The 56,495-nt window shown below is 59.0% G+C and carries 54 protein-coding genes (2 of these 54 cut by a window edge); 19 read left to right on the top strand and 35 right to left on the bottom strand.

Going from position 1 to position 56,495, the window contains the following annotated elements:
• A protein-coding gene (locus tag EI293_RS06090) for a J domain-containing protein (RefSeq protein ID WP_125436213.1) crosses the window boundary here: on the bottom strand, positions 1-723 show its 5' portion. The gene continues 420 nt to the left of window position 1, outside the view; the window shows 723 of its 1,143 coding nt (coding positions 1-723); the start codon lies at positions 721-723; its stop codon lies off the left edge, out of view.
• Positions 724-867: 144 nt separating this feature from the next.
• Here EI293_RS06090 and EI293_RS06085 point away from each other — a divergent pair, with 144 nt between their 5' ends.
• From EI293_RS06085 to EI293_RS06075, 3 genes are read left to right on the top strand one after another with little or no spacing between them, the layout of a single operon-like run.
• The gene (locus tag EI293_RS06085; protein ID WP_125436212.1) at positions 868-1,254 is read left to right on the top strand and encodes a phage holin family protein; all 387 of its coding nucleotides are present in this window, start codon (positions 868-870) and stop codon (positions 1,252-1,254) included.
• A 7-nt stretch (positions 1,255-1,261) separates the two neighbouring features.
• Positions 1,262-2,020: a hypothetical protein gene (locus EI293_RS06080; RefSeq protein ID WP_125436211.1), complete on the top strand. Its 759-nt coding sequence runs from the start codon at positions 1,262-1,264 to the stop codon at positions 2,018-2,020.
• The gene (locus tag EI293_RS06075; protein ID WP_125436210.1) at positions 1,998-2,792 is read left to right on the top strand and encodes a geranylgeranylglyceryl/heptaprenylglyceryl phosphate synthase; all 795 of its coding nucleotides are present in this window, start codon (positions 1,998-2,000) and stop codon (positions 2,790-2,792) included. The genes EI293_RS06080 and EI293_RS06075 overlap by 23 nt, the downstream gene beginning before the upstream one ends.
• Positions 2,793-2,952: 160 nt before the next feature.
• Here EI293_RS06075 and EI293_RS06070 read toward each other — a convergent pair whose 3' ends face one another.
• The 7 genes from EI293_RS06070 to panC all read right to left on the bottom strand — a co-directional run bounded on the left by EI293_RS06070 (position 2,953) and on the right by panC (position 9,281).
• Positions 2,953-3,876 (bottom strand): helix-turn-helix domain-containing protein, encoded by a 924-nt coding sequence (locus EI293_RS06070; protein WP_125436209.1) that lies wholly within the window; start codon positions 3,874-3,876, stop codon positions 2,953-2,955.
• Positions 3,877-4,034: 158 nt separating this feature from the next.
• Positions 4,035-5,174 (bottom strand): acyl-CoA dehydrogenase, encoded by a 1,140-nt coding sequence (locus EI293_RS06065; RefSeq protein WP_125436208.1) that lies wholly within the window; start codon positions 5,172-5,174, stop codon positions 4,035-4,037.
• A gap of 320 nt (positions 5,175-5,494) precedes the next feature.
• Positions 5,495-6,184: a zinc metallopeptidase gene (locus tag EI293_RS06060; RefSeq protein ID WP_125436282.1), complete on the bottom strand. Its 690-nt coding sequence runs from the start codon at positions 6,182-6,184 to the stop codon at positions 5,495-5,497.
• Positions 6,185-6,268: 84 nt separating this feature from the next.
• Positions 6,269-6,763 (bottom strand): D-glycero-beta-D-manno-heptose 1-phosphate adenylyltransferase, encoded by a 495-nt coding sequence (gene rfaE2 / locus EI293_RS06055; RefSeq protein ID WP_170170259.1) that lies wholly within the window; start codon positions 6,761-6,763, stop codon positions 6,269-6,271.
• Between the two features lie 69 nt (positions 6,764-6,832).
• Positions 6,833-7,858, bottom strand: a complete 1,026-nt coding sequence (locus EI293_RS06050; RefSeq protein WP_125436207.1) for a lysylphosphatidylglycerol synthase transmembrane domain-containing protein — start codon at positions 7,856-7,858, stop codon at positions 6,833-6,835.
• 100 nt (positions 7,859-7,958) lie between these two features.
• Positions 7,959-8,306, bottom strand: coding sequence for an aspartate 1-decarboxylase (panD, locus tag EI293_RS06045; protein ID WP_019948715.1), 348 nt, complete (start codon positions 8,304-8,306; stop codon positions 7,959-7,961).
• 123 nt (positions 8,307-8,429) lie between these two features.
• Positions 8,430-9,281: a pantoate--beta-alanine ligase gene (panC, locus tag EI293_RS06040; RefSeq protein WP_125436206.1), complete on the bottom strand. Its 852-nt coding sequence runs from the start codon at positions 9,279-9,281 to the stop codon at positions 8,430-8,432.
• Positions 9,282-9,401: 120 nt separating this feature from the next.
• On the opposite strand from panC, the gene EI293_RS06035 reads away from it, so the two are divergent.
• The 9 genes from EI293_RS06035 (at position 9,402) to EI293_RS05995 (ending at position 18,266) form a co-directional block, all read left to right on the top strand.
• Positions 9,402-10,214, top strand: a complete 813-nt coding sequence (locus tag EI293_RS06035) for a glycogen/starch synthase (RefSeq protein ID WP_044003930.1) — start codon at positions 9,402-9,404, stop codon at positions 10,212-10,214.
• Positions 10,198-11,676, top strand: a complete 1,479-nt coding sequence (locus tag EI293_RS06030; RefSeq protein ID WP_125436205.1) for a DUF4270 family protein — start codon at positions 10,198-10,200, stop codon at positions 11,674-11,676. The genes EI293_RS06035 and EI293_RS06030 overlap by 17 nt, the downstream gene beginning before the upstream one ends.
• Positions 11,677-11,790: 114 nt before the next feature.
• On the top strand, positions 11,791-13,626 hold the full coding sequence (gene glmS / locus EI293_RS06025; protein ID WP_125436204.1) for a glutamine--fructose-6-phosphate transaminase (isomerizing): 1,836 nt from the start codon (positions 11,791-11,793) through the stop codon (positions 13,624-13,626).
• A gap of 132 nt (positions 13,627-13,758) precedes the next feature.
• Complete coding sequence (locus EI293_RS06020) at positions 13,759-14,142, top strand: RidA family protein (protein WP_125436203.1); 384 nt, start codon at positions 13,759-13,761, stop codon at positions 14,140-14,142.
• 135 nt (positions 14,143-14,277) lie between these two features.
• Positions 14,278-14,532, top strand: a complete 255-nt coding sequence (locus tag EI293_RS06015) for a hypothetical protein (protein ID WP_170170258.1) — start codon at positions 14,278-14,280, stop codon at positions 14,530-14,532.
• Positions 14,533-15,144, top strand: coding sequence for a pentapeptide repeat-containing protein (locus tag EI293_RS06010; RefSeq protein WP_125436201.1), 612 nt, complete (start codon positions 14,533-14,535; stop codon positions 15,142-15,144).
• 162 nt (positions 15,145-15,306) lie between these two features.
• Positions 15,307-16,848, top strand: a complete 1,542-nt coding sequence (gltX, locus tag EI293_RS06005) for a glutamate--tRNA ligase (RefSeq protein WP_125436200.1) — start codon at positions 15,307-15,309, stop codon at positions 16,846-16,848.
• Between the two features lie 178 nt (positions 16,849-17,026).
• Positions 17,027-17,389 carry a hypothetical protein gene (locus EI293_RS22240; RefSeq protein ID WP_211339479.1) on the top strand — a complete coding sequence of 121 codons (363 nt, stop codon included), beginning with the start codon at positions 17,027-17,029 and terminating at the stop codon, positions 17,387-17,389.
• 94 nt (positions 17,390-17,483) lie between these two features.
• Positions 17,484-18,266, top strand: a complete 783-nt coding sequence (locus EI293_RS05995) for a TIGR00266 family protein (RefSeq protein WP_125436280.1) — start codon at positions 17,484-17,486, stop codon at positions 18,264-18,266.
• Between the two features lie 492 nt (positions 18,267-18,758).
• Here the strand turns inward: EI293_RS05995 and EI293_RS05990 are convergent, their stop codons facing one another.
• The 4 genes from EI293_RS05990 to EI293_RS05975 form a co-directional block, all read right to left on the bottom strand.
• The gene (locus EI293_RS05990; RefSeq protein ID WP_125436199.1) at positions 18,759-19,265 is read right to left on the bottom strand and encodes a toxin-antitoxin system YwqK family antitoxin; all 507 of its coding nucleotides are present in this window, start codon (positions 19,263-19,265) and stop codon (positions 18,759-18,761) included.
• Between the two features lie 36 nt (positions 19,266-19,301).
• Entirely contained in the window at positions 19,302-20,828 is a 1,527-nt protein-coding gene (locus tag EI293_RS05985) for a GH3 auxin-responsive promoter family protein (protein ID WP_125436198.1), read from the bottom strand.
• Positions 20,829-21,023: 195 nt separating this feature from the next.
• A complete protein-coding gene (gene lptB / locus EI293_RS05980) occupies positions 21,024-21,797 on the bottom strand; it encodes an LPS export ABC transporter ATP-binding protein (RefSeq protein ID WP_125436197.1) in 774 nt (257 codons plus the stop codon).
• Between the two features lie 69 nt (positions 21,798-21,866).
• Complete coding sequence (locus EI293_RS05975) at positions 21,867-23,702, bottom strand: M61 family metallopeptidase (protein WP_125436196.1); 1,836 nt, start codon at positions 23,700-23,702, stop codon at positions 21,867-21,869.
• 247 nt (positions 23,703-23,949) lie between these two features.
• On the opposite strand from EI293_RS05975, the gene EI293_RS05970 reads away from it, so the two are divergent.
• Entirely contained in the window at positions 23,950-24,351 is a 402-nt protein-coding gene (locus tag EI293_RS05970) for a DoxX family protein (protein WP_246010544.1), read from the top strand.
• An 84-nt stretch (positions 24,352-24,435) separates the two neighbouring features.
• Positions 24,436-24,942 (top strand): hypothetical protein, encoded by a 507-nt coding sequence (locus tag EI293_RS05965; protein ID WP_125436194.1) that lies wholly within the window; start codon positions 24,436-24,438, stop codon positions 24,940-24,942.
• 89 nt (positions 24,943-25,031) lie between these two features.
• Here EI293_RS05965 and recJ read toward each other — a convergent pair whose 3' ends face one another.
• The 12 genes from recJ to pdhA all read right to left on the bottom strand — a co-directional run bounded on the left by recJ (position 25,032) and on the right by pdhA (position 40,172).
• Positions 25,032-26,753: a single-stranded-DNA-specific exonuclease RecJ gene (gene recJ, locus EI293_RS05960; protein ID WP_125436193.1), complete on the bottom strand. Its 1,722-nt coding sequence runs from the start codon at positions 26,751-26,753 to the stop codon at positions 25,032-25,034.
• A 236-nt stretch (positions 26,754-26,989) separates the two neighbouring features.
• Positions 26,990-28,822, bottom strand: coding sequence for a tetratricopeptide repeat protein (locus tag EI293_RS05955; protein ID WP_246010543.1), 1,833 nt, complete (start codon positions 28,820-28,822; stop codon positions 26,990-26,992).
• Between the two features lie 339 nt (positions 28,823-29,161).
• Positions 29,162-31,294 (bottom strand): SurA N-terminal domain-containing protein, encoded by a 2,133-nt coding sequence (locus tag EI293_RS05950; RefSeq protein WP_125436192.1) that lies wholly within the window; start codon positions 31,292-31,294, stop codon positions 29,162-29,164.
• A 276-nt stretch (positions 31,295-31,570) separates the two neighbouring features.
• Positions 31,571-31,834, bottom strand: coding sequence for a hypothetical protein (locus EI293_RS05945; RefSeq protein WP_125436191.1), 264 nt, complete (start codon positions 31,832-31,834; stop codon positions 31,571-31,573).
• Between the two features lie 9 nt (positions 31,835-31,843).
• The gene (gene lptC / locus EI293_RS05940; protein ID WP_125436190.1) at positions 31,844-32,431 is read right to left on the bottom strand and encodes an LPS export ABC transporter periplasmic protein LptC; all 588 of its coding nucleotides are present in this window, start codon (positions 32,429-32,431) and stop codon (positions 31,844-31,846) included.
• Between the two features lie 10 nt (positions 32,432-32,441).
• Positions 32,442-33,794: a porin family protein gene (locus EI293_RS05935; RefSeq protein ID WP_125436189.1), complete on the bottom strand. Its 1,353-nt coding sequence runs from the start codon at positions 33,792-33,794 to the stop codon at positions 32,442-32,444.
• Entirely contained in the window at positions 33,781-34,584 is an 804-nt protein-coding gene (locus EI293_RS05930; protein WP_125436188.1) for a type III pantothenate kinase, read from the bottom strand. The genes EI293_RS05935 and EI293_RS05930 overlap by 14 nt, the downstream gene beginning before the upstream one ends.
• Positions 34,585-34,746: 162 nt before the next feature.
• Positions 34,747-36,693, bottom strand: coding sequence for a pseudouridine synthase (locus tag EI293_RS05925; protein ID WP_246010542.1), 1,947 nt, complete (start codon positions 36,691-36,693; stop codon positions 34,747-34,749).
• Between the two features lie 172 nt (positions 36,694-36,865).
• Entirely contained in the window at positions 36,866-37,249 is a 384-nt protein-coding gene (locus EI293_RS05920) for a TraR/DksA family transcriptional regulator (protein ID WP_125436187.1), read from the bottom strand.
• Between the two features lie 278 nt (positions 37,250-37,527).
• Positions 37,528-38,004, bottom strand: a complete 477-nt coding sequence (gene ribH, locus EI293_RS05915; protein WP_125436186.1) for a 6,7-dimethyl-8-ribityllumazine synthase — start codon at positions 38,002-38,004, stop codon at positions 37,528-37,530.
• A 158-nt stretch (positions 38,005-38,162) separates the two neighbouring features.
• Positions 38,163-38,939, bottom strand: coding sequence for a tetratricopeptide repeat protein (locus tag EI293_RS05910; RefSeq protein ID WP_125436185.1), 777 nt, complete (start codon positions 38,937-38,939; stop codon positions 38,163-38,165).
• A gap of 54 nt (positions 38,940-38,993) precedes the next feature.
• Positions 38,994-40,172: a pyruvate dehydrogenase (acetyl-transferring) E1 component subunit alpha gene (gene pdhA, locus EI293_RS05905; protein WP_211339477.1), complete on the bottom strand. Its 1,179-nt coding sequence runs from the start codon at positions 40,170-40,172 to the stop codon at positions 38,994-38,996.
• Between the two features lie 68 nt (positions 40,173-40,240).
• On the opposite strand from pdhA, the gene recF reads away from it, so the two are divergent.
• Positions 40,241-41,353 (top strand): DNA replication/repair protein RecF, encoded by a 1,113-nt coding sequence (recF, locus tag EI293_RS05900; protein ID WP_125436184.1) that lies wholly within the window; start codon positions 40,241-40,243, stop codon positions 41,351-41,353.
• A 63-nt stretch (positions 41,354-41,416) separates the two neighbouring features.
• Entirely contained in the window at positions 41,417-41,740 is a 324-nt protein-coding gene (locus EI293_RS05895; RefSeq protein ID WP_125436183.1) for a DUF721 domain-containing protein, read from the top strand.
• Positions 41,741-42,048: 308 nt separating this feature from the next.
• On the opposite strand, the gene EI293_RS05890 is transcribed toward EI293_RS05895, so the two are convergent.
• From EI293_RS05890 to EI293_RS05880, 3 genes are all read right to left on the bottom strand, one after another.
• Positions 42,049-42,612, bottom strand: a complete 564-nt coding sequence (locus EI293_RS05890) for an acyl-CoA thioesterase (RefSeq protein ID WP_246010541.1) — start codon at positions 42,610-42,612, stop codon at positions 42,049-42,051.
• A gap of 367 nt (positions 42,613-42,979) precedes the next feature.
• Positions 42,980-43,378, bottom strand: a complete 399-nt coding sequence (locus EI293_RS05885; protein ID WP_125436182.1) for a helix-turn-helix domain-containing protein — start codon at positions 43,376-43,378, stop codon at positions 42,980-42,982.
• 287 nt (positions 43,379-43,665) lie between these two features.
• Positions 43,666-44,511: a glycerophosphodiester phosphodiesterase family protein gene (locus EI293_RS05880; protein WP_125436181.1), complete on the bottom strand. Its 846-nt coding sequence runs from the start codon at positions 44,509-44,511 to the stop codon at positions 43,666-43,668.
• Between the two features lie 134 nt (positions 44,512-44,645).
• Between EI293_RS05880 and EI293_RS05875 the strand changes: the two genes are divergently transcribed.
• Complete coding sequence (locus tag EI293_RS05875; protein ID WP_125436180.1) at positions 44,646-45,266, top strand: DUF2939 domain-containing protein; 621 nt, start codon at positions 44,646-44,648, stop codon at positions 45,264-45,266.
• Positions 45,267-45,345: 79 nt separating this feature from the next.
• On the opposite strand, the gene EI293_RS05870 is transcribed toward EI293_RS05875, so the two are convergent.
• The 3 genes from EI293_RS05870 to EI293_RS05860 all read right to left on the bottom strand — a co-directional run bounded on the left by EI293_RS05870 (position 45,346) and on the right by EI293_RS05860 (position 47,435).
• On the bottom strand, positions 45,346-45,630 hold the full coding sequence (locus EI293_RS05870) for a PLDc N-terminal domain-containing protein (RefSeq protein ID WP_125436179.1): 285 nt from the start codon (positions 45,628-45,630) through the stop codon (positions 45,346-45,348).
• Between the two features lie 102 nt (positions 45,631-45,732).
• Positions 45,733-46,371 carry a rhomboid family intramembrane serine protease gene (locus EI293_RS05865; RefSeq protein ID WP_125436178.1) on the bottom strand — a complete coding sequence of 213 codons (639 nt, stop codon included), beginning with the start codon at positions 46,369-46,371 and terminating at the stop codon, positions 45,733-45,735.
• Positions 46,372-46,463: 92 nt separating this feature from the next.
• The gene (locus EI293_RS05860) at positions 46,464-47,435 is read right to left on the bottom strand and encodes a polyprenyl synthetase family protein (RefSeq protein ID WP_125436177.1); all 972 of its coding nucleotides are present in this window, start codon (positions 47,433-47,435) and stop codon (positions 46,464-46,466) included.
• A 137-nt stretch (positions 47,436-47,572) separates the two neighbouring features.
• On the opposite strand from EI293_RS05860, the gene EI293_RS05855 reads away from it, so the two are divergent.
• Positions 47,573-48,079, top strand: coding sequence for a TonB family protein (locus EI293_RS05855; RefSeq protein WP_170170257.1), 507 nt, complete (start codon positions 47,573-47,575; stop codon positions 48,077-48,079).
• A 120-nt stretch (positions 48,080-48,199) separates the two neighbouring features.
• Here the strand turns inward: EI293_RS05855 and rnr are convergent, their stop codons facing one another.
• The 3 genes from rnr to EI293_RS05840 form a co-directional block, all read right to left on the bottom strand.
• Complete coding sequence (rnr, locus tag EI293_RS05850) at positions 48,200-50,749, bottom strand: ribonuclease R (RefSeq protein WP_125436175.1); 2,550 nt, start codon at positions 50,747-50,749, stop codon at positions 48,200-48,202.
• A gap of 174 nt (positions 50,750-50,923) precedes the next feature.
• The gene (locus tag EI293_RS05845; RefSeq protein WP_125436174.1) at positions 50,924-51,667 is read right to left on the bottom strand and encodes an ATP-grasp domain-containing protein; all 744 of its coding nucleotides are present in this window, start codon (positions 51,665-51,667) and stop codon (positions 50,924-50,926) included.
• Positions 51,668-51,700: 33 nt separating this feature from the next.
• Positions 51,701-53,746, bottom strand: coding sequence for an ABC transporter ATP-binding protein (locus EI293_RS05840; protein WP_125436173.1), 2,046 nt, complete (start codon positions 53,744-53,746; stop codon positions 51,701-51,703).
• Between the two features lie 229 nt (positions 53,747-53,975).
• On the opposite strand from EI293_RS05840, the gene EI293_RS05835 reads away from it, so the two are divergent.
• Positions 53,976-54,962, top strand: coding sequence for an aldo/keto reductase (locus EI293_RS05835; protein WP_125436172.1), 987 nt, complete (start codon positions 53,976-53,978; stop codon positions 54,960-54,962).
• Between the two features lie 190 nt (positions 54,963-55,152).
• Here the strand turns inward: EI293_RS05835 and EI293_RS05830 are convergent, their stop codons facing one another.
• Positions 55,153-55,809 carry a lipoprotein signal peptidase gene (locus EI293_RS05830; RefSeq protein ID WP_125436171.1) on the bottom strand — a complete coding sequence of 219 codons (657 nt, stop codon included), beginning with the start codon at positions 55,807-55,809 and terminating at the stop codon, positions 55,153-55,155.
• A 265-nt stretch (positions 55,810-56,074) separates the two neighbouring features.
• Positions 56,075-56,495: the final stretch of an isoleucine--tRNA ligase gene (gene ileS / locus EI293_RS05825; protein ID WP_125436170.1), read on the bottom strand. 3,068 nt of this gene lie beyond the right edge of the window; the window shows 421 of its 3,489 coding nt (coding positions 3,069-3,489); its start codon lies beyond the right edge, outside the window; its stop codon occupies positions 56,075-56,077.

Below are 56,495 nucleotides of genomic sequence, written 5' to 3'. Positions count from 1 at the left end.
CAACCCGGCCTGGCACTGCCCAATTCGTAGCCATAGCCGGCCCTGCTGATGAGTGGAAACAGCGGGCAGTGCAGCCCGGAAATCCTGTTCGGCGGCGGCGTAATTCTTGTGCACGAGCTGCTCAATCTGGCCGCGGCGCTGTAAGGCCGGCGCGTAACCGGGCTTGAAGTGCAGAGCATCGGTAAAGTAGCTGTGAGCCCCTTCCCAGTTCTGCTCCACATACGCCTTCAGCCCCCGCTCGTAGTTACGCACGCCCGAGACGTGGTCCATTGTCACCTTTACCGAAAGGATGAAAAGCAGAAACCCTGCAATCAGCAAAGCTGCCATCCAATAGTCGCGGCGGGTGAAAACGGTTTTCTGGCGCGGAATGGGCCGGTAGTGCCGCTCGTGGGCCCCGGCGGGCCGGCGCGTACGCAGAGGCGCAGGCGGCGGCATCGGCACCCCGTATACCCGCTGGCCTTGGTTGCGGAACTCCTGCTGCCGCCGGGCTTCCTCGGCCCGGCGGGCCGCCACCTGCAATTGGTAATCATATTGCAGCCGCCGGTCGGGGTGACCCAGCACGTGGTAGGCAGTAGCTACGGCCTTGAACAGTTCCTCGTATAAAGTACTGCCGCCGTGCTTGTCGGGGTGGTACTGCACCGCCAGCCGCTTGTAGGCCACCTTGATGTCGTGGGCCGAAGCAGCGGCGGAAACGCCCAGTACCTGATAATGATTCTGACTCAACGCAAAGACCGTGTATAGTAAAAGTAACGCAATTTTCAGACACGCAGCTGCCTTTTCCGTATGAGGGGGCTACCGTGAAACCAGCTGCCCGCTCGGATTCCGCGCCGCCATCCTGTAACATTGTTCCCCGCAAATATTCTCCCCATGGGTCTGTTCTCCACCGAAGAAGACGCTTCCAAAACGCCCCGCACCGATAACCTGATGGGAAACCTGATGGGCTACCTCGATACGCGCATTGACTTAGTGCGGCTGGAAGCCCAGGAAAAAGTCAAATCGGCCTTCGTGGGCACCGTGCACGGCGTTACGCTGGCCCTGATCGGGCTGCTGTTCTTCGTGTTTCTGAACCTGTTCGTGGCTCTGTTGCTCAACGACGTGCTGGACAGCCCGTATTGGGGTTTCGGTATTGTAGCAGCGTTTTACCTGCTGCTGCTGGTTATTTTCTTGGTTGGGGTAGATAAAAAACTCTTCCAGGGCCTGGCCGACAAAATGCTGAACAATACCATCTACAAATCCGACAAACGTCAAGCCTAATCCACCGATGGCCGATCTGCACAATCCCTTGTTCGAAGACGAAAAAGAGTTTCTGGAACGCCAGAAGCAGGAATATGAGCGCGCCCTTATCGGCGACGTGGAAGAAATCAAAGCCAAAACCCAGGAGGTGAGCAAGTACGTGGCCATTGGGGCTGGCGTGCTGGGCGGCATCTGGCTGCTGAGTAAGGCGTTTGGGGGCAAAAGCAAGAAACAGCTGGCTCACGCCGACGAGTACGACCGGCATCGGCTGAAAGCCCCGCGTCCACGTCGGCCGCTGGCTGCTACGACACTGGCTGCTACGGCTGTGGATACGGCCGTGGCCGATGACCTGGGCTTCGGCTCGGGCCACCATCAGTTTGACCGAGGCCGCACCCACACCGCGCCAGCTTCGGAGCGTGCCGATATTGCCCCCGACGTGTACCACACCGACGCCGACCCGTTTCAGCCAACTTCGGCCGTAACTGGCTCCTCGGCCCTCGCGGCTACGGCCTACCGCGCCGAGCCGCAACCACCTACTTCGGAGGCATCGTCTATTCTGGCGTCGGCCGTAAAGTCGTTTCTGCAATCAGACACTGGCAAGGTGTTGGTAGCACAAGCTTCGGCTGTGCTGATGGCCTACGTGGCAAAGAAGGCTGGCGAATATTTGCCAATGCTTAAAAATACCGACCTTGCATCTTCTGGTGCCGCCCACGCGGAGCCCGAAACCAAGGATATCGAGTTTACTTATCACCACGACGACGCGGATGCGCCTCACCAGCCTGCATGATACGCTAAGCAACCGCCGCGCCCGCGGCCAGAAGTCTCTGGCTGTACTGCTCGACCCCGATAATCTGGACGAAGATGGTTGTCGGCAGTTGCTTGCGCTGAGTGAACAACACGCAGTAGAGTACTTTTTTATGGGAGGCAGCTTGGTGCTCACGTCGCGCCAGGCTGCCCTCATTCGTTTTATCAAGAGCCACTCAGCGGTGCCGGTGCTGCTGTTTCCCAGCCACAGCCTGCATCTCGACGACCAGGCCGACGGTATTCTGCTGCTGTCCTTAATTTCGGGCCGCAACCCCGACTTCCTGATTGGGCAGCACGTTATTGCCGCGCCGCTGCTGCGCCAGAGTAACCTGCAGATTCTGCCCACCGGCTACATGCTAGTAGATACCGGCCGGCAGACTACTGCCAGCTACATCAGCGGTACTACGCCCCTGCCCCACGACAAGCCCGGCATTGCCGCCTGCACCGCTATGGCCGGTGAGCAGCTGGGCTTGCGCCTCATGTATCTTGATGGCGGCAGCGGGGCCCTATATCCTGTGTCTCCGGCCATGATCCGGGCGGTACGCCAGGCCGTGGACGTACCGCTGATAGTGGGCGGCGGCATCAACACCATCGAAAAAGCCCAAACTGCCCTCCAGGCAGGTGCCGACGTTATCGTCATCGGCAACCAGATTGAGAAGGACCCTAGCTTCCTGGCTGATATGTCCCGCACCGTTCAGCACTTCAACCAGACCACTGATTACACGAATTCCTCGCGGATTTCACAGATTATATAGACAGTTGCCCTACGGGATACCCCGGCAATGGGCGCTGCACAGGGGTAGAATACAATACAAAAAAGGCTTGCTACATAGCAAGCCTTTTTTGTTGAAATCCGAAAAGCGAACCGTCCGCAAAATTCGTGAAATCCGCGAGGAATCCGCGTAATCAGTGGTCTTAGATGTTCATAGCTGATTCGCGGCGGCGCATTTTGCCGGCCGGAATTCCGAACATCATCTTGAAGCGGCGGCAGAAGTAGGCGGTGTCCTTGTAGCCCACCTCTTTGCCAATGTCGCGGATGCTCTTCTTGGTGGTGCGCAACAGGAACACGGCGCGCTCCATCCGTTGGTACTCGATGTAGTCCTGCGGGTTGATGCCGGTGAGCATCTTGAAGTACTGGCCCACGTAGTCCTCGCTCACGTTGGCGACGCCCGACAGCACCTTGTTCGACAGGTCGCCGCCGATGTTCTCCTTTATATAGTTGAACAGATCAATGAGACGCGGGTCCTTGAAGTACGTGCTGTTGGTAGCCAGCTGCTCCACGAACATCTTGTTTTTCAGGATGTAGCGCACGATTTCCACCACGATATTCTCGGTGTAAATCGTAATCAGCCGCTCGCGGCCGGGCAGTTCCTGCAGGCTTTCCTCCACTACCTTAATCACCAAATTCGCCAGCTTGGAGTTACCAGTAATCAGAAAGGCCGGCACGTCGAGCGAGGCGAAGAAGTTCACCGAGTCGAACACCTTGGCCTCGAAGCTTACGAAGGAATGGCTTTCCTCCGCGTCACCGATCAGGTCGAGGTCGGAATTGGAGTGGAAGAATTTATCCTTGTTGGTAATCAGGTCGTCGTTGGTGATGCTCTTGCTGGAAGGCTCGCCGTAGGTCACTTTGGTGGCCCGGCCGCCAGGAATGAACAGCATCTCGCCCTCTTCGACTAGCTGTTCCTCCTCGCCGAAGGATAAACGGCCTTTATGCAGCAGAATCAGGTTATTACCAACGTCATAGGAGTTGCGCACCGTAAAGGGCTGCTGCAGCACCAGGTTTTTCGCTTTGATGTAACGGACACCCAGCGACTCTATCACTTTATTATAATCTTCCATCTTTGGCGGGCGTTTGGGGTTGGGCAGGTGTGGTCGGGAAATAGCACCCCGGACTTATCTAATGCAAAATAACATATAAAAATTCACACAAACACAAAACCCAGTCAATTAATGACTGGGTTTTGTGCAATACGTCTGACTTTTAGGCTATTTGCCTGTTACTTCAGAATTTCCCGCGAGATTACAATTTTCTGAATCTCGGAAGTTCCCTCGTAAATCTGGGTGATTTTGGCGTCGCGCATCATGCGCTCCACGTGATACTCCTTCACGAAACCGTAGCCGCCGTGGATTTGCACCGCCTCTACGGCCGTATCCATGGCTACCTTCGAAGCGAACAGCTTGGCCATAGCGCCCGACTTAGCATAATCTTGGTGCGCATCCTTATCGTGGGCCGACTGCAGACACAGGAGCCGCGCGGCGTCGATGTTGGTAGCCATGTCGGCCAGCTTGAACTGGATGGCCTGGTGCTGCGAAATCGGCACGCCGAACGCCTTGCGCTCCTTCGAGTACTTCAGGCTCAACTCGTAAGCACCCGAGGCAATGCCCAGCGCCTGCGCGGCAATGCCAATGCGGCCACCGGCCAGCACCTGCATGGCGAACTTGAAGCCAAAGCCGTCCTCGCCGATGCGGTTTTCCTTGGGCACTTTCACATCGGTGAACAGCAATGAGCAGGTGTCGGAGCCACGAATGCCGAGCTTGTTTTCTTTAGGAGCCGTCTGAAAACCTTCCATGCCCTTCTCCACAATCAGCACGTTGATGCCGCGGTGCTTCAGTTCGGGGTTGGTCTGGGCAATTACCAAGTACACGGAAGCCGTGGTGCCGTTGGTAATCCAGTTTTTGGTGCCGTTGAGCAGGTAATAGTCGCCTTTATCCTCGGCGGTGGTGCGCTGGCTGGTGGCGTCCGAACCGGCCTCGGGCTCTGACAGGGCGAAGGCGCCGATAATTTCGCCGGAGGTCAGGCGGGGCAGGTACTTACGCTTCTGCTCCTCAGTGCCGTACTTCTCCAGGCCCCAGCACACCAGCGAGTTGTTCACCGACATGATAACGGAGCAAGACGCGTCCACCTTGCTGATTTCCTCCATGGCCAGCACGTAGCTCACGGTATCCATGCCGCCGCCGCCGTATTCGGGGCTTACCATCATGCCCATGAAGCCCAGCTCGCCCATCTTCTTGATCTGCTCGGCAGGAAACTTCTGGTGTTCGTCGCGCTCAATTACGCCGGCCCACAGTTCGTTCTGCGCGAAGTCGCGCGCGGCGGCCTGCACGGCCAGTTGTTCTTCGGTGAGCTGAAAGTCCATAGGGTACTAAGGGTGGGGTGGGAAACTCGTCTGCAAAGGCCAAGCGTAAATTCGCTGGCAGGTCAAAATTAAAGCACAGCTTTTGCAGATTAAGCAGACGGCACAGATTTTTTCTGTGAAGTCGGCTTTATAAGGTGTAAAGGCGCTTTTTTGTTTCTCGGGCACCAAACTATGTACTTTCTGCAAGTAGCCTGACCCGGTTTACGGCTTCCTAACGCCCGTTCGGTTTTGCAGATTTCCAACAACCGGGTCCTCTCAACGCACCACCGCCACCCCGGCGGCCGGGGTGGCGGTGTGCAAATGGTGGGCAAGCATCATCACTAGTCGCGCCGGCGGCCCATGAGTAGCGTGGCGTAATAGAACAGGGTAGCCAGGGAGCCCAGAGCCGCTACCACGTAGGTCATGGCGGCCCACCAGAGGGCATCTTTGGCCATAACGTGTTCCTGCGGGGTTACTACGTTGCGCTTATCCATCCAGGCCAACGCGCGTTTGGAGGCATCAAACTCCACCGGCAGCGTCACGAAGCTGAAAAGCGTGGTCAGGGCAAAAAACGCAACGCCGATGCCGAGCGGCAAGGGTGTGGTGCGCAGCATTATCACGCCCAAAAACAGTAGAATCGGCATAAACTTCGACACGGCGCTCAGGGCCGGCACCATAGCCGAGCGGAACTGCAGCGCGCTGTAGGCGGTGGCATGTTGCACGGCGTGGCCGCACTCGTGGGCGGCTACGGCGGCGGCAGCGGCACTTCGCTCCTCATACACCGTTTCGCTCAGGTTCACGGTTTTGTCGGCCGGGTTGTAGTGGTCGGTCAGGCGGCCCTCGGTGCTGATGACACGCACATCGGTGATGCCGTGGTCAGCCAGCATTAGCTCCGCAATCTGACGGCCCGACAGGCCGTTGCTCAGTCCTACCCGGGAGTACTGCTCAAACTTGCTTTGCAAACGGCGCTGGATCAGCCAGCTGGCCAGCATCGTCAGCAAGACAATGATGTAGGCCGGATTCAGGTGCATCATACTGGAAAAAGGAAATTTCGGGGTGAAAGAAACCGGAACCCGCCTGAGCAACTACCGGTACCTCACGGCCACCTTCTTTCCTCAAACGAGCCCCTGGGAACTCTGTAGAATACGCTCGACGATGCGGGTAGTGCTGTAGCCGGCTACCAGGGGTACGGTCAGCACCTGCCCGCCGTTCTGTAACACTACCTCGTGGCCCACAATTCCGCTGAGCTGATAATCGTCGCCCTTCACCAGAATGTCGGGCCGGACAGCTTCAATCAACGTCAGCGGAGTTTGCTCGCCAAAGAGCACTACCGCGTCCACAAACAAAAGTGAGGCCAGCACCCGCGCCCGTGACACTTCGTCCTGAAGCGGGCGGCCGGGCTTGAGGCAGCTCACCGAGGCGTCTGTATTCAGACCCACCACCAGCCGGTCACCCAGATGCCGGGCCTTCTCGAGGTAGTCCACATGGCCCAGGTGTAGCAAATCGAAGCAGCCATTGGTGAACACCACCTTTTCGCCGGCCGCCTGCCAGCCTGCTACCACCGGCAGCAGCTCGGCCTGGCTCAGGATTTTATCTTTCGTCCACATCATGCAACGCAATTTGTTTCTGCTCAACCAACAGGATCTGGCGGCCAAGCTGCTCGCGGGGGAAACCTCGGCTTACGCGGCTACTCCTTCTGGCAATACCGCCTTTTTGCCCGATTTCATCATGCTGGCCAGAAAGCTGATGCCGCCCATCACAACGACCAGCAGTGTTTGGGAGCCGTGCACTACCAGTGCATAGGCAATACCAGCTTCTTTGCTCACGCCATACGCCAGCAGAATCCCCTGCACCATTACGTGAAACGGGCCGATACCACCCGCTACCGGCGCGGCCATGCCAAACGCCCCGAACGTGAGAACCGCCAGTGCCGCCCGCATGCCTAAGTCGTAGGTGGCTGGGAAGGCAAAGAAAGCCAGGTAATCCATGAGGTAATACACGGCCCAGGTAAAGAACGTATGCAGTAGAAAGGTGCCCTTGTGCTCCAGCTTCAGGATGCTGAAGGCCCCGGCCAACACTCCTTTCACGAAGCTCATGGCTTTATTGAACAGGGCGTTCTGGCGCAGCCGCTCCAGGTTGCGGAACACCGCGTAAGCCAACCCCAGCACTAGCACCACCGCAATACCCAAAGCCAGCAGCAGCGGGGTACGGTTGCGGGCCAGCGCATCATAGCGGCCACCTAATACCTTATCAGTCACAAACGACCAGAATGTGTTAAAATCGAGCAGCAGCGTGGTTCCCAGCAGCCCGAGCAGCACCAACACATCAATTACCCGCTCCGTTACCACCGTGCCTAGGGCCACCTGTACCGGTACGCCACTGGTGCGCCGCAGTACCGAACACCGGATTACCTCACCCATGCGCGGCAGCACCATGTTGGCAAGGTAGCCAACCATCATGGCGTGGTACACATCCCAGTACGCCGGCTTGTGGCCGGTGGGGTCAATCTGCATTTTCCAGCGGTACGCCCGGCTGAAATAGCCCAGCACCGACAGGGCCATTGTCAGCAGCAGCCACGCATAGTTGGCACTGCGCACGTACTCCCCGATGCGGCTCAGGTTCTGGCCCTGCAAAGCATACCACATCAGCAGCCCCGAAACGGCCAGCAGCAGCGTGTATTTGATAACGTTGAAGAGTTGCTTCATAGAGGAATCGTTCGGGGGCAGCCCACAGGTAAGTAAAAGGCCGGCTACTCTTGCGGTAAGAATAGCCAGCCTCACGCTTGGTTCCAGCGGCCGGAGCAGGTTAGGCTACCCGGTTGTGCTGGTCCGGAAAAATGACGGTAGGCTGGTGGGCCTTTGCCTCGGCAAAGTCAATCAGGGCGTAGGAAATGATGATGACGATGTCGCCGACTGCTACCCGGCGGGCGGCCGGCCCATTCAGGCAAATCATGCCCGAGCCACGCTCGCCTTTAATCGTGTAGGTTTCGAACCGCTCCCCGTTGTTGATATTGACAATGGTGACCTTCTCGTTTTCCACCATGTTGGCCGCATCCAGCAGATCCTCGTCAATGGTGATACTGCCCACGTAGTGCAGTTCCGCCTGCGTAACCTTCACGCGGTGAATTTTGGACTTGAGAACCTCGATATGCATGAGAAGAAAAAACGGGTGATTTCTGGCCCGCAAAGATAGGAAAGGCGAATGGATGGACCGGTGCATGGCTGAGCAAGTGGCCAGACTACGCTACCCATATTCTCCATTCATTCGTCTGTCCATTCATCCGTTTACCACGATATTATCAATGAGCCGGACGCCGCCCAGATGAGCGGCTAGGCACAGAGCCACTGGGTCGCTGGGCTGCCATTCCGTCAGCGGCTGCAGAGTTTGCGCATCCACTACGGCTAGGTACTCCAGGGTGATGGACGGTTCCTGGGCCAGCAGGTCGGCAGCGGCAGCCTGCACTCCGGCAGGTGGCACCGTACCCTGCCGCACTAACTCGGCTGCCAGCTGCAAGGCCCGATACAGCTGGGGAGCCACTGCCCGGGCCGGGGCATCGAGCCGGCGGTTACGCGAGGACATAGCCAGCCCGTCCGTCTCCCGGATGGTTGGATACGCCACCAACTCCAGATCAAACGACAAATCCTGCACCAGTTGGCGCACTACCGCTACCTGCTGGAAATCCTTCTGCCCAAAGTACGCCCGGTGCGGCCGGCTCAGGTGAAACAACTTGCTGACCACCGTAGCCACCCCGTTGAAGTGGCCGGGCCGGTGCTCCCCTTCCATCACCCGTTCCAGCGGGCCAAAATCAAACCGCAGAACTGCCGGTTGCGGATACATTTCCTCTACTGAGGGCAGGAACAGCGCCGTGCAGCCTGCCGGGCCGAGCAATGCCGCATCCACCTCGGGCAGGCGCGGATACAGCCGGAAGTCATCGGGGTTATTGAACTGCGTTGGGTTCACAAAAATGCTGACCACCACCACCTCGCATTCCTGCGCTGCAGCGCGTACCAGTTGCAAATGGCCTTCGTGCAGGGCCCCCATGGTAGGCACCAGGCCAATGCGTTTTCCTTCTCGACGCCAGGTTTCCGTGTGGGCTTGCAACGCGGCGGCGGTATTCAGTATCTCCATAGAGTAAAAAGCGCCCTTCGGCCAGAGGCCAACCGGGCAAAGTTGAAATTTCCCTCAAAAATGCTTAATTTTGTGCATCCCAAAGTGTTGCCCTTTCCCAATCACCCCAACTGACTCTATATGTCCAAGTTGAGAATACTCTACGCTGCCACGGAAATCAACCCGTTTTTGCAGACCACCAAGGTAGCGGAGTTTTTGCGGCGCCTGCCGCAGGGAATGCAGGAAATGGGGATGGAAATCCGCATTTTTGTACCCCGATTCGGCATTATTAATGAGCGTAAAAACCGCCTGCATGAAGTAGTGCGTCTGTCGGGAATTAATATTGCGGTGGGCGAAGATGAGAAGCCTCTCATTATTAAGGTGGCTTCCATTCCGAATGCGAAGTTGCAAGTTTACTTCATCGATAACGAAGATTACTTCCATCGCAAGTCGGTGCTGGTGGATAAGAACGATAAATTCCACTCTGACAACGACGAGAGGGCTATCTTCTTTTGCAAAGGGGTACTGGAAACAGTAAAGAAACTGGGCTGGTCGCCGGATATCGTACATTGCAACGACTGGATGACCGGTCTCATTCCGATGTACCTGAAAACGACCTACAAAAAGGACCCGATTTTCAAGGATGCCAAATCGGTGTTCACCATCTACAACAACGAGTTCGACTTCAAATTTGAGGGCGACATCGTGGAGAAAGCCAAGATGCTGGACATTGAGGATGAGATGCTGGCTTCGCTGAAAACTGCCGACTTTGGCGGCTTCATCAAAGTAGGGATGGAATATGCCGATACAGTGGTGAAATCTGACGAGGATTTCAGCGAAAACCTGAAGACTCTGTTCGCGGAGTATTCAACCAATAAACAAATTGAGCAGGTAGGCGCCGACGACAATCTGCTGACTTCTTACTACGCACTCTATAATGAATTGGCCAACTAGCGCCAGCCGACTCGCTTCGGTTTCCCTTTTTGCCGTTTCCCTGCTCGGACTTGCCACTGGCTGCGAAAAAGCCAGTGACCTGGGCCTCGAGCTTCCCGGCACCTCTCCTATTACCGCTAGCTACCTCGATCTGCCGGTGACGGCTTCCACCGTGCGGCAGCAGCCCGTAGAAACAGTGAAAGCTGACCACATTCTGGTAGGTCGGGTACGCGACTCCTTCGTCGGTACTACGGAGGCCAGTGGCTTCCTGAACCTGCTGGTCATAAGCAGTGATACGGTGCCTTCCACGTTTACGGCTCTCCGGCTGGATTCTGCCGTCATCAGTCTGCCCTTTGATCAGATATATGGCTCAGCGGCTCAACCCTTACGGCTCGATCTGAAAGATTTGCAGCAGCCGCTGGATGAGCGGGCAGTGTACAACTCGGCCTCAACGGTTGCAACGGGCACCAGTCTGCTGACAAATTTTGAAGCGCCGCTTAACCGCAACCGGTTGGTTAAGCAACGTGTTGCATCCGGTAACAGCGGTGATACAACTACAACGGTAACCACCACGCTAGTACCTGACCGCGTAGTGCGCATCCGTATGCAGAAGTATCCGGCTACGTCTACTCTGGCTAACTCCGTATTTACGGCGCTTAAGGATGGAACACCTTCCCAGAGCAAACTGGACGCCGTATGGAAAGGATTGGCCTTGCAGCCTTCCGCCGGGCATCTGGGTAGTATTGCCGGCTTCACCAGCAACACAAGTGCCAACGTAAGATTTTATTATACAGGCACTTCTGCTACTGGGAAAGTACGTACCCGGCAGTACCGGTTACTATTGGCCCATGGCCTTTCCACGGTTCCCGGCAAATACTTCACGCAGGTGAATACGGATTTGAGTGGTACAGCCCTTGCGGGACTTACCACTCCCCAATCCACCCTGCCCCCCAGCGCAACCAACGGCTTCACGTATGCTCAAGAGGGAACCGGTTTGGCTACCCGCATTGAGTTCCAGGGACTGGATAACCTGCGGAACAATGCTGAGCTTGCCATTAACCGGGCCGAGTTGCTCATCCCGGTGAAGCAGTTCAGCAATGGGCTGTTCTCCTACCCGAATGGCTTGTATCTGTACGAGGTGAACAGTGCCAATCAGGTGCTGACCCGCACTGTGGGGGCCACCGTTGCGGAACGGATGGTGCAACAGGAAGGTCTGGATAGAAATGGCGCGCGTCTGACGCCTACCCGTACTGACTTCCCGGTAGTGGCATCCATTCCGGCCGGCCAGGACCCCGTACAATACTACTCCGTTTCTATCACCGAATACCTGCAGGCATACCTGCAAAACCGGCTGGATGGGGAACTGCCCAGTGGCCTGATTCTGTCGCCGGTACTCCGTGCCAACCTAAGTCTTGGGCTTAGCCGGGCACAGCTGGATGCCAACAACATCAAGCTGCGCGTATACTACTCAAAGCTGCGTTAAGCGGCGGGAGCTGTCAGGTTCGCTTGCCAGCAAGGGCGGCACGGCTTTTGCCGTTGCCGCCCGTTTTTGCTTTCATTTTCGGGAGCATCTGCTCTGTCCCAATCAACTTACCATATGTGCGGAATTGTCGCTTACATTGGGCACCGTGAGGCTTGCCCCATCATCATCAAAGGCCTGCGTCGCCTGGAATACCGGGGCTATGACTCGGCCGGGGTTGCCCTGCTCAACGGTCAGCTTACCGTTTACAAGAAAAAAGGCAAAGTAGCCGACCTCGAAGCCTTCATCGGCGAACAGGATACGCACGCCCACATTGGCATGGGCCACACCCGCTGGGCCACGCACGGCGAGCCGAACGACGTGAATGCCCACCCGCACTACTCTACTTCGGAGCGCATTGCCATCATTCACAACGGCATTATTGAGAACTATGCCGCACTAAAGCAGCACTTGCAGCAGCAGGGACACGTATTCCACTCCGATACGGACACGGAGGTTTTTGTGAATCTGATTGAGGAGATCCAGAAGCAGAACAGCTGCACGCTGGAGGAAGCCGTACGCCTGGCCCTGCACGAAGTGGTAGGCGCCTACGCTATTGTGGTGCTCAGCAAGGACAACCCCGGCCAACTGATTGCCGCCCGTAAAGGCTCCCCGCTGGTTATTGGCATCGGTGAAGGCGAGTTCTTCCTGGCTTCCGATGCCACGCCCATCATCGAGTACACCAATGAAGTGGTGTATGTGAACGACTACGAGTTGGCCGTTATTCGGGATGGTAAGATGGAAATCCGCTCCCGTGAAGACGTGGTGCAGACGCCCTACATCCAGAAGCTGGAACTGGAGCTGGACCGCATTGAAAAAGGCGGTTACGAGCACTTCATGCTGAAGGAGATTTTCGAGCAGCCCCGCTCTATTCTCGACTCCATGCGCGGCCGTCTGGAGCTAGAAGCGGGCCACCTGAACATGGGTGGCGTGCGCGCGTACGAGCGGAAGTTCGTGAATGCCGACCGCATCCTGATTGTGGCCTGCGGCACCAGCTGGCACGCTGGCCTCGTGGCCGAATACCTGCTGGAAGACCTAGCCCGCATTCCAGTGGAAGTGGAATATGCCTCGGAGTTCCGCTACCGCAACCCCGTCATCACGGAGCGCGACATCGTAATTGCCATTTCGCAATCGGGCGAAACGGCTGACACGTTGGCCGCCATTGAGCTGGCCAAGAGCCGCGGTGCCACCATCTTCGGTATCTGCAATGTAGTAGGCAGCAGCATTGCCCGCGCCACCGATGCCGGTGCCTACACCCACGCCGGCCCTGAAATCGGGGTGGCTTCGACCAAAGCCTTCACGGCCCAGGTAACCGTGCTCACGCTGCTGGCCATGATTGTGGGCCACAAGCGCGGTACCCTTTCCGACACCCGCCTGCGCGAGTTGATGGTGGAGCTGAGCACGATTCCCACGAAAGTGGAGAAGGCCCTGCTACTCAACGACCAGATCGAGAAGATTGCCGAGACGTTCAAGGACGTGCCGAACTTCCTGTACCTGGGTCGGGGCTACAACTTCCCCGTGGCCCTGGAAGGCGCGCTAAAGCTGAAGGAAATCAGCTATATCCACGCAGAGGGTTACCCCGCCGCCGAAATGAAGCACGGCCCCATTGCCCTCATCGATGAGAACATGCCCGTGGTAGTTATTGCCACCAAGGACAGCTCGTACGAGAAAGTGGTGAGCAACATTCAGGAAGTGAAGGCCCGCAAAGGCCGCATCATTGCCGTGGTAACAGAAGGCGACGACGTGATTCCGGCCATGGCCGAATTCACCATCGAAGTTCCCGCCACTAGCGACGTGCTGATGCCGCTGGTATCAGTGGTGCCGCTGCAGCTGCTGAGCTACCACATTGCCGTGCTGCGCGGCTGCAACGTGGACCAGCCCCGCAACTTGGCTAAATCGGTAACGGTAGAATAACCCGGCCCGCTAACAGAACAGTACCAGCCGCCACTCCGAAATTCGGGGTGGCGGCTGTTTTTTGTCCCGTATCTGTGCCGGTTTCCGCGTACTTTGCACTCCTTCTTCCTCCATCCTTACCCGCCCTTATTTATGGCTCATACCGTTGTTTTTTCGCCTCAGGCTCCCGCTCCCATTGGCCCGTATAGCCAAGCCATTCAGGCTGGCGGCACCGTGTACGTATCGGGCCAGATTCCGCTGGATGCCAATGGCCAGCTGGTCGGTGGCGGCGACGTAGCCCAGGAAACCCACCAGGTAATGCGTAATCTGCAGGCCGTACTGGAAACCGTGGGCCTCACCCTGCGCCACGTAGTGAAGTGCAGCATCTTCGTGAAAGACCTGGGCAACTTCGGCCTGATTAACGAAATCTACGGCAGCTACTTTGATGCCGACTACGCCCCCGCCCGCGAAACCGTAGAGGTAAGCCGCCTGCCAAAAGACGTACAGGTAGAAATTTCCTGCATTGCGGTGCAGTAACAGTGAATTTGTGAAGTGGTGAATTTGACGTTCAGTTTGCGCCGCGCGTGCGGATTGTACCAGCAGATTCTTCGGAACGGGTGAAATGGTGAGTTTGACGTTCAGGTTGCGCCGCACGTGCGAATTGCGCAGATTGTGCCGTCAGGTTCTCTGAACATCAAACTCACCACTTCACAATTTCACCACTTCACCTCTATGCGCGAGCTGGGTATTTTTCTGTTTTTCGCCGGGCTGCTTGCTATTCTGGCTCCTTATCTGCTGCCCGCCAACTTCCGGTTTCCGCTGCTGGACTGGATCTACAACTGGGGGCCGACGGTGGCCTGGGCCATTAAGGGCGGCATTACCGCGCTGGGGCTAATCCTCTGGCTCAGCTTCAAAAACCGTAACTAAATGCGCCGACCGGCCACCCGCAAGCCCGCCAAAGCCCTGGAGAAGCCCACGTACTTTCCGGCCGAAAACGTGCTGACCCGCGTGCTGCCACCTGCTTTGGTGGGGCAGCAGGAGTTTGAGCAGTTCCACTTCATCGGCTTCGATTTAAGTCAGGCGGACCTGGCGGGCCGGCGGTTCAGCGAGTGTCGGTTTGAGAACTGCAACCTGGCCGGGGCCTCGCTGGCCAATACCAGTTTGCAGAACGTGGCCTTCGAGAGCTGCAAGCTGCTGGGGCTGCAATTCACTTCCTGCCGGGATATGCTGTTCGATGTGCATTTCGACCAGTGTCAGCTGGATTACGCGTCTTTCTGGGGCAAAACCATGCCCAACACCCGCTTTGCAGGCTGCTCTCTGCAGGAAACCGACTTCACCCGCACCGACCTGACCAACGCCGTTTTTGCGGATTGCCAGTTGCGCGGGGCCATCTTCAGCCAGACCCACCTACTCGGGGCCGACTTTCGCACGGCCCAGGGCGTCGCCCTCGACCCCGAGCAGAACGAGCTGAAACAGGCCCGTTTCGCCCTTCAGAGTCTGCCCGGTTTGCTGGGCAAGTACGGGCTGGTGGTGGAATGAAAGGTGACTTAGTGAGGTGGTGATTCAGTGAGTTTGACGTTCCATCTGCCAAAGCCGCGCAATCGAAACGTCAAACTCACTAAATCAACACCTCACTAAGTCACCTTTCGTACCTTTGCGGCGCGCTTTCTTTCCCCGAAGGCGTTGCGAACTGACTGACTTATGGAAAGAGAAGTACGGGTGCGTTTTGCGCCCAGCCCTACGGGGCCGCTGCACATCGGCGGCGTGCGCACTGCGCTGTATAACTACCTGCTGGCCCGCAAGCTGGGCGGCAAGATGCTGCTGCGCATTGAGGACACCGACCAGAACCGCTTCGTGCCCGGCGCCGAGCAGTACATTATGGACGCCCTGCGCTGGTGCGGCATTGAAATTGACGAGGGAATTGAGCAGGGCGGCCCCCACGCCCCCTACCGCCAGAGCGAGCGGAAGCCCATGTACCGCCAGTACGCCGACCAGTTGATTCGGGACGGCCACGCTTACTACGCCTTCGATACGCCCGAGGATCTGGACGCCATGCGCGCCCGCCTCACGGCCGCCAAAGTGCCCAACCCGCAGTATAACAGCATCACCCGCGCCCAGATGCGCAACTCCCTCACCCTGCCGGCCGAGGAAGTAACGCAGCTGCTGGAAAATGGCACGCCCTACGTTATCCGCCTGAAGGTGCCGCGCAAGGAGGAAATCCGCTTTAATGACCTCATCCGGGGCTGGGTAGTGGTGCATTCCAGCAGCATCGACGACAAAGTACTGATGAAGTCGGACGGTATGCCGACTTACCATTTGGCCAACATCGTGGATGACCATTTGATGGAAATCACCCACGTTATCCGGGGCGAAGAGTGGCTGCCCTCGGCTCCGCTGCACGTGCTGCTGTACCGCTACCTGGGCTGGGAAAGCACCATGCCGCAGTTTGCCCACCTGCCTTTGCTGCTCAAGCCCGATGGCACCGGCAAGCTGAGCAAACGCGACGGTGATAAGCTGGGCTTCCCGGTGTTCCCGCTGGAATTCCACGGCAAAGATGCCGAAACCGGCGAGCCCACCGTGAGCAGCGGCTACCGCGAATCGGGCTACCTGCCCGAAGCGTTTATCAACTTCCTGGCCTTCCTGGGCTGGAACCCCGGCACCCAGCAGGAGCTGTTTACGATGGACGAGCTGATTGAGAACTTCTCGATTGAGCGCGTGAGCAAATCACCAGCCCGCTTCGACCAGAACAAGGTGCGCTGGTACAACGAGCAATACCTGCGCGCCAAGCCCGATGCCGAGTTGGCCCAGTACCTCACCGAGGAGCTGAACCAGCAGGGCATTACGGTGCCCGCCGACCAGGCCGAGCAGATTGCCGCTTTGGTAAAAGAGCGCGCCACCTTCCCGGCCGATCTGGCCAAGGAAGCGCAGCTCTTCTTCCAGCGCCCCGCCAGCTACGACGAGCAGGTCATCAGTAAGAAGTGGAACCCACAGGTTTCAGCGGCTTTGACCGAGTTTGCTGCCCAGCTGCCCGCCGCTGCCGATACTTCGGCCGAGGGTATCAAAGCTTTGCTCACGCAGGTGCTGGAAGCCCAGGGCCTGAAAATCGGGCAGGTACTGCAAGCCTTGCGCGTAGCCGTAACCGGCCACGCCGCCGGCCCCGACCTGATGCACATCATGCGCATTCTGGGGCCGCAGGAAACTGCCGAGCGGATTCAGGCCGCCGTGGCCGCGCTACCGGCGTAACGTACGCCGCTTGGTTGCATGCACAGTGCCCACCCGACACCCGTCGGGTGGGCACTGTGGTTTTACGGGAGCCGTCAAGCTGCAGGAGGGCGGCATATCCTTCGGTGGGAGGCTTGCGTACGTAGAGGCAGGAGGCCGCTGGGCTCCCTTTCCTACTGACTCTCTAGCCGTTTGTATCATGGCCAAAAAACCCGTTAGCCCGAAGAAGAAAGCTGCTGACCCTGAAAAAAAAGCCCGCGTCCATAAAGAGCTGGAAGGCTTTGAAATCAAGGTAAATCCCTTGGGCGAAATCACCTCCAACTACTCCATTGAGGACATCAACCAGTTTCTAAACCGCCATGTGCGCGACAAAAAGCTGGTGAACCGCGACGGACAGTTTGGCGAGAAGGACGAGGACGAAGATTTCCCGCTGGAAGACGGTGCTCAGGAGCCTGAAGAATCGGATGAGGATTTCATGCGCCGTACCAGCACCGAGGCCAAGAAAAAAGGTCCTAAAGCGGCGGCCGAGGATGACGACGTGCCGACGGAAGAACGGGAATAGCGCGTTACCCCGATACGCTTCAGTATAGCAAAAGCCCGATTTTATCGGGCTTTTGCTATACTTGGGACATCCTTTCACCTCTACTTTTTTCCCGATGCAGTCGCACGACGTGGACTATACAATTCTCGGCAACGATATCCAGGTACTGGAAGTGGAGCTGGACCCCAACGAAACCGTGGTGGCCGAGGCCGGCGCTATGGTGTACATGAGTGAGGCCATTGCCTTTGAAACCAAAATGGGCGACGGCTCGGAGCCCAACCAGAGCATCATGGGCAAGCTGTTCTCGGCCGGCTCGCGGCTGATTACCGGTGAGTCGCTGTTCATGACGCACTTCACCAACCGGGGCAGTTACGGCAAGGCGCACGTGGCGTTTTCGGCCCCGTATCCCGGCACCATCATCCCGCTGGACCTGTGCGAGCTGCCCCAGGGCCTTATTGTGCAGAAGGACGGCTTCCTGGCGGCGGCCAAGGGCACCAAAATCAGCCTGCACTTCAACCAGAAGCTGGGCGCGGGCCTGTTTGCGGGCGAAGGCTTCATTCTACAGAAGATTACCGGCGACGGCAAGGCCTTCGTGCACGCCGGCGGCACCATCATCGAGAAGCGGCTGAACAACGAGCTGCTGCGCGTAGATACCGGCTGCGTGGTGGCCTTTGAGCCCGGTATTGACTTCAGCATTGCCCGGGCCGGCGGGCTGAAATCCATGATTTTCGGGGGTGAGGGGCTGATGCTGGCCACGCTGCGCGGCACCGGCCGCGTGTGGCTGCAATCCATGCCCGTGAAAAAGCTGATTCAGGCCCTGGCTCCCAACGGCGGTAACGCCCGCAAGGAGAGCGGCGGCGTACTGGGCAACCTGATGGGCGGCATCCTCGACGAATAACCGCTCCCCTCATCCTACCCATGCGCAAGGCCCGCCGGCTGGTATTGCTACCTGCCGGCGGGCCTTGCCTGTTGTGACAGCCGAAGCAACTCAGGATACAGCCGTAGCCGCAATGACTCCTACACTGGCCAGCAGCGCCAGCAGCATCAGCCCCAGGAAAAACATTGTCAGCTTACGAGATTTGGTTTCTGTCTGAGCGTCGGATTTCAGACGATAGCGCCGTCGTTGTCGACCAGTAGACGAAGCAGAAGATGAGATAGTATCCATTTGTGGGAATTTTGGAGACAGATCAGAAAGCGAATACGGAAATATAGCGGGCTTTCCCGACATAATACAGTTTACGACTTCCAACAGCCGACGGATTGCCCCTTCTCATCGACCAACCTAAACTACCGCTGGCTAAGCAGCTACTCTTACCAGCTATTGCAGGAAGCAGACCTACTCAGTACTGCATAGCCGGCTCACGGTGCAATTTTCCAACCTGGCCCTACTTCAGTTAACCGGCGAGGCCAGCGTGTCGCCGGTGGGGGTGGTCAGGAGGGTGGCGGTGCGGTGACCGTTGCGGTAGAACTCGGAGGGCAAGGCCTGGCCGGTGGGTGAATAGCACTTCCACTCTCCGAACCAGTAAAACCGGGCCACACTGGCCTCAGCGCGGTAACGTGCCTGCCCTTGCTTGGCTAGCTGGCCGCCAGGATGGAAATACGAAAGCCTGACCAACCCGTAGGGCCGCCGGTAAAACCGCTCGGTGCGTTCCTGTGCGCCGGTGAGTGTGTAGTAGTGCCAGATGCCCATGGAGCGGCCGTGGCGGTAGCGGCCCCGGTTGGCCAAATGCTGCTCGGCCCCATCAAAATATTCCCGCCAGGGACCGTGACGCTGGTCTTGTCCGTCAAACCGATTGCGCGACCAGAAGCCAATGGGCTTGTGCTTGGCTACCGTGGCGCACCCGGGCGCGCTGATAACGAGCGAAAATAGCAGTAACCGACAGAATAAAATACGCATCGAAACAGGAAATCAGGACCCGCTCGATAGTTACAACTATTTTTTTAGTTGTTCAAGAATTTCGTCTACCAGTTCCCGGGAGTTGCTCAGGCGGGGCACTTTATGCTGACCGCCCAGCTTGCCCCGGCGAGCCAGCCACTGCACAAATGTACCGGTTGGCACAGCTAACACCTGCGGGGGACGCAGGGCCAGGTCGCGGTGACGCTTGGCATCGTAGTCGGAGTTGAGCTGGCGGAGTGTTTCGTCGAGAATCCGGGCAAAGTGGAGCAAGTCAGCGGGGGGCTCGGTGAACTCCAGCAGCCACTGGTGGCCGCCGCGCGAGGCTTCCTCGTGGGCCGCGAAGTAGATGGGAGCGGCCGTGTAGTCGCGCACGGTGGTACCGGTGGCCTGGCAGGCGGCGGCCACGGCGGCATCGGCGTTTTCCACCACCACTTCCTCGCCAAACGCGTTCAGAAAGTGCTTGGTGCGGCCCACAATCCGGATGCGGTACGGAGCCAGAGAGGTAAACCGCACCGTATCCCCGATTTTGTAGCGCCACAGCCCGGCGTTGGTGCTGATGATGAGGGCGTAGGTGCGGCCCAGCTCCACGGCCTCCAGCCCGATGGTGCGGGGTTCGGGGGCGTCCCACTGGTCTGCGGGCAGGAACTCGTAGTAGATGCCGTGGCCTAGCAGCAGCAGCAAATCCTCCGAATCGGGCTCGTCCTGGAGGGCCAGGTAGCCTTCGGAAGCGTTATAGATTTCGAGGTAGTGCATACGGTCGCTGGGAATCAGCTGGCGGAACAGCTCTCGATACGGCCCAAATGCCACCGCGCCGTGCAGAAACAGCCCCAGGCGCGGCCACACGTCCACGATGGATTCGGCCCCGGCCAGCTCCGTCACGCGGCGTAGCAGCACAATCATCCAGGTGGGCACGCCGGCCAGCACCCGCACGTCGGCCGTGAGCACGTGGCGGGCAATGCGCTCAATCTTTTCCTCCCACTCATCCAGCAAAGCCAGCTCCAGGGGCGGGGTCCGGATGAACTCGGCCCAGGCCGGCAGGTTCTGCATAATCACGGCCGATACGTCGCCGACGTGGGAAGCAGGGTCGTCGGGGCGGAACGGGTTGGGGCCGTGGGTACCGCCCAGGGAAAGGGTTTTGCCGCCCAGCGCGTCGGTTTCGGGGTAGTACAGGGTGGCCAGCGCCGTCATGTCGCGGCCGGCCCGATAGTGGCCCTCGTGCAGGGAGGCGCGGGTGACGGGGATAAACTTGCTGCGGGCATTGGTGGTGCCACTGCTTTTGGCAAACCACTCGGCGCGGCCGGGCCAGAGCACGTCGGCCTCGCCGCGCAGCACCCGCTCAATTTCCGGATACAGCTCCTCGTAGCTGCTGATGGGCACCCGTTGGGAAAATTCCCGAGCCGAGGGCACATCGGCGTAGCCGTAGCGGCGGCCCCAGGCTGTAGTGCGGGCCATATGCAACAGGCTGTGCAGTACCGCCTGCTGCACCTCGTGCGGATTGTCCCGGAAATGGTGGATGCTGGCCAGTCGGCGCTGCACGGCCCAAGTCAGAACGGTACTAATCACGGAGGAGAGTTGAGGAGGAAAAAGCAGCCGGGCGGCCACCGGATACGCTGTACCGCTGACCGCCCGGGAAAGTTACGAAATGCTTCGGGTGATACTGCCCGGCTTCCAACGACCTTTCAGCAGCTCAGTTTACGATACACTTACCAGCCGCGGTGACAGCACACGAAGCCTGTGAGGCACTCATCCGGGTACTTATCAGGCACTTTCCGCCGCCGTATCCTGGCTGGTAGCCGTCGTGTAGTCCTTACGCTTCAACTCGAAGTTCTTACCTAGATACACGCGGCGCACCATCTCATCCTCGGCCAGTTCCTCGGCGGTGCCGGCTTTCAGCAGCTTGCCCTCGAAGAGCAGATAGGCCCGGTCCACAATAGCCAGCGTGGAGTTCACGTCGTGGTCGGTGATAAGGATGCCGATGTTCTTGTGCTTGAGGCGGGCCACGATGCTCTGGATTTCCTCGGTGGCAATGGGGTCGACGCCGGCAAAGGGCTCATCGAGCAGCACAAACTTGGGGTCGACGGCCAGGGCGCGGGCAATTTCGGTGCGCCGCCGTTCACCACCGCTCAGCACCCGGCCCAGGTTCTTGCGCACGTGGCCGAGGCTGAACTCCCCTATCAGCTCCTCCACCTTGTCGCGCTGAGCCTGCTTCGACATATCGGTCATTTCCAGCACGGCCAAGATGTTCTCCTCCACCGTCAGGTCGCGGAACACGCTGGCTTCCTGGGCCAGGTAGCCCACGCCCAGCCGGGCCCGCTGGTAAATGGGCAGCTTGGTAATTTCTCTGTCGTCGAGAAATACCCGGCCGGAATCGGGCTTCACCATGCCTACCGTCATGTAGAACGAGGTGGTTTTACCGGCCCCGTTCGGCCCCAGCAGCCCCACAATCTCGCCCTGCTCCACGTGCAGCGACATATCGTTCACCACCGTGCGCGACTTGTACTTCTTAACCAGGTGTTCGGCGCGTAGAATCATCGTGGGGCAAAGGTAAGGGGAAGCAGGAAGGTCAATCGATTTGTCATTGCGGGGAGGCCTGACGCACGTCTACCCTTTCAGCAACCTGTTACGCAACGTTTGCTGGGCGGGCGTGGCGGCCGGCTGCGTTTCCACCATATTTTTCATTTCCACTTCGAACTCGCGGGGAGTGGCTTGGCGTTCCTGCTCGGCACCGTTGCCGTGGCGGAACTTCACCCGTACCGCGTCGGCGGTCTGGGGTTCTACCAGGGGGCGCAGGAGCTTCTCAGCGGTCTGCATGGTTACGGGCTGGCCGTTGATAGCCAAGATGATGTCGCCCTCATCCAGGCCGAAGGCGTTGTCCTCGGGCTTGGTTTTGGCTACCCGGAACTGGTCCTTGCTTTGGTCGTAGGCGAAGCCCAGGTTACCAAATGCCTTCACCCGGGCCTGGCCGATAGGCGCATACGTCCACCCGATTTTGGTCAGGTCCTCGGCCAGTGGCAACGGCTCGGTGCCCTCCACGTAGCGGCGGAAGAACGTCCCGATTTCGGGGTTGGTGAGGGCCACGATTTCGGGAATCAGGTCCTTGTCCTCGAAGGAGCGGGTGGGGCCGTACTTCTCGCGCAAAGCCAGTAGCACGTCGCGCAGGGTCTGGCGGCCCTGGCTCAGCTCCCGGATGCGAATATCCAGCAACAGCCCGATGAGCGCGCCTTTGTTGTACACGTTTTCATACATGTCCTTGTAGGGTGGCTCCAGAATGCGGCGGCTCATCTCCGTAAACGACACGGTGGCGTAGGTATCCGACTTGTCGATTTTCTCCTTCACCCGCTTCCGAAACTCCTCCGGCGTGATGAGCCCGCCCTGCACCTGCACCAGCTGCGACACGTACTCCGTCACGCCCTCGTACAGCCACAGGTGTTGCGACATCTGGGGGTTGCGGAAATCGAACTCGCCGATTTCGCGGGAGTGGATGTTGAGCGGGGCCAGCATGTGCAGAAACTCGTGCGAGGCCACCTCCAGCACCATGCTGCGCAGGCGGTCGGCATCGGGCAGCTCGGGCAGGAAGTAGAGCGAGGAGTAGCTGTGCTCCATGGCCCCGTAACCGCCCTTTTCGCTGTTGAGCGAAGAAGTCAGGCTGGGGAAGTAAAACAGGAACTGGTAGCGCGGCACCGGCATTTTGCCGAAATACCGGGTCAGGGCTTCCGACATGGGCCGCAGCATCTGGCTCACGTCGGCGGCCTTCACCGCCCCGCTTTCCGACAGTACGGCCACCGAAATGCGGGCCCCGCCGGTGCTGAAGCTGGCCGTATCGGGGCGGGCGTAGAGAATGGGGCCGTCGGCCAGGGTTACGTAGCTGGGGGCCGTGAACACGTCCTGGGTGGGCGACTCGCGGCGTACGTCCAGGGCGGTGGCGCCGTAGAGGTCGGCGGGTTTCTGCACCTGCACCTCGTAGGGCAGCATCTTGTAGCCCTCGAAGTAGCCGTAGAAGCCGTAGTGGTTGATGGTGAAGTTGCGGCCGGCATCAATGTTGGTGCCGCCGGGCTGGAAGATGAACTGGTCGTCCTGCTTCACATCCCAGGTATCGTCTACCAGGTATTCGAGGCGGGCCAGCTTGGTTGCGTTGTCGATGACGAACAGGTTGGGGCCGTTGTTTTTCACCTTCAGGCTCTTACCGTTCTTATCGAAGGCCTTGAAGCCGGTCACGAAGCGGCCGTAATCCTTCTTGGAGTACGAGCCGGGTACCACCGAGGGCATAACATAGGTAGCCTGGGCCTCCCGGATGGCGGGCGTGTTGATAACGACCTTCACCCGGTCGTTGGTCACCTGCTGCAAATCGAGGCGAATCTGGTAGCCGGCGGGCTGTTGGGCCAGGGCGGCCGAGGCAGTGAAGAGGCTCAGCCCGAGGGCCAGCAAAGCAGCTTTCATAAAATCGAAAAAGGATAAACCGGATACGGCACTAACGCCCCGGCGAAGATAGGCAGTATGGATTGTTGGATGGATGAATTGTCATTGCGAGCGAAGCAATCCGTCCTTCACGAAGCGCGAAACCCTGACCTGTTCAAAAGCGCCTGACGCCAGCACAGACCTCGCAGGCATTTCGATTCAGAAGGCTTGTCACCCTGAAAAGGACAGATTGCTTCGCGCTGCTCGCAATGACAAACGGCTTCCTGACATGTCGATTCCCCCGTACCTTGGCAGTATGCGCATCAAAACCATCAGCCGCGTGGTACTGGCTACGTTCTTTATTGGGGCCGGCATCACGCACTTTACCAACCCAGCGGGGTTTCTGCGCATCGTGCCGCCCTACCTGCCCGCTCCCCTCCTGCTGGTGTACCTGAGCGGCGCGGCCGAAATAGCCGGCGGCCTCGGGCTACTTATCCCCGCTACCCGCCGCTGGGCCGCCTGGGGCCTGATGGCGCTCCTGGTAGCCGTGTTTCCGGCCAACGTGTACATGCTGCAAACCCACGGCGCGGGCCTACCGGTGCCGTTGTGGGCGCTATGGCTGCGTCTGCCGCTGCAACTGGTGCTCATCGGCTGCGTATGGTGGAGTGCCCGGCCCAATCCAAAAATATAATACCCTGAGGCTGAAACGGCGCTGTTTTTGCAGCTTGGGCCATACCACCAATGATTGGTGCGCCCTCACCCCTTTCTCCTATTTATGGCTTACACATTTTTACTATTCTCCTTTCTTGCAGCCGGAGTCCAAACCGCCAAGAATCAACCCATTACTGAACCTGCCCGCGCTAGCGCGGCCCGTGATTCGCTTCTTCGTGCAACTGCTGCCACAAGACTGGAAGCAACTCAAAGAACCGGTTTCGTACTTACTACATCCCGCCTGGGTAAGCGCAAGCACGTAGTACGTGGGTTTCAGAACGTTGCTAACCCTCAAAATTTGCCAGAAAATCGGTTAAAGAAAAATTTGATCTGGAAGCAGAAAACCATTTACCGCCGCAATGGGCAAGTACTGGAAACGTACGTAGCTCAGTTGGGTAATCGTAAGGTTCTGCAGGAAACCCGACTGAACGATAACACGCTGTGGATCAAACTTTCTCAGCCTATCAACTTGGCTGATACAGCACCAAATACCGAAGTTGTTGAGTATGAATACGTGCGCGGAGGCTACTTCACTTGGCGTGGCCAACAATACGCGCAGCCCAAGCAGTAATAAGTTCGCCCAAATCTATTTCCCCAACATAACAACGCCCAGCAGCCGCATACCGGACTACTGGGCGTTGTTATGTAGGGAGGAAGCTTTTACTCCCAGCGTATGTCCTTTACCCGCAGCTGCAGGTTCTTTACGCCCCGGTACTCGTTGATTTCGATGGTGTAGCAGACGCTGAACGGCTGACCCAGGCGGATTTGCTCGTGGTATTCGCCCAGCCCGAAGCCGATGGCGTCCACGGTGTGGTGGCCGTCCTGGGTGAGGGTGAGCTTGAGGTGGGAATTGCCCACGATGCGTGCCGAATCGGGGGTGGCGTATACCTGCTCGGAGGCAAACACCGGGTTGGGGTTGCCCGGGCCGAACGGCTCCATCTGGCTCAGCAGCCGGTAAAACGAGGGCGTGATGTCGCTCAGCTGCAGGGTGCAGTCGATTTCCACGGGCGGAATCAGCTGCTCAGGCAGGATACGGCCGGCCACAATCCGCTCGAACTTCTCCTGGAAAGCGGGTACGTTCTCGACGGGCAGCGTGAGGCCAGCGGCGTACATGTGGCCACCATACTGGTCGAGCAGCTCGGCACACTCCTCAATAGCCTGGTGCACATCAAACCCTACTACCGAGCGGGCCGAGCCGGTGGCTTTGCCGTTGCTTTCGGTGAGGATGATGGTAGGCCGGTAGTACTTATCGAGGCAGCGCGAGGCCACGATGCCCACCACCCCCTTGTGCCAGTCCTGCTTGAACAGCACGGTGGTGCGGGCGGTGCGCAACAGGTCGCTCTGCTCAATCATTTCCAGCGCCTCCTTGGTGATGCTGGTATCGAAGCCGCGCCGCTCCTGGTTGGTTTTGTCGACTACGCCGGCGGTAGCTACGGCTTCGGCGGTGCTGCCGGCCAGCAGCATAGCCACCGAGCGTTTGGCGTCGCCCATCCGGCCGGCCGCGTTGATGCGGGGCGCAAACCCGAATACCAGGCTGCTGATGTTTAGCTCGGCGGTTTGCAGTCCGGCCAGTTCGCGTAGGGCATCCAGGCCGGGGCGCTGGGGCCGCTGCCGGTCGTTGATGAGGCGCAGACCGTGATAGGCCAGCGTGCGGTTCTCATCATAAATAGGCACAATATCGGCGGCAATGCTCACGGCCACCAGATCCAGGAGCTCGTACAGGTCGTCTTCGGGCAGGCCCTGGTGCTGGGTAAACGCCTGCATCAGCTTGAAGCCCACGCCGCAGCCCGACAGCTCCTTGAACGGATACGGGCAGTCCTGGCGCTTAGGGTCGAGGACGGCTACGGCCGCCGGCAGTTCCGTACCGGGCAAGTGGTGGTCACAGATAATAAAATCGACGCCGCGCTGGTTAGCGTAGGCAATCTTATCCACGGATTTCACGCCGCAGTCGAGGGCAATGATGAGCTGGTACCCGAAGTCGTGGGCGTGGTCGATGCCGGCCTCCGAGATGCCGTAGCCTTCCTTGTAGCGGTCCGGAATGTAGTAATCGATGCGCTCCGGCCCGAAAAAGCGGCAGAGGTAGCTGTACACCAGCGCCACCGACGTTGTACCATCCACGTCATAGTCGCCGAATACCAGCACCCGCTCGCCCAGGTGCAGGGCCTTGAGCAGGCGGTCCACGGCGCGGTCCATGTCGCGCATGAGCAGCGGGTCGGGCAGCTGACTGAGGTCGGGGCGGAAGTAGGCGCGGGCTTCCTCAAAGGTGCCCACGTTGCGCTGGCACAGCAGGCTGACAATGGCCTCGTTCACGCGCAGCGCATCGGCTAAGTGCCGGACCGTTTCAGCGTCGGGCGCGGGCTTGCGAATCCATCGTTTTTCCATGTGCACAGAGGAGCCTAACAGCGGCAGTATCTCCAAAAGTACAAAAAGAACAGCACGGATAAACCACGGATTTCGCCGGATTCATCGGATTCCGCGGATTCGGGAGGGTAGTGTTCAGGACCGTAGGAAGTTGCCCCTGAGAGCTGCGCTCCGGCCCGCGCGCGAGGTTGCTTACCTTCTCACGCGGGCCAGAGCGCAACTCCAGGGGACACGTTCTACTCCCCCAAATCCGGGCTTTAGTTCACCGCATCGCCGCGCAGTTGGCGGAACCGTTTGCGGGCCTCGGCCACGTAGATGCTGCCGGGATATTTGGTGATAACCTGGTTGTAGAGCTGCTGGGCTTTCTCGCGGTCCTGTACGTTTTCCTGCTGAATGAGGGCGGCTAGGAACAGCGCATCGTCGCTGAGCACGTCGTACTTGGGGTTGCCGGTGATGCGCTCCAGGGTGCTCAAAGCGCCGGGATAGTCGCCGGTGCGGCGCTGAAGCTGGGCCTTCAGGTACCACGCATCGTCCTGCAGCGCGTGGCCGGGGTACTTAGCCAGCAAAGCATCGAGGCCGCGCAGAGCTTCGGGCAGCTTGTTCTGGAATACCTGCTGTTCCACCACGGCGTAGTCGCGCAGGGCTACGCCGGCCGTGTCCATAGCCGTGTTATCGGTAATGAGCAGGCTGAGCTGCATGGCATCGTTGGCAATTTCGCGGCTGGTGGCCTGCTTGAGAATATCCAGGTGCGACTGGGCCAGCTTGAAGTCGCCGGCGAAGTAGCTGAGGCGGGCGTTGCGCAGCTTGGCATCGTAGCCCAGCGGCGTATCCTTGTGCGACTTTTCTACCTGCGAGTACAGCAGCGTAGCTTCCCAGGGCTCGGCGCGCAGCAGGTAAATATCGGCCAAGTCAATCTTGGCCTGATCCACCACATCAAGGCTAGCGCGGGGCATAGCAATTACTTCGTTGAGCAGCTTCATGGCGGGCTCCTTCTCATCGAGTTGGAAGGCACGCAAAGCCGCCATGCTGCGCAGCACCGGGGCCGTATCGGGCGTGCGGCCCAGGTCGGTGAGTACCTGCTCGTACTCCTGCAACAAACTGCGTAGTTGGGCGGGGTTCACGGGGTAGGTGTTACGTACCTGGTCCTCCCGGGTCTGCACGAGGCGCTGGCGGGCCAGGGCGTAGTAGGGCCGGTTGCGGTACTCGCGCACCACGTAGTCATAGCCCTCAATGGCACTTTCGTAGTCTTTGTTGCGGCGGGCAATTTCGGCTACTTCCAGCACGCGCTGCCCTTCCGTACGGCCGCGCCGGTCAAGGGCCTTGGCCTGCACCAATGCACCGGTAAAGTCGCGGCGCTGCACCTGCAGCCACAGCAGCAACTCACTGTACACGGGCCGCTCGGGGTTTTTCTGCACTAAGCTCAGTAGCTCCTTTTCCAGGGTAGCAAAGTCCTTATCGTCCTGGAGGCTGTTCTGAAGCATGTTGCGCACGAAGGGCAGCTGGCGCTCATCGTCCTGCACCAGACGCAGGGTTTCGGCCATCAGCTTATCGGTCTGGGCCTGCTGGGTGTAGAGCTGGATGAGCTGGGGGCCGAACTCGGTTTCGGAGCGGGCCAGCTCCCGGCCACGCAGGTAGGTAAGAATGGCCCAATCCGGCAAAGCCAGCTTCTGAAACTCGGTGGCTACGGCTACTACCTGCTCCGGGGGCAGCTGGGTCAGCACCCGCTCCCACTGCTTCCGGGCGGCCAGCTCGTCGGCGGCCTGGGCGTACACCTGCCCCAGCGTGACGCCCAGAGTAGCCTCTTGGGGCCGCTGTTTCTGAGCCCGCCTCACCAGTTTCTCGGCGTCTTTGGGGCGTTTGAGGCCCTGGAGGGCGGCCAGGTAATCGGGCAGAATGTTGGGGGCCGTCTGCTCGTCGTTGCGCAAACGGCCGAACAGGAAGGCAGCCTTCTCATGCTCACCCTTGCGCTCATACTCGCGGGCCAGCTGCACCTGGCTGTCCTCCTGAACCTGGGCTACCACCGGCCCGGCCGCCAGCAGCAGTACCGCCAGCCCCACCTTCCCCATTCCCAAACGCAACGACTTTTTCATAAGTACCTAACGAAAAGACCCGGACGGTGATTCAGTGAATCGATGAGTTAGTGAGTTGAACGCTAGGCCGACACTAGTTGCGCGGTCTGCATCTCAGATTTAAGCACCGGTTCGTAAGTAACAGTATGAACGTCATGCTGAGCTTGCCGAAGCATCTCTACCGCTTCGTTGATTTACTACCACAATGAAGCGGTAGAGATGCTTCGGCAAGCTCAGCATGACGTTCTTTCTATACCCGGTTACGTATGGCTTACTACTCACCAATTCACCGATTCACTACATCAAAAAAGGGCCGCACCCTAAGGTACGGCCCTTTTACATTTTCCGGCCTTATCAGGCTTAGAAGAACTTGGTGCGGTTGTCCTTCACGTTGGCGTGCTGCTTCACGGCTTCAAAGATGAGGCCATCGGCGCGGGCTACGCGCTGGGCGGTCAGCTGCTGCTTGGCGGCTTTCACGTCGGCGGTGGCGGGAGCGGGCGTGGTGCTCACGGTTTCTACCATCAGCACGCCCTGCTCACCAGCAAAGGCTTTCGATTTCTGGCCGGGCTTCAGGCCGAAGGCTTTGCCCACGGCTACCGGCTCGGAGCCGAGGCCGGGAATCATACCTTGGCCCAATACCACGTTGTCGGCGGTTTTTACCTGGGCGGCGCTGCCGTAGGCCTGAGCAATCTGCTCCAGCGTGGCGCCTTTGGCGGCGTTCAGCTTGCTGATGATCTGCTCGGCTTTCAGCTCGTTGCGCACGAGGGCGGTTACTTCGGGCTTCACGCTGGCTACATCGGCGGTGCCTTTGGTCCGCTCGCCGGTCAGCACGGCAATTACGTACTGGTCGCCCACGTCATCGAACACGCGCGATACGTCGCCTACTTCCGTAGGCGAGCCTTCGGGGTTCACACCGTAGGCCCAGCGGACAATGGAGCGGCCGTTCTGGATGTTGTTCACGGCTTGGTCGCCGCGGCCGAGGCCTTTGGCTTCCATTTTCTGCAGGCTCTTATCCTTGGCCACGGCGGCGCGGAACGAAGCCAGATCGGTAGCGGCGCCTTTCAGCTCCTGGGCTTTCTGGTAGGCGGCGTCGCGGGTGGCGTCGGTGGGCTGAATGCTTTTCTGCACCGTGGCCACCTGATAGGTCTGCGAGGTTTTGGGAGCCGTAATTTTGATGATGTGGTAGCCGAACGACGTTTTCACGGGAGCGGGCAACAGGCCGGCCGAGGAAGCAGCAAACACCGCCTTCTCGAACTCGGGTACCATGCGGCCCTGCTGGAACCAGCCCAGGTCGCCGCCGGTAGCGGTGGTACCATCGGTACCGTACTGCCGGGCCATGGCGGCGAAATCGGCACCGCCTTTGATCTTGTTCAGCACTTCCGTGGCCTTGGCTTTAGCGGCGGCATCCGCCTCGGGCGTGGTGCCTTCGGGCTTGATGAGGATATGGCTGGCGCGGGCGGCAGCCTGGGTACCGGCTTTCTGGCTCGATATCTTGTAGAGCGAGTAGGTGCCGTTTTCAGCGTAAGGGCCGTACACTTTGCCTACCTGCAGCGGCAGCTGGGCGCGGAGCTTCTCGGGCATATCGGCTGGCGAGAGGAAAGCGGGGCTGGTCGCGTTTTCGGAGTTCAGTTTCACGAAAGCCGAGTCCACCGGAGCGGCGGCGAACTGGGTAGCCAGCTCATCCACCGTCTTGCGGATGGTGGTGCTGTCTTCTACCGAAGCCGTTACCGGAATCACCACGTACTCGATGCTGCGGCCGTCCTCCACTTTGTAGCGGCCCTTGTTCTTATCAATGTAAGCTTGCAGCTGCTCGTTGCTCACTTTCACGCTCGAATCAGAGAGAGAGAAGTAGGGCACGAACAGGTAGCGCAGGCTGGCCTGGGCGGCCTGGCCTTCGTTGTAGCGCTTGGCTTCGGCCGAGGTCACGTAGGTGCTCATTTTGAGCAGGTTGTTGTACTTGGTTCCCAGCCGCTCAGGGCGCAGGTTAGCTTCGAAGTTGGCAAAGGCAGCCTGGGCCTGCGGGTCCATCTTATCGAGGTTACGCAGGTACTCCTTCACTTTCAGCACATCAAACTGGCCCGTCTTGGGGTCGGTGAAGGCCTGACGGATGCTGGGGTGCACGTTGTTGCCTTGCACCATGTCGGTGAGTTCCTCGTCGGATACTTTCAGGCCCAGCTTGTCGAATTCCTTCTGGAAGGCAATGCGGTAGAGCGTCTGGTTCCAGGCCTGGTCGCGCAGATAGCCCAGCGCCTGGTCGTCGGGCTGGCGCTGTTGCTGCTGAATAAACTGCTGCTTGGCCTGCTCCAGCGTGGCGTTGAAGGCCTCGTACTCCACCTTTTCCCCGGCCACTTCGCCTACCGACGTATCGTTTTTGCCGAAGATGCTGCTCCGGCCATACAGGAAGTCACCGCCGAGCATAAAGAGCAGCAGGCCGATGATGATGGCCCCGACCGCCCAGCCCGATTTTTCTCGAATCGTGTTGATTAATGCCATTTACTTGAAAAAAAGCGCAGTAAGAAAAGGTGAAAGAGGTGCAAAATAACCAAAAAAGATGGTCATTAGGTAATGAAATGGCGCGGTAGTCATCTGGTTTCGGCGGTAGCGCAGGACGTACGGTCGTTTTCCCGGTGCTGAGCCGCTGAAATAGGGGCTAGCAGCTTTGCTATTTCAAAACGTTAAAGCGGTACAAAGCCCAAGTCCCTGGCATCCGCACGGATATCAGGGACTTGGGCTTTATTAATGTTGTAGCCGTCTGTACTAGCAGAAAGTTTACTTTTTCTTCTTCGGTTTTTTGGCGGGCGGAGCGGCTGCTTTGCGGGCTGCTTCTGTCTCGGCCGCCGCTACTTTATCGCGCTGACGGAGGTAGCGCAGTCCAATCACCATCCCGAAGGAGAGCATAAACAGCCAGTAATTCTGATATAATCCCTCCATTTTGCCCGTTACCAGCGTTTGGTAGCAGGCAATGACGAACGTGACAATAGACAGGGCAAACAAGATGGTCCGGCTGATGCCGGGCTCCCAGAAGCGGTTCATGCGAAGAGGTTAGCGGGTAAGCTTGGCCGGAGCGGCCGTAGGAGCATTTTGCAGCGTGAACACGCCGGTGGGCGTCAGGATACGGTAGCGCGAGAAATCCTGGTTGGCCGTCAGCCCCCGGCCCGTGAGGACTTCCGTGGGCGTGGTCACCTTGATTTCCGTCTGCTCTTTGGTGTAAATGGTAGCTTTCAGCTTATCGTAAAAAGCCTCCTCCGTATTCATGCGCTGCTGCTTGGGCACGTTTACAACCCGCACGTCGCCGCGCATGGTGTAGAGGTTCTTGGCCTTCTCAAACTTACCGTACTTGCCCGTGATGGTATTGACCACCTCCTGCCCGTCGGCCCCGAGAAACGTCAGCTTCACGCCCTTGGGGTACAACATGTCGCCCGACTCAAACTGCTGCTCCAGCGGGGCCGTGAGGCGAATACGCAGCTTGGCCGAGTCGCTGACCAGCATGAGTACGTTCTCGGTTTCCACGGTAGGGCCCTTGTATTCGATCGGCTTGGCGGCTACCTCGTCGCTGCTCTTACGGCAGCCCGCCGTGAGTAGGGTTACCCCCACCAACACCGAAACCAGACGAACAGAAACCGGGAACATAGGAGCGGGATTACTCAATGCGGCGCTTGATAAACCACCGGTTGTTGAGCGTCACGCCCAACTGCATGCGCACGTAGTCTTCTTTCACGTTGCGCTCCGTGGAACCATCCGACAGGCTTCGCACATCGGTATTACCCCGCTGGCCGTAGGTGAAACCCAGGCTGATGGTTGTAGCATCGAGCGGTGTGGCGGTGGGGAGCGGCAAAGCAAAGCCCCAGCTCACCGACCGGTCGTAGAGCGTCTGGCCGCCGGGGCGGTAAGGCAGCTGGGCCACGTTCAGGCCGGCCCGGTACGTCACCCGTTTGAAGTAATTATCCACGGAGGTAGCATCCGGCGTCAACTCTCCGCCTACGCCAAAACGGTAGGTATCAGAAAGCAGAATCCCGGAGGAGCCGCCCTGTTCCCCAAACGCCCGAAACTGCGACCATTCCTGGCGGCTACCTTCGGCGCTTAAGCTCCAGCTGCGGTTATTATCGAGGCTGATGCCCAACTGGGTAAGCGCGGGCACCCGGGCCTTGCCGACCGCGTCAATTTCCAGGGCCGTTGACCCAATCTGAATGCCATTGAAGTCTTCGCGCAACAGGCTGACGCTTCGCTCCCCGTTCAGGTTGGAGCGGAAGCTGTACGTTCCGCCCACGTTGTAGTTCAGCTTCTCCTTGATCTGCCCCCGGTAGTGCAGGCCCGTCCGGAAAGCAAAGTCGGAATAATGAATGTGCTGCTGGTAAATATCCCGGTTAGATAGATCCAGGGCCAAGGTGCTGCTACCGATGCGGGTGCTGGCGTCCTGGTCGATGCTGCCGAACACGTAGCCCGCCGAGGCACCCAGGGTCAGCCCTTTGGCAACCCGTACGGCGTGGCTCATGTACGCTTCGGCCAACCCGCCCGAACCGGTGTAGCGTTTCTCTACCTGCGAAGTAGGGTCGCCAACCACCGTGTTGTCCAGGGTTTTCGATTCGTAATCAACCGTGCTATAGGGTTTCAGGCCGATAAGCCCCGCCCAGCGGCGGTTGATGGGCACCGCCAAGGCCAGATAGCCCAGCGTGCCCGAGCCGGTCTGCTGGCTGCTTACGGTGTTCTTCAGGGTCTTGAACTGTCCCGTAAACCCGGCCTCAAACGTGGTGCGGCTGGTATAGTACACCAGGGCCGGGTTCAGCTCGTTCACGTTCACGCTGTTGGGCGCGGCTACGCCGATGCCTCCCATGCCCATTTGCCGGACGCCGCCCGAGTTCATGCTGGCGTCGCCCAGGCCCAGGCGCGAGTAAGGCGAGTTACCGAGGCCCTGCCCCAGTGCGGCCGGCGAGGCTGCCAGCAGCCCCAGCAGCGAAAGACCACCGGCCAGGCCGGCGTAGTTAGGTTGAGACATGGTGTACTAAAATTCGGTGAAGCCCCATTAACACGAGCTCCGGAACAACAAAGATAGGCCGTTTCAGCCGGGTGCGGAAAAAGCCGGCGTCACCACCGGCTACCAGCACTGCCAGGCCCGGAAACTGCGCCTCATATTCAGCTAGCATTCCACCCACTTCCGCTGACGCCCCGTTCAGCACCCCACTCCGAATGGCGGCCTGGGTATCGGCTCCGGTCAGCGGCACAGTAGCGGCTGGGTCTGCGGGTTTGGCAATGAGCGGCAGCCGCCCGGTAAACGTATGCAGGGCCTGAAAACGCATAGCCAGCCCCGGTGAAATACTACCGCCCCGAAAGACACCATCAGCCGTGACCAGGTCGCATTTGATGGCCGTACCGGCATCTATTATCACCACCGAACGACCAGGAAGCAGCCAGGCGGCTCCCACGGCCGCCGCCAGCCGGTCGGCGCCGAGCGTGTGCGGTGTGGCGTACGCATTGCCGATGGGCAACGGCGTGGTGGCCGGCACGAACTCCAGGACTTGCCCCGGCACCAGCTGGCGTAGCTCTTCGGCCCAGTCGGCCGTGGGCTCCGCTACCGAGGCCAGGATTACGTGCTCCGGCTGCAGCCGCTGCACGGCTGCCCGTACCTGCTCCGGCGTCTGCCCGGTAGCCGATTCCACTAGCGTATCAGCTTCGAAGCAACCGTACTTCACGGCTGTGTTACCAATATCGAGGGCCAGGGTACGCAAGTGGGAACGTGATGAAGTGGACAGGATATCCAGAACGTCATGCTGCACCTGTTGAAGCATGATGTTCCTTTATTTGCGGGGCTGCCATTCGGCGGCACAAAAATGGTGAAGCTGTGGAATGAGCAAAGTGCTAGGTGTCGGATTAAAAATCCATCCACTCACCACTTCCCTATTTCACAACTTCACCATCAGGAGCCACCCGCCGGGCGGGCGGTTGCGTGCTTACATGAAATACTTCAGGCGAATCACTTCTTTCTCAGAAAGGAAGCGCCATTTGCCACGGGGCAGGTCTTTTTTGGTCAGGCCGGCATACTGTACCCGGTCCAGCGTCACTACATCATAGCCCAGGTGCTCGAAAATGCGGCGCACAATGCGGTTACGGCCAATGTGAATTTCCACGCCCACAAAGTGCGGGTTGCCGGCCACTACGGCCACATCATCCACGTCGGCTTTGCCGTCTTCCAGCATCACGCCATCGGCAATCTGCTTCAGGTGCTCTTCCGTGAGGGGCTTGTCCAGCTCCACCTGGTAGATTTTCTTGTTGCGGTGCGAGGGGTGCGAAAGTTTCTGCGCCACTTCGCCATCATTGGTGAACAGCAGCAGGCCCGTCGTATTCCGGTCGAGGCGGCCTACGGGGAACAGCCGTTCCTTAGAGGCCCCTTTCACCAGCTCCATCACAGTGCGGCGGCCTTCGGGGTCCTCGGTGGTGGTGAGGAAGTCCTTGGGCTTGTTGAGGAGCACGTACACCTGCTTCTCGCGGTTGAGGTTGGTCTTGCCGTACTGGACCGTGTCGGAAGGCTGCACTTTGTAGCCCATTTCCGTCACTACCTGCCCGTTCACCTTGATTTCGCCGGCGGCAATCAGGGCGTCGGCGTCGCGGCGGGAGCAGATGCCGGCGTTGGCGATGTAGCGGTTCAGGCGAACTTCTTCCCCCGTCGTATCATCTTCTTCACGCCGACGCTTGTTACCCCGGGTTTTGTCGTCCTCGTAGTGCTTGAGGTTCTTGTAGTCGGGCGCTTCGCCGGCTACTTCGCCGTACTTACGCTTGCCGGCCTGATTGGTGTTAGGCGTCTGGGCACCCCGGCCCGCGTACTCGTCGTGGGCACGCTTGGGGCGCTCCTCCGACGAAGAACGGCCGTCGCGCTTGTTGCTGCCGAAGCTGCGCTTGTCGCCGAAGGCGCCACGGCGGTCCTGGTCGGAGCCCCGGCTGTCGCGCCGGTCCCCGAAGGTACCCGGCCGGCTCGTGCGCCGCTCACCGGTTGCCCCGGCCCCAAAGCTCGGCCGGTTGCCGAAGTCGCGCCGCTCACCACTTTCCTCGGTCCGACGAACCGGCCGCTCCCGGCGGTCATCGGCCTCAAAGCGGGCGGGGCGCTCGGTACGCTCCGGCCGTTCCGACCACTCTGAACGGGAGGAACGCTCGGGGCGCTCAGCGCGCTCCGTCTGCTCGTTGTCAAGATCGGAAGGTCGGCCACGGAAATCGAACTGACGAGCCGCCCGGATTTCCCGCTCACCGGGAGCCGCCTCGCGCATCGGGCGCGCTTCCTCCTGCCGGGGGCGGAACGTTTCGGGCTCGTCCTGGGGGTTGGGGTTCTGCTTGATGAATTTGCGGTTCCGCTCGCCGGGCAACCCACGCGGCACGGCCGACTGTCCTTCCTGGTTCCGGTAGGGCTGACCCTGCCAGGTTTTCTTGGGCTCAAACTCGCGCACCGGGCGCACGGGCCGCTCCTCGCGGTTCTCACCGTAGCCCCCGCTGCGGCGCGCGTCGTCGCCGCCACGGGCGTCGCGGCCGCCCCGGTTGAAGGAGCCGCCGGCCGAGTTACCGAACTTCTTCGGGCCACCAAAGCTGTTGCCTCCGGCTGAGTTGCCGAATTTACGCGGGCCACCGCCGAAGCTACCACCGCTGGAACGCCCAAACGAGGAACGGTCAGAGTTACCCCGCCGCTCATCCGAACTGCCGCCGTTCTGCCCGAAGCGCGGGTTACCACCCGTGCGCTCGGCCCGCTCCTGGCCGGGCTGCATAAACTTGCGGAACCCGTCATTGCCACGGTTGTCCGAGGAACGGTTATCGTTGCCACGGCTGTCGTTATTGCGGCTGTCGGAAGGACGACCGGCGCCGGTGGTGCGGCCACGGCGGCCGGGCGCATCGCCGGAGAAGTGTTTCTTGCCCATATGGAAGAAGCATGCGTGCCGTATCGCTACGGTACAGGTTGATAATCAGAAAAAGCAGGGAGCAGGCGTAACGCCTAGCACCCGAAAACAGTGCCCGGACCAGCAGCCCGGAGGACCTTTTATGGTCCAGACAGGCCCCGGGTCCGGGCAGTACTTATAGCAACCGGTGCGGTTAGTCGCGACGGGCCATTTTGGCTTCGATGGAATGCTGGGTGTGCGGTACGGCGCGCAGACGTTCCTTGGCAATGAGCTTACCGGTACCAATGCAGACGCCATAGGTGCCGTTCTTGATGCGGATCAGCGCGTTTTCGAGCTGCTGAATGAACTTCATCTGGCGCGAAGCCAACTGGTTCAGACTTTCTTTTTCGGCCGTGTCGGCCCCGTCTTCCAGCACCTTCGAAGAGGAGGCCGTGTTGTCGGTACCGGTATCGTTCTTGCGGCTCAGGGTTTCCTTGATGAACGCTACTTCTTTGCGGGCAGCCGTGACTTTGGCTTGAATGATTTGTTCAAACTCAGCCAGTTCTTCCCTGGAATAGCGTAGGGGTGCTTCACTCATGTCGGTTGCAGGAAGAGGATGTAAAGATGGACTACGTATACTATGATGCCGGCTCTGGCAGCCACTGAGTATCCAGTAGTTACGCCCAACAGCAGCCTCCGCGAATAAGTTTAGGTTACCCGCGCAGGCCCTCAGCAGCCGGAGTGCATCTACCAGCCCCGGTGGTCCCGATAGCCAGACGATTTCCGGCCGCAAAGCTACGGCTTTGTCCGGTAATCAGCACGATATCAGCCAGAGCCCCGGTTTCGCCAAGTAAGCTCAGCCGTAGCAAGCAAGGCTTAGAACCCCAGCATATGGATGGCGGCTACGGCTCCTTCCACGCCTTTGTTGCCGTGCTTGCCGCCGGCCCGGTCCCAGGCCTGCTCCAAGGTATTGGTGGTAACGAGGCCGAAGATGACCGGCTTATTGAATTTCAGTCCTACGTTGGTAATGCCGCTGGCCACCGCGTGGCAGATGTAGTCATCGTGCTTGGTCTCCCCTTGGATAACCACGCCCAGGCAGATAACTGCGTCAATTTCCTCGTGCTGGGCCAGCAGCTGGGCTCCCAGCGTCAGCTCGAAGCTACCGGGCACCGTATTGCGGAAGATGTTCTCGGGCTTGGCCCCGTGCTTGATGAGCGTATCGAAAGCACCCTGCGCCAGCGTGTCGGTAATTTCGCGGTTCCACTCGGCCACCACCAGCCCGAAGCGTTTCTCGCTGATATCAACGAAGTGGTCAGAAGTATAGTCGCTCAGGTTTTTGAGGGAGGTAGCCATGTGGCGGGGAATTTGAAACGAAGAAGAGAAGCCCAAAGCTTCGTGCGGGCAAAGATAGGCGACGGGCTCTACTCCGGCCGGCTAGCCCTGAAAACAAGCGAGGCGGCCCGGGGGCCGCCTCGCTGTAAGGGTGAAGCACAAGCTTCATCCAGCTATGTTTATTTACCAGCCAGTGCTTCGGCGCGGGCCTTGTATTCCTTTGCTTCCGTAGCCTCAGCCGCTGAAGCGTAGTCGGTCAGGATCTTGTTGTACGCCGTAATGGCACCGTCATAGTCCTTAGCGACTTCGCGGGCCGTAGCTTCCTTCAACAGGTAGCCGGGCGAGAAGAACTCGTTGGCGTTGTGGTTGGCGGCTTTGTTGTAGAAGTCAGCGGCTTCCTTGGCCTGATTCATTTCCAGGTGCGCATCACCCAGCAAGGAGTACGCCCGGGCCTGCACTAGGTAGTCATCAGAGCTAAAGTCTTCCAGGTAGTCGATGGCTTCCTTGTTCTTGCCTTCTTTCAGCGCGGCTACTCCGGCGTAGAAGTTGGCCAGGTTGCCAGCGTCGGTGCCACTGTATTCCGAAGCCACACGCTCCAGCCCCAAATTGCGGCCGTCGCCCTTCATAGCTTTCTGCAGCGAGTCGGCTTCCCAATAGCTCACTGCCTGGAATAAGGCTGCCTGCCCTTTGGTATCCTGCGAGCCGCGCCACAGGTAGTAGCCGAAGCCACCAGCCACGGCCAGCACCACTACGGCCAGCAAACCCAGCAACACACTCTTATTGCGCCGCACAAAGTCCTCCGATTCCACCAGCCGGATAGCCAGGGCATCGGGGTCTTCCAGCAGCGGGTGCTCGGGGTTGTACGCCTCCAGCGGCTGCGTGGGGTCGGAAGGGACAACGCGCGGTTGCTGCTGACGTGCCTGCTGGCTTTTGCCTGTGAACGGAATCTTCGACATGGGAATTACTCAAAAAGGCGGCCACCGAAAGCGGCCTGATAACCTGCCGGCGAACTAGTCGCGGATGTAGGGGTAGTCCTGTTGTACGTACACGTCCTTGTACAGCTCGTCGGCCGTAGGGAAGGGCGAGTTCTCGGCAAACTCCACCGACTCGGCTACCTGTCCTTTGATCTTCTCATCAATGGCCACCAAGTCTTCTTCGGTAGCCATATTATGAGTCAGGATGGTGTGGCGTACGGCTTCGATGGCGTCGCGGGAGCGGTAGTCTTCCAGCTCCTCTTTGGTGCGATACTTGGCCGGGTCGCTCATCGAGTGACCTTTGTAGCGGTAGGTTTTGAACTCGAGGAAGGTAGGACCTTCTCCGGCCCGGGCACGCTCGGCGGCGCGGGCTACGGCATTGTGCACGTCCTCCACGTTCATGGCATTCACCGGCTCCGACGGCATGTCGTAGCCGCGGCCGATGTGGTGCAGCTCCGTCACGTTGGACGTGCGCTGTACCGAGGTACCCATGGCGTAGCCGTTGTTTTCTACCACGAAGATGACGGGCAGCTTCCACAGCATAGCCATGTTGAAAGCTTCGTGCAGGGCACCCTGCCGCACGGCACCGTCGCCCATGTAGCAAATGCACAGGTTGCCGGTCTTGTTGTACTTCTCGGCAAAGGCAATGCCGGCACCCATGGGCACCTGCGCCCCCACGATGCCGTGGCCACCGATGAAGTTCACTTCCTTATCGAACATGTGCATGGAACCGCCTTTGCCTTTGGAGCAACCAGTGGCTTTGGCATACAGCTCGGCCATGATGGCGTTGGGCGAAGTACCCAGGGCCAGCGGGTGGGCGTGGTCACGGTAAGCGGTAATCCATTTGTCGTCCTTGGTGAGGGCCGACACGGCACCCGCTACGCAGGCCTCCTGGCCAATGTAGAGGTGGCAGAAACCTTTAATCTTCTGTTGACCGTACAGCTGACCTGCCTTCTCCTCAAACTTGCGCATGAGCTGCATTTGCTCGTACCAGGCGAGGTAGGTTTCCTTCGAAAACTCCGGCTGGGCCGGGCTCGTTGCTTTAGGAGCTCCCGTAGCTGCCTTGGCTTCCTCAGTGGAAGGAGGCAATACCGGGTCGGGCTGCTTGGCTGTTTTAGCAGCCGCAGCTTTGCCCTTGGGGGCCGCTTTCGGGGCCGACGATTTTTTCGTCGAATTGGAAGCCTTGGGGGCAGCCTTTACTTTCGTCTCCGCCATCTTGCTTTCGGTTGTTCGCGTTTGGGATGCGAAAGTACGTAAAAGGATTGCAATTCCGAACCTTAAGCATGAACCTCGAAAGCCTCCATCTGCTGTTCTTCAAAAACTACGAAGAAGCCAATCTGAGCTTCTCCGCCCACATCAACTGCTTCGTGGGCGACAACGGCAGCGGCAAGACCAATCTGCTCGACGCAATCCACTACCTCTCTCTGACCAAGAGCGCCTTTACGGCCTCCGATGCCCAGAGCATCAAGCAGGGCGAGGAGTTGTTTGTGGTTCGGGGCCGCTTCCAACCTACCCCCGATGAGAAGCCCGAAACCATCCAGTGCAGCCTGCGTCAGGGTCAGAAGAAAACCGTGACGCACGACAAGCAGGCGTACGAGCGGGTATCGGACCACATCGGGCGGTATCCGGTGGTGCTCATCTCGCCTTATGATACCGACCTGATCCGGCAGGGCAGCGAGGAGCGGCGCAAGTACTTCGACAGCCTCCTCTCCCAGCTCGACCACACGTACCTGGAGCAGCTGATCCGGTACACGCATCTGCTGAAGCAGCGCAACTCCCTGCTTAAGCTGGCCACCGACCGCCAGGCCGGTTACGACCGAGACTACCTGCTAGTGTTGGATGAACAGCTGGCTCCGGTAGGCGAGCAGCTGGTGCGGCGGCGGCAGGAATTCCTTACGGAGTTCGAGCCCATCTTTCAGCGCCACTACGAGCAGTTGGCGGATGCCCGCGAGGTTGTCACGCTTACCTATAAGAGTGAGCTGCCCGGGGCCGACTTCCTGAAGCTCCTCCGCCTGAATGAGCGCAAGGACCTCACGTTGCAGCGTACTACCACCGGCCCCCACCGTGACGACTTCACTTTTTTAATGGATGAGTTGCCGGTGAAAAGCTACGGCTCGCAAGGGCAGCAGAAGTCGTTTGCCATTGCCCTTAAGCTGGCGCAGTTCGAAATACTAGCCGCGCACAAGCAGCAAAAACCCCTGCTACTGTTGGATGACATCTTCGACCGTCTCGACGAGAAGCGCATCACCCGCCTGATGCAGCTGGTAGCCAATCATACCTTCGGCCAGATTTTCCTGACTGATACCCACCTGGAACGCACCGACCAGGTGCTGGCCGACCTCTCCGAAGATATCCGCCGGTTCCGGGTTGAATTGGGCGTGGTCAAGCCGCTTTAGCTAGGGCTGGTGGTATCTTTGAGGCTTCCGGCGTGATAGTTTTCTCGCGCGTTAATTACCATAATGGCACTCAAAAAACCATACTCGTCCGAAAATTCGCGACAGTCTGATATTGTTCCGCTCAAGGATGGTATCAAGGCGCTGCTGCGGGTATACCGGCTCCAAGGTAAGCTCAACGAGGTAACCGTAGTAGCTAGCTGGGAGAAGGTGATGGGCAAAGCTGTAGCCATGAAAACCCAGCAGGTGTACGTTAGCAACAACAAGCTTTTTGTGCGCCTCTCTTCCGCTCCCCTCAAGCACGAGCTATTCATGGCCAAGACCCGGGTGCTGGAAAACCTTAACGCCGAAGTCGGCGAGGACATCATCAAGGAAGTCGTATTTCTGTAGCGAAATACTCGTCTCAGTAAAAAGTATCACACGGCCCCGGCACACAAGCCAGGGCCGGTTTATTTAGAATACCCACTGACTGAGGAGGAGGTGCTCCCAGCGCGCCTGAGTGGCCCCGAGAGATGAGCAGGGATGGGTAACCGAAGTATAGGCGAAGAAGAATGTGCCGCCATAGCAGTAGCGCCCCCCTTACCCCTGCCGAGCACTACCGCACGCAGCACTGCCCCCCCGCTACCTTACCGGAACGCAGAGTGGAGCCGAGCGGCAGCGTTTCGTTTACAGCTCGGCCTCTTCTCTCCGGCAGTGCGTTAGTAACCCAGCCGACACCGCTCCTTTTCCAGCAGATGCTGTTGCTCCTCCACGGCCAGAATGGAGCGGGCATTATCGAACTCCTGCCGGTACTGTTCCTTAAACTCGCGGCGCTTGATGGCTTCCAGAAAGCGGCGGGTATCATCGGGGGTTTCCAGCAGCAGGCCGGGCACCTGACTGGGCCGGCCGTCATCGTCCTTGGCTACCATGGTAAAGTAGCAGGTATTGGTGTGCTTGACCGAGCCGCTACGCACATCCTCCGCAATTACCTTGATGCCGACGAGCAGGGAAGTTCGGCCCACGTAGTTCACCGAGGCCAGTAGGGAAACCAACTCTCCTACCTCTACGGGTTGCAGAAAATTCACCCCATCCACACTCACCGTGACGCAATAGGTACCGGCGTGTTTAGAGGCTGCTGCGTAGGCTACCTTGTCCATCAGGGAGAGCAGAATTCCGCCGTGGATCTTCCCGCCGAAATTGGCGTAGGCCGGAATCATCAACTCGGTAAGCGTAACCCGGGAATGAGATACCGGGCGGTAGGCAGGCAGATGGTCAGCAGACATGCAAGACTAAAAAGAAGGAGATATAACTACTGCCGAAATATACCGCCCATCCCCGGCATCCGACCTACTTCGGCTCCATGGGAATCTTACCGCTGTACACCCCATGACTCAGAACACAACCACGCTTACCCTGCCACTAGCTGACTCAACTACTACCCAACTCTGCACGATTTTGCTACCTGTATCAAACTCTTCTTGCTTGCTTACGCCTTGCCCCGCCCTCACCTCTTACTGCGCCACTTCTACCTACACCTGTCCGCTTTGTAATATGGGCCCTGCTCAAAGCCAGTGGACTTAAATCCTGACCAAGTGTATCAGAGTAGTGCTACTGGTATGCGACAGATATGTTTCACGTGGAACAAGCTTATTACTTAGGACCATACACTCTTAACAAGAGTTCATTATACGCTTCTAGTAAGGCAATATACTTCTGCTGGAGCTGCATCAGCTGTTTTAGACTATCTGTCTCAGCCAAAGGTGTAACAAATGATTTATGCGACACATGCTTATCAGCTGTTACAGATACACTGTGTATCACTGGTGTAACAGCAAATGGCAAAGCAGATTGATGTGACGATGTAAATTCCCGGGAAAAATCATGTCCGATAATTTCACCAATACGCTTTACAAAGTTGTAATCAAGTGTCTCGTCCTTGAACTTACGATATATGGTAGGACGTGTAATACCTAATTCGTCTACAATACGTGTAATGGAGATTCCACTGTTTTTAATGGCTTCCTGCAGTATTTCGCCCTGATGTGACATATGAAGAGAGGTGTAATAATCTGACTTAGTGTAAATATGTACAATCTGTTTTATGTAAGCAAGAACACATGATACATCGACAATAGTGTTACACAACCAAACGGTGTATCAGTGTGTAACATTACAAATGCTTTTACATAGGTGTAATACAACGCTTGCATTACACCTATGTAACACAAGAATTTATTACGAATTCGGTATTACATCCGTAACATTTGCGGTAGCTCTTCAAATGCACATAGATCTTGAGAGGCACGTTTTGTACTGCCTGTAATCTGGCCTTACCACTATTGTACCGCTGACCGAAGGGCTAGTAAACGGTCGGGGTAGTCAGTGGTGATACCGGTAGGATGTAGTCGTAGAACGCGCTGCAGATCGGCTGGCTCGTTCACCGTCCAGGGCACCAGCCCGATACCCAGGCCGCGTAGTGAAGCGGCTACATCGGGAGTCAGTAATCTGAAATCCGGGCCGTAGACATGGGGCCGAAACCCCAGTCCGGCGAGGTGCAGTTCCAACGGTTGGGCATCTTCCACGAGTAGGCAAAGAGGCAGTTCTGGGCACTGCACATGCGCCAGTTGGAGCACGCGTTTATCGAAGCAAAGCAGCGTGGTTCGGGCCAGGATTCCGGTGGCTTGGAGCTCGGCCAACACAAGCTCCAGAAACCGGGCCGGCGACGGCTGGAAGCCGGGCTCGTAAGCGGGGCTGCTTTTAATTTCGACACTGTAGCGCACTGCCGGTTGGCCCAGGCTCCAGGCTAGTTTATCCAGCTCCGCCACTACCTCCCGGAGCAGGGGTTTGACCGCGGGCTGCGGCTGCTGCAGAGGGAAGCCGGGGTGTTGCGTAAGACCACAATCATACGTGCGGATATCGGCATACGACATGGAGTAGAGGTTGTGCTGGCCCTGCTCAGCAGGCAGGATGGGACGGCCGTCGGGTTGCCGGCAGATGGTAGCCGACATCCAAGGTTCGTGCGAAACCACTACCTGCTGATCGGCGGAAATCACCACGTCGAGCTCTATCACTTCCACCCCTATTTCTACGGCCCGGCGGAAAGCCGGCAGGGTATTTTCTGGGAGGAGTCCGCGGCAGCCCCGGTGGCCGTGGATCTGCGGGAAAGGGAGTTTCGTGTGCATGGTAAGCCCTACGGCCTTCGGCTTCGTACAGATACCACCCGCTGCATTCTGTTTACCCGGTACTGGCGCAAAGAAGTTCGCTGGCATCGGTAGGATTAGTAACTATCCCTCTCTCACCTTTCTATTCGCCCCGAATGAAAAAGACGATTCTGCTCATACTACTGGCAGTACTGGCCGTAGGCGGCTACCTCTACTACCGGCAGCTCCGGACCGGCCCCGAATACTCCCTGATGCAGGCCTACAAAGCTGTGACCGACCACGACGTGGCCACCTTCGAGCGGTACGTGGATATTGGCAGCGTCACCAGCAACCTAGTGGATCAGGTGGCGGAGCAGGGTGCGGCCCTGAGCGGCCTGAATTCAGGAGGGCTGGCCCTGACGGGAGCCCTGCAGCTATTCAAGCCGCAGCTGGCCCGCACGGCGCGGGAGCAGGTAAGACGCTACGTGGAAACGGGCTCGGCCCAGGCAGCGGCCGAGGCTGGCTCGGCAGGGCCATTGAACGTGTCGGTGCTGGGGCTGGCCGGGAAAGTAGTGGGCGAAGGCAGCAGGTTCAAAGGCATCAAATACACCCGTAAGGAGGGTAACCAGGCTTTCATAGGCCTGGAGTTCACGCAGCCCCTCTACGACACAACGCTGGTGCTGGAAGTGAGCATGCGTAATCAGGGCGACTACTGGCAGGCCACAGCCATTAGCAACAGTGGCGCACTTATCCGGCAGGTTGCCCGCCTGGAAAAGCAGCGCCTACTGGTCCGATAGCATCTCCCCTACCGGCCACGAAAAAGCCCCGGCACGCACAACGTGTCGGGGCTTTTTGCTTGAGACTGAGATGACACTATTACTTCTTGACTCTACCCGATACCAGATAGTAGAGAATCAGACCAAAGGGCACGAGCACTATTATAGTCCAGATGACTTTTTTCAGCAGGCTCCAATCTTGCTTGAAAATGTCAAGAATGGTGATGACGGCGAGGATGTAGTAGATAACCCCGAAGATGCTCACAGCGCCATTACTCTTGTATAGGCTCGGGCGGCTACAAGAAGAGATAAGCGGTATTAAGCTTAAAGAAAGCAATAGCGCGAAAGACGGAATGCGGCTGGTGAGGGAGATGAGCTTATTCATGTGCAGGGAGGTGATGGGTTGGAGAGTATTCTGCGGGCGTTTACGCTCCTGCTGCGAAATGGATATATAGCTCAATCTATCCAGGTTTCAAATAACTGAAAATCAGATATTTAACATTCCTGAATTGCGAATTTGGTCCCAGAAGAAACCGCCGACCCGAGGTAACAAAATGAAAGTCAACACGATACCATAAAGCGCGCCATAGAAATGGGCATCGTGGTTGATGTTGTCGCCCCGGCGGCGGCCCATGTAGTAGGAATAGGCCAAGTACAGGAAGCCGAAAATGAAGCTGGGAATATCAACCGGAATGGGGAAGATGCGGATGCCGCCCATCGGGTTAAACAGGATGGCCGAGAAGATAACCGACGCCACGCCACCCGAAGCTCCGAGGCTGCGGTAGTTGGGGTCGTCGCGGTGGCGCAGATAGGTGGGAATGTCCGATACCACGATGCCGCCCAGGTACAGCAGTAGGAAAAACAGCACCCCGTTGGTGGGCCCGAACAGCTGCAGGAAGATGTACTCCACCGTCTGCCCGAAGGAGAAGAAGGCAATCATATTGAACAGCAGATGCCCGAAATCGGCGTGCAAAAACCCGGAGGTGAGGAAGCGGTACCAGTCGTTGCTGCGCTTCACGCGGTAGGGGTCCAGAATCCAGCTGTCCAGCAGTTCGGGTTTCGACCAGGCGTATAGTGAGATGCCGGCAGTAAGCACCGTCAGCACCAGCGTAGGGGTTAATTCCATGAGAGAAGAAAATGGGAAAAGGAAATAGGAAAGAGCAGTCCGCTACTCCTTACGAATACCTCATCTATCCTGCCGACGCAGGACACGGGAGCCTACTGCTCGCGTTCCAGCAACTGAAGGGCCAGTTGGTGCAGGGGCTGTTTGCGCGTTTCGGGGGCCGCCACGCGCTCCAGATGCTGCAAGGCATCGAGGAAGTAATCATTGATGAGCGCTTCCGTCTGGGGGCGGATTTCGAGCTCATCGTAGATGGCGCGCACTGCCTGCACCTTGGCCTCGGCATCGGGCACGGGCTGGCCGATGTGACGGGCCAGCGTGGCACGCTGGGCGGCGTTGGCCTGGGCCTGGGCCGTAAGCAGCAGGTAGGTCTTCTTGTCGCTCACGATGTCGCCCCCTACCCGCTTGCCGAAGGTGGCCGCGTCGCCGTACACGTCCAGCAGATCGTCGCGCAGTTGGAAGGCCAGCCCAATACCCACCCCGAACTGGCGCAGGTGGTCGGCATCCTCCCGGGAAGCTCCGGCCAGCAGCGCGCCCAGCTCCAGCGCGAAGCCCAATAGTACGGCCGTCTTCAGCCGGATCATGTCCAAATACTGCGCAATGCTGACCTCGGTTTCGGTCTCGAAATCCATGTCCCACTGCTGGCCTTCGCACACTTCAGCAGCGGTCTGCGAGAAACGGCGCAGCACGTGGGCCAGCAGGTGCGGGGGCACATCGAGGAACAGCTCATAGGCCCGCACCAACATCACATCGCCGCTCAGGATGGCCACGTTGGCATTCCACTTCTCGTGCACGGTGGCCTGGCCCCGGCGCAAAGGGGCTTGGTCCATCAGGTCGTCGTGGAGCAGGGTGAAGTTGTGGAAGACCTCAGTGGCCAGGGCCGGCTTGATGATGGCGTCCAGATCATCGGTGAAGAGGTGAGCACCGAGCAAAGTGAGCAGCGGCCGAATGCGCTTTCCACCCAGGCCCATGATGTAGCGGATGGGCTCGTAGAGGTTGGCAGGCTGCTCACCGTAGGAAACATCGGCGAGGCCAGCAGTGAGTTTTTGGAAGAAGAAGGACAGATCCACTAACAGGTAGTCAAGATTGAGATGAGCAAGGTACGGCGGGTTGGGGGAAGGTGCGAAGGCCGGAACGAGCTACCACCGGGCCGCGTACTTTCGGGCCGATGTCCCGCGTTCAGCAACCAGACAATTACCACCCCGCTATGGTTACCACTACCCGCTTCTTCGGCCTCGGGCTGTTACTGATGGCAGCCACTACCGCCCGTGCCCAGAACTCCTACAACTGGTGGGATGCCCGCCCACCCGCGCCGGTTTCCCCGCCCCCACGCCCCACCCGCAAGCCGGCTCCCGTTGCTCCTTCCTCCGCTATTGTAGTAGTCATCGACTCGCTACCATTTACCACGGGCAAGTACACGTACGTGGAGGTGATGCCGGCCTTCCCAGGTGGGACGGAAAGCATGCTGAACTTTCTCCGCAAAAACCTGCAGCGCCCCCGCGGGCCGCGGCAGCACGGGCGAATACTAGTGAACCTGATAGTGTCTACTACAGGTGAGGTTACTGAGGTGCAGGTAGCACCGGGCCACGGCCTGTCGCCGGCCTACGATGCGGCGGCTGTGGCCTGCGTTAGCCGGCTCCCGAAGTTCACGCCCGGCCGCCGCAACGGCAGCGCCGTGCCCATGTCCCTCACGCTCCCGGTCATCTTTCAATAGCCCTTCCTTCTGCCAGCAAAAAGCCCCCGACGCCAAGTGCGTCGGGGGCTTCTGTATGCATCAGGATTGAGGGGCTGCGGGGCTGAACAGCGAGTGTTGCCTCTGCCTTATGCAGCCGGGTTAGCGGCGGCGCTTGCCACCACCGGCGGGCTTGCTGCCGCCGCTTGAGCCAGGCTTGCCACTGCCGCCGGACTTACCGTTGCTGCCGCTGCTCCGCTCGGGGCGGTAGCCGCGGCGGCCGCTCCGGTCGTCGCGGTCCTGGCTCTTTGCCGAGTCGGGGCGGTTGTCCACCAGCTCGAAGTCGATGGTCCGGTCGAGCAGGTTGGCGGCTTTCACGATGACCTGCATTTCGTCGCCGAACTGAATGATGCGCTTGGTGCGCTGACCTACCAGGCGGTAGTTGTCCTTGTCCAGCTCATAGAAGTCGCCGGGGATGTCGCTCACGCGCACCATGCCTTCGCACTTGTTCTCCTGGATTTCCACGTACACGCCCCACTCGGTAAGCCCCGAGATAACGCCCGTAAACTCCTCCCCGATGTGGTCCTGCAGGAACTCCACCTGCTTGAATTTGATGCTGGCCCGCTCAGCGCTGGCGGCCAGTTTCTCGCGGGTGGAGGAGTGCTTGCACTCCTCCTCAATGGGCTCCACCTCCACGTTGCCGCCGCCTTCCAGGTAGTGTTCCAGCAGGCGGTGCGCCATCATATCGGGGTAGCGACGGATGGGCGAGGTGAAGTGCGAGTAGTGCTCGAAAGCCAGACCGAAGTGGCCACGGGGGTCAGTGGTGTAAGTAGCCTTCGCCATCGTGCGGATGGCCAGGCCCTGAATCACGTTCTGCTCGGGCCGGCCCACCACATCAGTGCTCAAATCGTTGAGCTCGGTGCTGATGGTGCGGGGGTTGGTGAGGTCGAGCTGATGGCCGAATTTCTTGGCGAATAGCGCGAAGGTCTGCAGCCGCTCGGGGTCGGGGGCATCGTGTACACGGTACACCATGGTGAAGCGCGGCTTGCGGTTGCGGAGCTTGAACACAAACTCGGCCACTTTGCGGTTGGCCAGCAGCATGAACTCCTCAATCATCTTGTGGGCGTCCTTGCGCTCCTTCACGTACACGCCCAGCGGCTTGCCGTTTTCATCCAGCTTGAACTTCACCTCCTGGGTTTCGAAGCTGATGGCCCCCTGCCGGAAGCGGGCGGCGCAGAGCTTCTTGGCGATGCTATTCATCAGCTGCACCTCCGCCGTGTAGTCTGACTCCAACCCTTCAATGCGCTCCTGGGCATCCTCGTAGGCGAAGCGGCGGTCGGAGTGAATGACGGTTTTGCCGAACCAGGAGCTGTACAGCTTGCCGTTCTCGTCCAGCTCAAACACGGCCGAGAAGGTGAGCTTGTCCTCGTTGGGGCGCAGGGAACAGAGGCCGTTGCTGAGGCGCTCGGGCAGCATGGGAATCACACGGTCCACGAGGTACACGGAGGTGGCGCGGTGGCGGGCTTCCTTCTCCAGGGCCATATCGGGGCGCACGTAGTGCGTCACGTCGGCAATGTGGACGCCTATTTCCCAGTGCCCATTTTCGAGCTGCTGAATGCTGAGGGCGTCGTCGAAGTCCTTGGCGTCGGCGGGGTCGATGGTGAAGGTGGTGATGTGGCGGAAGTCGCGGCGGCGCGCAATTTCGGCCTGGGGAATTTCCAGCGGAATGGCTTCCGACTCCTCCTCCACCTCGGCTGGGAATTCAAACGGCAAACCGAACTCGGCCATGATGGCGTTAATCTCCGCCTCGTTCTGGCCAGCCGGCCCGAAGTTGCGGATGACCTCGCCCGACGGCAGGCTGCCCGAATCGCCCTCCGGAAACTCCGTAATGCGCACCAGCACCTTGTCGCCGTGGCGGGCCCCAGCGAGGTGCTCTGGGCTTACCAGCGCATCGAAGTACAGCTTGCGGTTATCGGGTTTCACGAAGCCAATGGCACCCTGCATCTGCAGACGGCCTACCATCTCGGCCCGCTCCCGCTTGATGACTTCCACCACGTCGCCCACAGGCTTGCCGTCGCGGGAGCCGCGCAGGCGCACCCGCACCGTGTCGCCTTCCATGGCAAACATGAGGCGGTCGGTAAACACCCGGATGTCCTGCTCGCTTTCCTCGCTCACCACGAAGGCAAACTTCTGCGAGGCCAGGTCCACGGTGCCTACTACGGTATCAGTAAAGTCGGGCTTGCCGCTGCGGCGGCCCGAGCGGCGGTTGTCGCCGGGGAAGTCGAAGCCGGCTTCGCGGCGACGGTGGACCAGCGGGTCCTGGCCAAACTCCACGTCGGCGGGTTGGGCCCCGGCAGGGGCCGCAGAAGCCTGGGTGGCTGCCGGGCGCTTGCGGCCTTTGGCGGCCGGGGCGGGCGCCGCCAGCAGGGCTTCGTCGTCGGTGAGGCGGTACTCATCGTTCTGCATGAGCGTGAGCAGACCGCTTTTCTTGAGGTTCTTGAGGTGCGCGAAAATCTCGTCGCGCTGCTCTTTAGTGGTCACGCCCAAGCGGCGGGAGAGCTGCCGATAGGCCAGCACTTTGCCGGGATTGTCGCGGAAGATGCGAAACACCAGATCCTGGCTGATTTCGGTGGGCGTGGTGGTGGCTTTCTCGCCACGGGCTGCCTTCGCGCGGGAGGCGCGGGGGGCGGCGGGTTCGTCTTTTTCTTTCATGTAGAAAAGGGGCCGCCAGTGGTTGTCGTTTTCGCAGGCGGCGGGGTTGAGTAAGTGGGAAACTAGTACTGCTACGAGGTTTCCCGGGGTAAGATAATCCAGGCCGAAATCGGGCCTCGGAAAGATGATACGGAATATAGCACGGAATAACTATTCCGAGGTAAAAAAGGAAGGTTATGGTTGGGTTACGCAGGACAAAGCACGAAGCACAACAGAGCCAAAATCAGGCAGAGCCCACTCCTTCAGATCCGACACCTGCCCGTCGCCTACCTCCACCACAATCGGGTGGCCGGCGGCAGTAAGGGCAACATCCAGGCTATAGAGCAGGCGGGGCTGCAATAGCGCCGGCACAGGCTGTAAGGAAGTAGGCAGCACAGTGCCTTCCGCTCCGTAGGCTACACCTGCTACAACAAAGAAACGACGTTCCGAGTCGGGAGCCAGGGGCACGAACTGCCGTACGAACAGCAACTCTTCCGGTAATAGTTCATACCGCCGGCAAAGATGCTGCCACTGCGCCGCAGAAGCCACCACCGAATCTACCCCGAACGATTTCACCAGCCCTTTCACAAAGTAGTGCTGTCCGGTGGAGAAGTCGGGCGGTTGATGCGGTTTCAGGAACTGACTGGGAAACGTGAAGTCCCGGACTGCTTCATACCAGCCCGTAGCCAAGTGTGCGGCTAGGTAGTTGGCCGCAGGCACAAGCAGAGGCGTGCGGTGCGCCAAATTAAGGTACTCCGCTTCGGAAAGCATCCAGCCCCGGTAAAGAGCCGGCGTTACGCTAGCGGATTTCAGCTGCTGGGTTTCGCTGTCATACAATGCCACCGCCCATCCTTGCTCCTGCGCCCAGTGGTATTCATCTGCCCACATAGGGTCCACGGTACGCACTTCGTAGGGCAGAGAAGGATAGATGATGCGCATACTGCCGCAGTTAGGTACAAGTCAGAGAAGCACCTACGCCCGGCTCGCCACGGCGGCGCGGATGTCGGCGGGGGTGTCTTTGGGAATGGCGGCCAACAGCTGACGCGTGTACTCGTGTTGAGGGTTGGCGTAGATGTCGGCGGCGGGGCCGCTTTCCACAATCTGGCCCTGGCGCATCACCAGCAGGCGGTCGGACATGAAGCGGGCTACCGAGAGGTCGTGGGTAATGAACAGGTAGGTGATGCCGAACTCGCGCTTGAGGTCGTTGAGCAGGTTGAGCACCTGGGCCTGCACCGACACATCCAGGGCCGACACGGACTCGTCGCAGATGATACACTTGGGCTGCAAAGCGAGGGCCCGGGCAATGCAGATGCGCTGGCGCTGCCCGCCGCTGAACTCGTGGGGGTAACGCTGAAAGTGCTCGTCCTTGAGGCCCACGGTACGCAGCAGCTCCAGCACGCGGGCCTTCTGCTCCGGCCGGGTGCCGCCTACGCCGTGTACGCGCATGGGTTCCAGAATGGCTTCGCCCACGGTCATCATCGGGTTGAGGGCGGCGTAAGGGTCCTGGAATACCATCTGAAACTCCCGGCGCTTCCGCCGCAGCGCCTCGGCCGGTAGCGTGGCCAGATCCACGCCGTCGAACAGGATGCTGCCCGACGTGGGCTCCACCAGCCGCAGCAGCGCCCGACCCAGCGTGGTTTTGCCGCAACCCGACTCCCCCACCAGCCCCACCGTTTCGCCGGGATATATATCGAAGCTCACCCCATCCACAGCCCGCACGAATTCCTTGGTGCGGTTGAAGAAGCCTTTCCGGATCGGAAAATGCACGTTCAGGTTCTCGACGCGCAGGATAGGATCATTATTCGTTGTTTGGTGTTCGTTGTTCGTTGCTCGTGTAGCTGGCGCGGGTGCCTTAGGGTTGAAGCCTTGGGCTACGTTGCCTTCCGTTGCGGTAACCTCTCGTATTTCTCCACTGTCAGGTTCAGATGTGGCGCTACGAGCCTCCGGCACGGCCACATCGAACAGCAGCGGCTGCCCCGATTCCAGTCCAGGAGCCGATTCAAGGCCGAATTGCGGTTCCACAGGGCGTGAAACACGATGTTCCACGGGGAACGTTTTGGCGGTTTCGGCTTCGCTTTGAGGGGTTACTGGCGCAGAGACACTGGCAAGACCATCAACCAGTTGCGTAGAGGCAGTTTCAGTGCTAATAAAGCCCCCATCCGCCGTTTCACGCATGAAATCGGCTACTACGGGAAGTTTTTTTCGGCCTATGGAAAGTTTTGGGCGGCAGGCCAGCAAGCCTTTCGTGTAGGGGTGCTGGGGATTGGTGAAGATATCGAGCACTGTGCCTTGCTCTACCACCCGGCCCCGGTACATTACCAGAATCCAGTCGGCTATTTCGGCCACCACGCCTAGGTCGTGGGTGATGAAGATGAGGGCGGTGTTGTGCTGGCGGCGCAAATCGTCCATGAGGCGCAGCACCTGGGCCTGCACCGTTACGTCGAGGGCGGTGGTGGGTTCGTCGGCAATGAGCAGGGCGGGGTTGCAGGCCATGGCCATGGCAATCATCACGCGCTGCTTCTGGCCGCCGCTGATTTCGTGGGGGTAGCTCGTGAAGATTTTCTCGGGGCGCGGCAGCTGGGCCATCGTGAACAGCTCCACGGTGCGGGCCGCCGCTTCCTTCTCCGAGAGGCTGGTGTGCAGGCGCAACGCCTCCACCACCTGGCTGCCGCAGGTGTACACGGGGTTCAGGGAGGTCATCGGCTCCTGAAAAATCATCCCGATGTCGTTTCCGCGCACCTTTTGCAACTGTCTGTCAGATAGTTGCAGCAAATCCACCTCACCCAATGCCTCGCTTTGGAAGCGCGCTTCTCCGCTCACAATCTGGCCGGGCGGTAGCGGAATCAGCCCCATTAGAGCCAGCGAGGTAACCGATTTGCCCGAACCCGATTCGCCCACGATGGCCAGGGTTTCGCCCCGGTGCAGCTCAAAGGAAATATCCTGCACGGCCCGCGTGTTGCCCCGGTGCGAGTGAAAATCGATGGTGAGGTTGCGAACGGAGAGGATGGGCTGGGACACGGCAGCGAAGAACGAGGCGGAAAAAAGTAAAGATAGGCCGATGCGCGGTAGCTTGCCCGGGACGTTTCGCGTAAACCGGGGTTGTTATTTTGAGGCCAGGAAACATGTCATTCCGAGCGCAGCGAAGAATCCGAGTTAATCATGAATGGCTAACTCAGATTCCTCGCTGCGCTCGGAATGACAAGGCGTGGCCTCCCCAAAACCATCATCATTCTGTTCTCTACCACTCATGCAGTACCGCAAACTCGGTAAAACCGGCTTCAACGTTTCAGAAATCAGCCTCGGTACCTGGCAGGTGGGCGGCAAATGGGGCGACCCGTTCAGCCACGACACCGCCGACGCCATCCTCAACAGCGCCGTCGATGCGGGCATCAACTTCATTGACACAGCCGACGTGTACGGCGACGGGGAAAGCGAAAAGGCCGTGGGCCGCCTGGTGCGCAGCCGCTCGGAGCGGGTGTACGTGGCCACCAAATGCGGCCGGCAACTGCAGCCTCACACCAACGAGGCCTATCAGCCCGCTGCTTTGCGCCAGTTCGTAGAAAATAGCCTGCGCAACATGCAGCTGGATACGTTGGACCTGATTCAGCTGCACTGCCCGCCCACGGAGGTGTTCTACCGGCCCGAAATCTTTGAGCTGTTCGACCGGCTTAAAGAGGAAGGCAAAATCCTGAACCTGGGCGTGAGCGTAGAAAAGGTGGAGGAAGGCCTCAAGGCCCTTACGTTTCCTAACGTCACAACCATTCAGCTGATCTTCAATATGTTCCGGCAGCGTCCGGCCGAGCTATTGTTCCAGGAAGCGAAGCGCCACGACGTGGGCCTGATTGTGCGCGTACCGCTGGCCAGCGGCCTGCTCACCGGCAAATTCTCGCCCCAGACCACCTTCTCCCCCGACGACCACCGCCAGTTCAACCGCGACGGGGCGGCCTTCGACAAAGGTGAAACCTTCTCGGGCGTGGACTACGAAACCGGCCTGGCAGCCGTGGAAGAGCTGAAACAGATCTTCCCTGACCAGCCTAATCTAGCCCCGCTGGCGTTGCGCTGGGTACTAATGTTCGAGGAAGTAAGCTGTGTAATCCCCGGCGCCTCCCGGACCGAGCAGCTACACTCCAACCTCCAGGCCGCCGAATTGCCCGCCTTTACTCCGGAACAGATGCAGGCCGTGAAGTCGGTGTACGAGCAGCACATCAAGCCGCTGGTGCATTATAGCTGGTAAGATTGTGGAGCATAGTAAGCGCATGGTAAAAAGAACGTCATGCTGAGCTTGCCGAAGTATCTCTACCGCAATGGTAATCCAACGAAGCGGTAGAGATGCTTCGGCAAGCTCAGCATGACGTTCTGAAAAGCCAAAAAGGCCCGCTGGAACAGTTCCAGCAGGCCTTTTTAGGATTTAGAAGAGTACTTCTCTAGGCGACTTCCGAAGCCTCCGCATCGCGGCGGGATTGGGCAGCGGCTACATCATTGGCGGCTACCGGGTGAGCAGCTTCGTGGTGGGCGAAAAACCGGCCCTGGAACAGCAGAATCAATGCTACGCCCACGAAAATAGCCGCGTCGGCAATGTTGAAGATGGGCCAGAGCGAAACGTGGGAGCCACCTACCAGGGGCCAGGAAGTGGGCAGAATACCTTCGTAGATGTCCACGTACAGCATGTCAATCACCTGCCCATGAAACCAGGGTGTAGGTGAACCATAGGGCGCGTTGTTGTAGATGATGCCGTAGAAAATGGAGTCGATGACGTTGCCCAACGCCCCGCCCAGAATCATGGCCACGCACACGATAAACCCCTGCGGAGCCCGCTGTTTCCAGAGCTTATAGATGTAGTAGGCAATGCCAGTTACGGCCACCAGCCGAAAGCTGGTGAGCAGGATTTTACCGTAGGGCGGCGGCAATTCTACCCCGAAAGCCATGCCCGGATTGAGCGTGTAATGCAGCTTGAACCAGTCGCCCAGCAGTGGGATTTCGCCGGCCATGCCCATGGGCATGTAGCGGTGCACTGCCCACTTGGAGAGCTGATCAATGACGATGACCAGCAGGGCCACCAAGTAGTATTTCCAGTACTTCATTCTTAATAGAAGTGAGAGGTTAGAAGTGAGAAGTGAGACCTGGCCCTGACAGCGTGTCAGCACCCGAACCTCTTCCCTCTCGTGGCACAAAGGGACGAAGATTTTTGGACTTCGCTGCGTGCGAGCATAATCCAGCTTCGGCACCGTTAGTATATGTTTCGGGTGGCGGTTTATGCCGTTTTGAGCCGGATTCGGCACCCGGTTTCACACTTTGTGCGCCGGTGTGCCAACCGCCGTTTTGGAGGCGGCGGTTGGCACCTGAGGCTTAGGCAGTTGCAACGTTCAGCAATACAGGCACGGAAAACTCGTCGAATTCCAGCACCGCGCCGCCACTGATTTCCGGAGCGAAATCCAGACTTAGGGCCTGCACTTCCTCCCGGATGTAGCTGCCGAAGCTCTGCACGGCGGCTTGCAGCTCGGGCTGCTCACCCAGCGTCACGCGGATTTTGTCCTGCACTTCCAGGCCGCTGTCTTTGCGCAGATTCTGGAGGCGGTTCACCAGCTCGCGGGCCACGCCTTCCTGGCGCAGCTCGTCGGTGAGGGTCACGTCGAGGGCTACGGTGAGGGGGCCGTCGGTGGCTACCAGCCAGCCGGGCAGGTCCTGGGTGCGGATTTCCACGTCGTCGGGGGCCAGGGTGTAGGCTTCACCGTCGATTTCCACGGCCAGCTGGCCGGTTTTTTCGAGG

Source organism: Hymenobacter perfusus (assembly GCF_003944765.1).
Lineage (GTDB): Bacteria > Bacteroidota > Bacteroidia > Cytophagales > Hymenobacteraceae > Hymenobacter > Hymenobacter perfusus.
Note: the sequence above shows the minus strand (reverse complement) of the source record. Positions and strands in the feature narration are given on the sequence as shown.

Coding starts and splice junctions, on each gene's coding strand:
- panD (WP_019948715.1), bottom strand. CDS start 8,306: ATGCATATCGAGGTTCTCAAGTCCAAAATTCACCGCGTGAAGGTTACG.
- EI293_RS06010 (WP_125436201.1), top strand. CDS start 14,533: ATGCGCCGACCGGCCACCCGCAAGCCCGCCAAAGCCCTGGAGAAGCCC.
- recF (WP_125436184.1), top strand. CDS start 40,241: ATGAACCTCGAAAGCCTCCATCTGCTGTTCTTCAAAAACTACGAAGAA.
- EI293_RS05925 (WP_246010542.1), bottom strand. CDS start 36,693: ATGGGCAAGAAACACTTCTCCGGCGATGCGCCCGGCCGCCGTGGCCGC.
- EI293_RS05855 (WP_170170257.1), top strand. CDS start 47,573: ATGGTTACCACTACCCGCTTCTTCGGCCTCGGGCTGTTACTGATGGCA.
- pdhA (WP_211339477.1), bottom strand. CDS start 40,172: ATGGCGGAGACGAAAGTAAAGGCTGCCCCCAAGGCTTCCAATTCGACG.
- EI293_RS05955 (WP_246010543.1), bottom strand. CDS start 28,822: ATGAAAAAGTCGTTGCGTTTGGGAATGGGGAAGGTGGGGCTGGCGGTA.
- EI293_RS05970 (WP_246010544.1), top strand. CDS start 23,950: ATGTCGATTCCCCCGTACCTTGGCAGTATGCGCATCAAAACCATCAGC.
- EI293_RS05835 (WP_125436172.1), top strand. CDS start 53,976: ATGCAGTACCGCAAACTCGGTAAAACCGGCTTCAACGTTTCAGAAATC.
- EI293_RS05965 (WP_125436194.1), top strand. CDS start 24,436: ATGGCTTACACATTTTTACTATTCTCCTTTCTTGCAGCCGGAGTCCAA.
- rnr (WP_125436175.1), bottom strand. CDS start 50,749: ATGAAAGAAAAAGACGAACCCGCCGCCCCCCGCGCCTCCCGCGCGAAG.
- glmS (WP_125436204.1), top strand. CDS start 11,791: ATGTGCGGAATTGTCGCTTACATTGGGCACCGTGAGGCTTGCCCCATC.
- EI293_RS06065 (WP_125436208.1), bottom strand. CDS start 5,174: ATGGACTTTCAGCTCACCGAAGAACAACTGGCCGTGCAGGCCGCCGCG.
- recJ (WP_125436193.1), bottom strand. CDS start 26,753: ATGGAAAAACGATGGATTCGCAAGCCCGCGCCCGACGCTGAAACGGTC.
- EI293_RS06085 (WP_125436212.1), top strand. CDS start 868: ATGGGTCTGTTCTCCACCGAAGAAGACGCTTCCAAAACGCCCCGCACC.
- EI293_RS06035 (WP_044003930.1), top strand. CDS start 9,402: ATGTCCAAGTTGAGAATACTCTACGCTGCCACGGAAATCAACCCGTTT.
- EI293_RS05930 (WP_125436188.1), bottom strand. CDS start 34,584: ATGCTTCAACAGGTGCAGCATGACGTTCTGGATATCCTGTCCACTTCA.
- EI293_RS06050 (WP_125436207.1), bottom strand. CDS start 7,858: ATGAAGCAACTCTTCAACGTTATCAAATACACGCTGCTGCTGGCCGTT.
- EI293_RS05975 (WP_125436196.1), bottom strand. CDS start 23,702: ATGAAAGCTGCTTTGCTGGCCCTCGGGCTGAGCCTCTTCACTGCCTCG.
- EI293_RS06060 (WP_125436282.1), bottom strand. CDS start 6,184: ATGCACCTGAATCCGGCCTACATCATTGTCTTGCTGACGATGCTGGCC.
- EI293_RS05880 (WP_125436181.1), bottom strand. CDS start 44,511: ATGCACACGAAACTCCCTTTCCCGCAGATCCACGGCCACCGGGGCTGC.
- EI293_RS05995 (WP_125436280.1), top strand. CDS start 17,484: ATGCAGTCGCACGACGTGGACTATACAATTCTCGGCAACGATATCCAG.
- EI293_RS05890 (WP_246010541.1), bottom strand. CDS start 42,612: ATGTCTGCTGACCATCTGCCTGCCTACCGCCCGGTATCTCATTCCCGG.
- lptC (WP_125436190.1), bottom strand. CDS start 32,431: ATGTTCCCGGTTTCTGTTCGTCTGGTTTCGGTGTTGGTGGGGGTAACC.
- EI293_RS05895 (WP_125436183.1), top strand. CDS start 41,417: ATGGCACTCAAAAAACCATACTCGTCCGAAAATTCGCGACAGTCTGAT.
- EI293_RS06080 (WP_125436211.1), top strand. CDS start 1,262: ATGGCCGATCTGCACAATCCCTTGTTCGAAGACGAAAAAGAGTTTCTG.
- EI293_RS05885 (WP_125436182.1), bottom strand. CDS start 43,378: ATGTCACATCAGGGCGAAATACTGCAGGAAGCCATTAAAAACAGTGGA.
- panC (WP_125436206.1), bottom strand. CDS start 9,281: ATGGAGATACTGAATACCGCCGCCGCGTTGCAAGCCCACACGGAAACC.
- EI293_RS05845 (WP_125436174.1), bottom strand. CDS start 51,667: ATGCGCATCATCTATCCTTCTCTGCCCTACGAAGTGCGTACCGTGGAC.
- EI293_RS05870 (WP_125436179.1), bottom strand. CDS start 45,630: ATGAATAAGCTCATCTCCCTCACCAGCCGCATTCCGTCTTTCGCGCTA.
- ribH (WP_125436186.1), bottom strand. CDS start 38,004: ATGGCTACCTCCCTCAAAAACCTGAGCGACTATACTTCTGACCACTTC.
- EI293_RS06075 (WP_125436210.1), top strand. CDS start 1,998: ATGCGCCTCACCAGCCTGCATGATACGCTAAGCAACCGCCGCGCCCGC.
- EI293_RS05935 (WP_125436189.1), bottom strand. CDS start 33,794: ATGTCTCAACCTAACTACGCCGGCCTGGCCGGTGGTCTTTCGCTGCTG.
- EI293_RS05990 (WP_125436199.1), bottom strand. CDS start 19,265: ATGCGTATTTTATTCTGTCGGTTACTGCTATTTTCGCTCGTTATCAGC.
- EI293_RS05950 (WP_125436192.1), bottom strand. CDS start 31,294: ATGGCATTAATCAACACGATTCGAGAAAAATCGGGCTGGGCGGTCGGG.
- EI293_RS06070 (WP_125436209.1), bottom strand. CDS start 3,876: ATGGAAGATTATAATAAAGTGATAGAGTCGCTGGGTGTCCGTTACATC.
- EI293_RS05830 (WP_125436171.1), bottom strand. CDS start 55,809: ATGAAGTACTGGAAATACTACTTGGTGGCCCTGCTGGTCATCGTCATT.
- EI293_RS22240 (WP_211339479.1), top strand. CDS start 17,027: ATGGCCAAAAAACCCGTTAGCCCGAAGAAGAAAGCTGCTGACCCTGAA.
- EI293_RS06020 (WP_125436203.1), top strand. CDS start 13,759: ATGGCTCATACCGTTGTTTTTTCGCCTCAGGCTCCCGCTCCCATTGGC.
- EI293_RS05920 (WP_125436187.1), bottom strand. CDS start 37,249: ATGAGTGAAGCACCCCTACGCTATTCCAGGGAAGAACTGGCTGAGTTT.
- EI293_RS05945 (WP_125436191.1), bottom strand. CDS start 31,834: ATGAACCGCTTCTGGGAGCCCGGCATCAGCCGGACCATCTTGTTTGCC.
- rfaE2 (WP_170170259.1), bottom strand. CDS start 6,763: ATGATGTGGACGAAAGATAAAATCCTGAGCCAGGCCGAGCTGCTGCCG.
- gltX (WP_125436200.1), top strand. CDS start 15,307: ATGGAAAGAGAAGTACGGGTGCGTTTTGCGCCCAGCCCTACGGGGCCG.
- EI293_RS05865 (WP_125436178.1), bottom strand. CDS start 46,371: ATGGAATTAACCCCTACGCTGGTGCTGACGGTGCTTACTGCCGGCATC.
- EI293_RS06030 (WP_125436205.1), top strand. CDS start 10,198: ATGAATTGGCCAACTAGCGCCAGCCGACTCGCTTCGGTTTCCCTTTTT.
- EI293_RS05910 (WP_125436185.1), bottom strand. CDS start 38,939: ATGTCGAAGATTCCGTTCACAGGCAAAAGCCAGCAGGCACGTCAGCAG.
- lptB (WP_125436197.1), bottom strand. CDS start 21,797: ATGATTCTACGCGCCGAACACCTGGTTAAGAAGTACAAGTCGCGCACG.
- EI293_RS05875 (WP_125436180.1), top strand. CDS start 44,646: ATGAAAAAGACGATTCTGCTCATACTACTGGCAGTACTGGCCGTAGGC.